A 55,805-nucleotide genomic window follows, 5' to 3' on the forward strand; every position below is an offset into this window, starting at 1 on the left:
GAGCAGAGCTGCCTGCTGGTCGAAGCGTTTCGCCCGGAGGTGGTGAGCTTCCACTTCGGCCTGCCGCAGGCCGAACTGTTGCAGCGGGTAAAGGCCAGCGGTGCCAAGGTATTGTCCAGCGCCACGACTGTGGAAGAAGCGGTCTGGCTGGAGCGACATGGCTGCGATGCGATCATCGCCATGGGTTACGAAGCCGGTGGCCATCGCGGCATGTTCCTCAGCGAGGACATCACCAGCCAGATAGGCACCTTCGCGCTCGTACCGCAGGTGGCCGATGCCGTCGGCGTGCCGGTGATTGCTGCCGGTGGTATCGGCGACCACCGCGGGCTGGTGGCGGCACTGGCCCTGGGTGCCTCGGCAGTGCAGATCGGCACGGCTTACCTGTTCTGCCCCGAGGCCAAGGTGTCGCCAGCGCATCGCCGGGCGCTGGACAGCGCGCCTGCCAGCGACACCGCCCTGACCAACCTGTTCACCGGCCGCCCGGCGCGCGGCATCAACAATCGCCTCATGCGCGAGCTGGGGCCGATGAGCGAGCTTGCACCGCGCTTCCCGCTGGCGGGCGGGGCATTGATGCCTTTACGGGCAATCACCGATCCGCAGGGTAATAGTGATTTCAGCAATCTGTGGTCGGGGCAGGCGTTACGGCTGGGCCGGCACATGCCGGCGGGTGAACTGACCCGGGAGATTGCCGGTAAGGCATTGGCAGTGATCGGTCACCAGGCATTCTGACAGGCAGGCATGGCCTCTTCACGGCCAATGGTTTATCGCTATATAGTTAAGGCTATAACGATAACCTCAAGGAGCTGTCTTCATGCGTATCCGCTCGCCCCAGTTGGCCGTCACTGCCCTGGCCAGCCTGTTCGCCTTCAACACTGCCTGGGCCGACGAAGTCCAGGTCGCGGTCGCAGCCAACTTCACAGCCCCTATCCAGGCCATCGCCAAGGACTTCGAAAAAGACACCGGCCACAAACTGATCGCGGCCTACGGCGCCACCGGGCAGTTCTACGCGCAGATCAAGAACGGTGCACCGTTCGAAGTGTTCCTCGCCGCTGACGACACCACCCCCAAGAAGCTGGAAGCAGAAAAGGAAACCGTACCTGGCTCACGCTTTACCTACGCCATCGGCACCCTGGCCCTGTGGTCTGCGAAGGAAGGCTACGTAGATGCCAAGGGTGAAGTGCTGAAAAAGAACGAATACAAACACCTGTCCATCGCCAACCCGAAAGCGGCACCTTACGGCCTGGCCGCCACCCAGGTACTGGACAGGCTGAAGCTAACCGAAGCCACCAAAGGCAAGATCGTCGAAGGCCAGAGCATCACCCAGGCCTTCCAGTTCGTCTCCACCGGCAACGCCGAGCTGGGCTTTGTCGCCCTGTCGCAGATCTACAAGGACGGCAAGGTAACCCATGGCTCGGCATGGATCGTGCCGTCCAACCTGCACGAGCCGATCCGCCAGGACGCCGTCATCCTCAACAAAGGCAAGGACAATGCGGCCGCCAAGGCACTGGTCGAATACCTCAAAGGCCCGAAAGCCGCAGCGGTGATCAAATCTTATGGTTATGAACGCTGATGCCACTCGATGCCAGTGACCTGGGCGCCATCTGGCTGACCGTAAAACTGGCCAGCCTGACCACCCTGATCCTGCTGATCATCGGCACACCGGTCGCCTGGTGGCTCGCGCGCACGCGCTCTTGGCTGCGCGGGCCGGTGGGTGCGGTGGTGGCACTGCCGCTGGTACTGCCACCGACGGTGATCGGCTTTTACCTGTTGATCGCCCTTGGCCCGCACGGCTGGCTTGGTCAGGCCACCCAGGCGCTAGGCCTGGGCAGTGTGGTGTTCAGCTTCACAGGCCTGGTGATTGGCTCGACGGTGTACTCCATGCCGTTCGTGGTGCAACCCCTGCAGAATGCCTTTGGCGCGATCGGCCAGCGCCCCCTGGAAGTCGCCGCTACCCTGCGCGCCAGCCCATGGGACACTTTCGTTCATGTGGTGCTGCCGCTGGCACGCCCTGGCTTCGTCACTGCCAGCATCCTCGGCTTTGCCCACACGGTGGGCGAGTTTGGCGTCGTACTGATGATCGGCGGCAACATCCCCGACAAGACTCGCGTGGTTTCGGTGCAGATTTTCGATCACGTCGAAGCCATGGAGTATTCGCAAGCCCACTGGCTGGCCGGGGCCATGCTGGTGTTCTCTTTCCTGGTGCTGCTCCTGCTGTACGCTGGACGCCGCGGCAAAGCTGGCTGGAGCTGAAATGACCGCATCGATTGTGGCGCACCTGAAACTGGCACGCGACGACTTTACCCTGGACGTCAACCTGCACCTGCCCGGGCGCGGCATCAGCGCGCTGTTCGGCCACTCTGGCTCCGGCAAGACCAGCTGCCTGCGCTGCCTGGCCGGGCTGGAACGGGCCGCCAGCGCCTATATCGAAGTCAACGGCGAAGTCTGGGAAGACAGCACCCGTGGCTACTTCCAGGCACCGCACCTGCGCCCGGTGGGCTACGTGTTCCAGGAAGCCAGCCTGTTCCCGCACCTGTCGGTGCGCGGCAACCTGACGTTCGGCTGGCGCCGGGTAGCGCCCGCTGAACGCAAGGTCAGCCTCGACCAGGCGTGCCAACTGCTGGGTATCGGCCACTTGCTGGACCGCCGCCCGGCAACCCTGTCGGGTGGCGAGGCGCAGCGGGTGGGTATTGCCCGCGCCCTGCTCAGCAGCCCGCGGCTGTTGTTGATGGACGAGCCGCTGGCAGCCCTCGACGGCCCGCGCAAGCGCGAGATACTGCCCTTCCTGGAGCGCCTGCACGACGAACTGGACATCCCTCTGATATATGTCAGCCACGCCCAGGATGAAGTCGCGCGGCTGGCCGACCACCTGGTGTTGCTGGAACAAGGCCGGGCGATCGCCAGCGGCCCGATCGGCGAAACCCTGGCTCGCCTTGACCTGTCGCTGGCCCAGGGCGACGACGCCGGCGTCGTGTTCGAAGGTAGGGTGGTTGGGCACGACCCGCATTACGGCCTGCTGGACCTGCGCCTGCCCGGCAGCAGCGGGCCGCTGCTGCGCATCACCCACGCGGCGCAGGTGATGGGCAGCACCCTGCGCGTCAAGGTGCAGGCCCGGGATGTCAGCCTGGCACTGGCGGCGGACAGCGCATCGAGCATCCTCAACCGCCTGCCGGTGCGTGTGCGCGAGAGCTGCCCGGCAGCCAACCCGGCGCATGTGCTGGTCAGCCTGGATGCTGGCGGCAATGCCCTGCTTGCACGCATCACCCGCTTCTCGGCAGACCAGCTCGGTTTGCACACGGGGCAGATACTGTTCGCCCAGATCAAGTCGGTGGCCCTTTTGGGTTGAGCATCCTTAGCGCGCGTATTGTCCATTGATCAGTGACCTGATCGAGGCCCGCCGCCCATGCTTGACTGCCCCCTGCCGCGCACCCTGCACTACGTTGACGACAGTCAGCCGGGCCTGACCCGTCGGCGCTGGCGCGACCGTTTCATCTACCTGGATGCCGATGGCCAACGGGTACGCGACAGCGAAACCCTTGCGCGCATCGCCGCATTGGTGATCCCCCCGGCCTACACGGATGTGTGGATCTGCGCCGATCCGCAAGGCCACCTGCAAGCCACCGGCCGCGATGCCCGTGGCCGCAAGCAGTACCGCTACCACGCACAGTGGCGCGAACTGCGCGACCAGCACAAATACGGGCGCATGCTTGCGTTCGCCCAAGCCCTGCCAAAGCTGCGCACACAGCTGGAAGCCCACTTGGCGCGGCCAGGGCTGGACCGGGAAAAAGTCATGGCGCTGGTGGTGAGCCTGCTGGACCACACCCTGATCCGCATCGGCAACCAGCGCTACCTGCGCGATAACCGGTCGTACGGGTTAACCACCCTGCGCAATCGCCATGTGCAGGTCAAAGGCAGCACTATCCGCTTCCAGTTCCGCGGCAAGCGCGGCGTCGAACACAACGTCACCCTCAACGACCGGCGCTTGGCCAACCTACTCAAACGCTGCATGGAACTGCCTGGGCAGGCACTGTTTCAGTACCTGGATGAAGATGGCCAGCGCCATAGTGTCGGCTCCAGCGAGGTCAATCAGTTTCTGCAGCAGTTGACCGGTGCCGACTTTACTGCCAAGGACTATCGCACCTGGGCCGGCAGCAGCCTGGCATTGAACCTGCTAAAGCCCTTGGCCTGGGAGCCGGAGAGTGAAGCCAAACGTCAGGTCGCCGCAATAGTCCGCCAGGTAGCCACGCGCCTGGGCAATACGCCGGCAGTGTGCCGGCGCTGCTACATCCACCCGGCAGTTCTGGAGCACTATGCCTTGGGGCGCCTGGCCAATTTGCCGAAAAACCGTGTGCGCAAAGGCCTGGACCCGGAGGAAGTGGCCTTGCTGTTGTTTCTTCAGGCACTCGAGGAACAGGAGGACCATTGAGCTTGTCTATTCAGCCCATGATGCGAAGAAATTTCCCATTAGCCGCCAACCCCCCTATTCTTGCCAGCGAGCACCTTGGCCGACAAACCGTTGACGGTTTGATTTGGCACCTGCAACTGAAGACACGCAACAGAATTTGTCTGTCGGGGAATTACTATCCGCCGAAAGCGTCTTTAATGAGAAGGAAGAGGGACAAGCTCCCGCCGCCGCGGCAACTAGCCCAGCGGACTTATACATCACCAAGGAGAACTACATGCTGATACTCACCCGTAAGGTTGGCGAAAGCATCGTCATCAACGATGACATCAAAGTCACCATTCTGGGCGTCAAAGGGATGCAGGTGAGGATCGGTATCGATGCACCGAAAGATGTTCAGGTCCATCGAGAAGAGATCTTCAAACGCATCCAGGCCGGCAGCCCGGCTCCGGAGAAACACGAAGACTCACACTGAGCGTCACCCGAGGGGCATGGATGCGCTCGACCGCCAGCCTCAGGTGCCTATTAACTGATGCACCGTGGCGATCATCTCATCCATGTCGAACGGTTTGTCGAATATTGCGGCAAACAGGGCCGGGCATCCTTGGCTGGCCTGTGCGCCGCTCATGAGGATGACCGGCAACTCGCTTAACGCCGGGTCCTCGCGGATGGCACGCGCCAACTCCTCACCGTTGAGTAGCGGCATCATGTAGTCGGTAATCACCAGCTGCACGCGTTTTTCCTTCAACGCCTCCAGTGCTTTGCAGCCATTGCTCGCCTTTTCCACCAGGAAACCTTCGTCCTCCAGGGCAAACCCGAGGATATCGGCGATCAGGTATTCGTCATCGACAATCAGGATGGTGTTCATCGGCTCGTCCGTCACCCGCTCTCCTGCGGCGTCGGCGTTCCCGAAAGCACACCGCAGGCACCTTCGAACGCCTTGCGCAAGGTAATGCCTTGCGGCCCGATCAGCAGCTCGTGCAAGGCCGGGTCATGGTGACTGTCACGCACCTTGAGGACCGACAGCATGCGCCGTAGTTGCGAGTCCAGTTCGACAAAGCGCATCAGCATAAGGTTGTCGACGATACTCGACAGGTCCGGCGCGGGGGCGCTGATTTCCGCGCCGAAGATGTCGCGCATCTCCCAGGTCAGCATCACGCTGACATCGCGCGCGCGCAACTCACCCGCCAGCGCGCGGAAAAACGCATTTAGCCGCGTCGGGTCAATAGCCAGGCGGCTGAATGCGCCAAGGCTGTCGATCACCACGCGCTTGCTGCCCTGCGCCGCTACACGCTCCAGTAGTCGCGCGCCAACCTGGTCCAGCAAGCCCTCGGTGGTCGGCTGCCAGCACAGCTGCAAGCTACCGCCCTGCTCCATCGCGGCAAAATCGTAACCGAGCGAAGCGGCCTTGCTGCGCAGGCGTTCGGGTGTTTCGTAAAAACCGAAATGCAACCCCGGCGCCTGCGGGGTGCTGGCACCCAGAAAGGCCAGGCCCAATGATGTCTTGCCAATCCCCGAAGGCCCCATCAACAGGCTGACTGACCCGGTGGCCAAGCCACCGCCAAGCATTTCATCGAAAGTTGGTACGCCGCTGCTGATACGCGCCAAGGTGCCACTGCCCAATTGGCTGGGGTGGCTGAACAACGCTTCCAGGCGAGGATAGACCTGCATGCCGGACTCATCGATAAGGCATTCGTGACGCCCCGACAACGCACCACTGCCGCGGGTCTTGCGCAATTGGACATGGCGCACGGCGCGGCTGCCGACCAGTTGCTCACCCAGTTCGATCACACCATCGACCATGGTGTGTTCCGGGCTGCCCTCGTCGAGCCGGGCACTGGTCAGCAACAGTACGGTGCAACCGGCGAAGGCCGCATGCCCCTGCAGCTCAGAGACGAACTTCTTGGTGTCCAGTGCGGTTTCCGCACGTACCCGGGCATTGAGCACACCGTCGACGATCAGCAGGCTGGCCTGTTGCCGGGCAATTTCCTGGCGCAGCAACCGCACCACCGCATCCAGCCCGTCCTGCTCAAGGGTATCAAAGGCGCTGACGAACTGGATTTTGTCACCGACCAGCGCCGGGTCGAAGAAGTCCAGCGTGGACAGGTACTGGAACAAGCGTTCGTGCGACTCGCTCAGCAAAGTGGCCACCAGCACGCGACCACCGCCACGCACGTGGCCGCAGGCCAGCTGATTGGCGAGGATGGTCTTACCGGCCCCCGGCGGCCCCTGGATAATGTAGGAGGCGCCAGCTATCAGGCCACCCTTGAGCAACGCGTCGAGCCCGTCGATCCCCGTTACCAGCCGCTTCAGTGCCTGTGCCATGTTGTCTACCTGTCGAGTGGGCTATCCGTCTGGTCCTGATACATTGGCAAGTACAGTCGCATGCAAGTTCCCCGGCCAGGCTTGCTGTCGACACAAATGGCACCGCCACTTTGCCGGGCGAAACCATAGACCTGGCTGAGCCCCAGGCCTGTACCCTTGCCGAAAGGCTTGGTGGTGAAAAACGGCTCGAAGATACGCGGCAGTATCTCTGTGGGTATGCCTTCGCCGCTGTCTTCCACCTCGAAGCGCACGAAGCTGCCCTTCAGCCCTTCAACTTCGCCGAACAGCTCGACCACATCGACAGTCAGACTGATGCGGCCATGCCCGTCGATGGCATCACGGGCATTGAACAACAGGTTGAGCAACACCATCTGCAGTTGCCCGGCATCCACCTCGATCAACGGCAGGTCCGGTTGCAGCAACACCTTCAAGTCAATCGAGCCTGGCAATGCATGTTCAAGCAGGCCACGCGTAGCGTTAACCAGGTCTGCCGGGGCAACGCTGGCCACATCGAGCTTGCGGTGACGGGCAAAGCTGAGCAGTTGCTGGGTCAGTTCGGTGCCACGCTGACTGGCATCGAGGATGTGTTGCAACATGCGCTGGGTGCGTGCCGGGTCCTGGGTGGCCAGCGCCAGGCGCGCCGAGCTGATGATGATGGTCAACATGTTGTTGAAGTCGTGCGCCAGACCACCGGTCAACTGGCCGAGGGCTTCAAGCTTCTGCGCCTGGAACAGCTGGGCGCGCACTGCGTCGAGCTGCAGCGCCGACTCGCGACGGTCAGTGATATCGCGAGTCACCTTGGCCAGGCCAATGATCTGGCCATTTTCATCACGGATCACATCCAGTGCCGCCAAGGCCCAGAACTGCGTGCCGTCCTTGCGCACCCGCCAGCCTTCGTCCTGCGCCACACCCTGCTCCAGCGCCTGGCACAGCAGGCGCTCAGGGCGGCCATCCGCACAGTCCTGCGGCGTGAAAAACAACGAAAAGTGCTTACCGATCACTTCATCTCTACGGTAACCCTTGATCCGTTGCGCGCCTGCGTTCCACGACACCACATGGCCAGAAGGGTCGAGCATGTAGATGGCATAATCCACCACCGACTGAACCAGCTGTTCGTAACGATGGGCGGGCATGACGGAAGCGTCGAGGCAGTCAGCTGAAACCATGCAAACTCCACTGGCACAGCAGGAGGGAGGAAATGAGCGTAGCCCGGAGTGTCTGCCAGTAGACAGCTGAACGACTACAGGCAGTCAGCGTTCCGGCTCGGCCAGTGTCGGGCTGATGCATCGCGGCATGGCCACTTTCAGCAACCACAGGCTGAGCAGCATGATCATACCACCGCCGGCCAGGGCCAACATACGCTGCTGCTGTGAGTGCTCCGCATCGAAGCCCAGCAACAACAGATAACCGCCCAGGCTGATCAGGCTGATCAGGCTGATGTAAAGAAATGCAGCCAGCACGAGCACCTGCGCGAACAACAGCCGCCAGAATAACCGTGGACGCACCACACCTTCGCCAACTCGGCCCTGAGTCATCACGCTACACTCTTGGATCCAATGATGGGCAACAGTGGCGTAACGACAGCACGGTGTCAATTGCCGGTTCGATCACCCTTCTATCTGTTGATCATAGGCGCTGCAGTTGACTCAACTATAACAATGGGTTATAAAGCGCGCTTGATTGCGAAGCCCTTCTGCTTAGAAGCGAGCTGGTCGTTGCGACCCCTTCAAGCGTGCGAGTGTGGTGGAATTGGTATACACAGCAGACTTAAAATCTGTCGGCGTGAGCCTTGCGGGTTCGAGTCCCGCCACTCGCACCAAACTTCGTTGAAAAGGCGCCCTCGCGGCGCCTTTTTGCTGCCTGAGAGCAATGTCTGGCGCAGCTGCTAAAGTGGAGCTTGTCCCCGTCCACTGGAACGCCGCCATGCGCTACTCCCTGTTCGATGGTCAACGCGACATCATTATCCTGATCGCCCGCGTACTGCTGATGGTCCTCTTCATTCTGTCTGGGTGGGCCAAGCTGACCGGCTTCGATGGCACGGTAGGCTACATGACCTCGCTCGGCGCCCCTGCCCCGATGCTGGCAGCTGGGATTGCCGTCATCATGGAGTTCCTCGTCGCAATCCTGTTGATCCTCGGTTTCTACACACGGCCGTTGGCCTTTCTGTTCGCGCTGTTCGTGCTGGGCACGGCGCTGCTGGGCCACCCATTCTGGAACATGGTCGACCCCGAGCGCAGCGCCAACATGACTCAGTTTCTGAAAAACCTCAGCATCATGGGCGGCCTGCTGTTGCTCGCGGTAAGCGGGCCCGGGCGGTTCTCGGTGGATGGTCGCTGAGTCAGTCGTCGCAGTCGTCGAACCAGGCTGGGTGATCGCGCTCTTCGTCATCGAGGTCATCCAGCGTTTCCTCGTCTTCCTCCACTTCATCCTCGGCGCCTTGGGCATCTGCCTCGGGCTCCATGTCGTCATAGAGAAATTCGTGGTCAAGCAGGTGATCGTGCTCGGGTTCGTGCAGGTCGTCTTCGTCGCGCATGCTGGCTCCTGGGATAATGGCAGGCCTGTATAGGCTGATCAGGGTGCCGGGTCAATGCGTGGTCGCTTAATCCTGGGTTAACCGGACCGGCGCAACCTGCAGGCTCTCCCTTCAAACGTCTTTTGCCCGCCTTCCATGGCGGGCTTTTTTATGACCCTGCGCACTTCGTTGCAGATGATGACAGCCTCATGACCTGACCTTCACGAAATGTCGACATCCGGATGGGCACACTGGCCCTGCTCCGTATGTTCTTGCAGCCCGCCGCATCCTTGCCGCGGGCTTTTCTTTTTTCCGCAAAGGCCAGCCAGGCATACGCAGGTATGTTGTGGAAGCGCCCACCTTGACCATGACCTGAAGCAGTTTTGCCTGGCCCGGCAAGGTCTATGCTGTCCCGACGATAACCCAAGCTCACATCGGATAGACACGGAGGCTCTCATGAAAGCTGCTGTCGTTGCACCAGGCCGTCGCGTGGACGTGATAGAGAAAACCCTGCGCCCTCTCGAACACGGCGAAGCGCTGCTGAAGATGCAGTGCTGCGGTGTGTGCCACACCGACCTGCACGTCAAAAATGGCGACTTTGGTGACAAGACCGGGGTAGTACTGGGCCACGAAGGTATTGGCGTGGTCCAGGAAGTTGGCCCGGGCGTCACCTCGCTCAAGCCAGGCGACCGAGCCAGCGTTGCCTGGTTCTACCAGGGTTGCGGACATTGCGAATACTGCAACAGCGGCAACGAGACCCTGTGCCGCGACGTGAAGAATTCCGGTTACACCGTGGACGGCGGCATGGCCGAGGCCTGCATCGTCAAGGCCGACTACTCGGTTAAAGTGCCCGACGGCCTCGACTCCGCTGCCGCCAGCAGCATTACCTGCGCCGGCGTCACGACCTACAAGGCAGTGAAAATCTCCAACGTCCGCCCCGGCCAATGGATCGCCATCTACGGGCTCGGCGGCCTGGGCAACCTGGCCCTGCAATATGCCAAGAATGTGTTCAACGCCAAAGTCATCGCCATCGACGTCAACGAAGAGCAACTGCGCTTCGCCAGCGAGATGGGCGCGGACCTGGTCGTCAACCCGCTCAACGAAGACGCCGCGAAGGTCATCCAGGCCAAGACCGGTGGCGCACATGCTGCCGTCGTTACTGCCGTGGCCAAAGGCGCGTTCAACTCAGCCGTCGATGCCTTGCGCGCTGGCGGGCGACTGGTGGCCGTCGGGCTTCCGTCGGAGTCCATGGACCTGAATATTCCCCGCCTGGTGCTTGATGGGATCGAAGTGGTGGGCTCGCTGGTAGGTACACGCCAGGACCTGCAGGAAGCCTTCCAGTTTGCCGCTGAAGGCAAAGTGGTGCCCAAGGTGACGCTGCGACCGATCGAGGATATCAACCAGATCTTTGACGAGATGCTGGAGGGCAAGATCAAAGGCCGGATGGTGATACAGTTCGAAGGCTGACAGGCCGAGCCAGGCCATGTGGAACCACAGCAGAGCCCGTAGATGAACATCTTCGGGCTTTCTGCTTTCTCAATTGTCAAAGGAACAGACCGTGACCGTAGACTGGCACGCCGGGCCGATCACCCGTACAACTCCACTGGACAAGCATTACCGCAACACGCAGAAGGTTCGTCAGTTTCTACTCAGCGAGTGCGGGGCAGCATTCAAGTTCGACCGAGGATTCATGCTTTGGATCAAGAGTGGCACCCCATCAACCATGGGTGACGTCGCGGACGAATGGCTACGGAGGTATGGTTGACACTCTGTCTCTGACGGCTGCAGGCAGGCCTTGGCTGCAGCCGTTGCCTTCAGCATCTTGTCCAACGATTCAACCATGCTGGAATAATCCATTTCCTGACTCCCTCGATGGTGGAATTGGCTTGAGTTCAATCCTAGACTGCGAACATTTCAATATTTGATGAGGAAACTTGGAAATATCACTCATCCTTCATGCTGAAGACCGACGCCCGCTAGGTGTGGTTCAAGAAAAGTGCTCAACCTGCAAGGGCGAGCCTGTGCATATGAGGAAATCGGTATGTCCATTCGAAGCTTGGCGAAGCACGTGCCGCCGGACCCTTCGCGGGAAGGCTGGGTCATCGGATGGGGGGTCCTGAGAGACCGACACCCATGGCATTTTGTCGACGTTTATGCTGACCAGAAAACGGCCATGGCAGAGGCGCAGCGCAGAGGAGACGGCTACGTGGTGGAATTCGGCTCGCACCGCTTGGGGACGCATGAATTTATCTGCGGTGTAACCTTACCTGAAGGCTGACGCTCGATCGAAAAGGGTCATGGACAGGACTTCAGGGAATTATCTGCCCATTGGCAATAGCACTGGCTTCGAGCTTGGCGCGCTCCGCGTCCAGAAAAACATAAGCGGCTTGTAGCGTGGTGATCTTCGTTTGAATCTCGGCCATCTTGGCGGCGACCAAGACGGCGCCTTGCGCGCAATCGATCGTGTTCCCCCGCCTGGCCACAAGAATGTCCCCAATCTCAGCAAGTGAAAAGCCTCCGCCCTGGGCACTCTGTATGAAAGCCAAGTCAGCAACGGTCTGTTCACTGTAACTGCGATAGTTGTTGGCTTGTCGGTGTGGCTCGATAAGCCCGAGCTGTTCGTAATAGCGCAATGTATGGCGGCTGAGCCCACTCCGGCGCTCCAACTCTCCAATATTCACGTTAAAAATCCTTGACTGTAGAGCAGGCTCTACACCTTAGCCTGCGCCCATCATCCAAACAAGGGTTCAAACATGAGTGTGGAATGCTTTGTCACCGGCGGCAGCGGCTTTGTGGGGCAACATTTGCTGGCCGCTCTTACTGCGCAAGGGCACAAGACCTGGGTGCTGATGCGCAGCCCCGGTAACATCGAACGCCTCAAGGAGCAGGTAGGCCAACTGGGGGGTAACCCTGAGTATATCCATGCCGTTGAAGGCGATATCAGCCAGGAGGGGCTTGGCCTCAGCGAAGCAGACAAAGAACGCGTCACTTCGGCCGCTGTATTTTTCCATCTCGCGGCGCAATTTTCCTGGGGGCTGACAGCGGAGCGCGCCCGCACAGTCAATGTCCAAGGTGCTCTGAGCGTGGCCAGGCTTGCGGCCAGCCAGCGCATCCGATTGCTCATGGTAGGCGGCTTCATGCTGCAAAACCTCAACCACCTTGCCAGTATCGGGGTTGATATTCAGTGCCCTGAAAACACCAACTGGCCCGCGGTCTACGCCCGTGTAGGCGGCTACGAAGGCAGCAAACTCGAGTCCCATTTTGCAGTCATCCGCTATATGCAAGACGCGGATGCGGATTACACGATTGTTCACCCTGCTACGGTGTGCGGCCACAGCGAGAACGGGCATATCCTGGACGGACAACCGCTTGCCGAACTCATTCGCAATCTGGCACAAGGCCGGTTCAAAGCTATTCCCGGTTCCGCCAGTCACTGGTTGCCATTGGTCAGCGTCGATTATCTGGTGAACATGATAACTTGCGTGGCGTTCGACCCCTCCATGGCCAACCGGCAAGTTCTGGCGCTGTATGAGCGAACACCGAACTTGCAGGGAATGCTTGGGCAGATCGCAGACACGCTAAAGATCAAGGCACCCCGCCGCCATATACCCATAGGGTTGCTCAGGTCGATATTGACGATTCCGGGACTGGCGACCCGCTTGGCGATCAGCGCCGAGTCATTGAACTTTATTCAGACGCAGCGCTTCGACATGGGAAACAGCAGGCAATTGGAGCGCAAGTACCAGTTTACGCATCCCGACATGACACAAGCCCTGGAAAACACGGTGCGCTATGTCAACGGCTCCTTGATGAAAGAATCCAAAAGTGGGGGCGCTGGCCAGCGAGGATGACGGGCCAGGCTGATGATGCCCACTCTGTCGGATAGCTGGAAGTGTGGCGACGCAGGCATTTCACGCACTGCGTCTTCGCTGATGACAGTAAGTCGCCGCTCGACCTCCGGCGCTGCGCGCCTCTGCTATTTCGAGGCAGCCAGAAAGCCTGCCGCAGGCGCACCTTCAGCGGCGACACGTCGGGCTCGGCCAACGCCCCACGCCAGTGCCCTGGTCATCGACTCGCCAGGGCGAGAATCGAAGGCCTCCTCGAGGATAGCCATGCCACCAGGGGCGTACACCCCGATGAACATCTGCGTTTTGCCTGTCCGCGACAGCCGCGTCTGAACGTCAATGTATGTCCCATCGTCGAGTGTCTCGTCGTGAGTTCGGTGATGAAGCGTCGGGTCAGCCCAGGCCCAGAAAACATCACCGCGTATTCTCATGAGACGCTCCTACGACTTTAGTTGTAGTCAGGTGGTTTATTGCCACCATAGCGAACGTGCAGTTTTACGCAAATTCGTCTGACTCATCTGTGAGCTGAATCGGACAATCGGCTATTCAGCAGCCCCGCCAGAGACTCAGCGCTTGTCGTGAAGCTCCGGCGGCCATGCGAAGAGATCAGTTAACCATTCGCCGCTCCCGGCCAGCCGGCTTGATGCAAGGCTTTGAGCAGCGTCTCACAATCCAGTCCCGGTACTGCATGGCCGTTGCCTTCGGCGGTGTCAGCGGCTAGTAAGGCGTTGATGATGGCTTCTTCCACCGCTTCGGTGGCGGCAAGAAACAACTCGCTGATATGGTCGTTGTTGACCATGCTAAGGTTGTCGGTGGTCGGCGCGCGCTTACTTTCGTAAGCTGCCGGCGGCACATGATTACCGGTGGAGAAGGCGATGAAAATGTCACCGCTGTGGTCTTCGTTACCACCACCGGTGCGGGCGAGACCGATGCTGGCGCGTTGTGCCAGGCGCGTACATTGGTGTGGCAGCAACGGCGCATCGGTGGCCAGGCAAACGACTATCGAACCCATGCCCGGGTGCGGCAGCGAAGCCTTAAGGAACGGGGAGTCAGCCTGTTCCATGTAGCGTCCCACCGGATAGCCGTCGACGCGCAGTTCGTTACGGATGCCGTGGTTCGCCTGGACAATGGCGCCAACAGTCCAACTGCCCTGAGTGCTACTCAGGCGCCGCGATGCAGTGCCGATACCGCCCTTGAATTCGTGGCAGATCATGCCGCTGCCACCACCGACCGCGCCCTCGATAACGGGCCCAATTACAGCATTACTCAGGGCTTCGGCCACATGCTCGTGCTTCACATGAAAACCGTTGATGTCGTTGAGCAGCCCGTCATAGGTCTCCAGCACCACCGGCATGTTCCAGTAGATACGGCCGTCATCCGGTTGTTGTTCACGGTCCAGCACAATCAGTGCATCGCGCACCACACCCAGGCTGTGGGTGTTGGTGAAGGCGATGGGACTGGTCAAAAGACCCGCTTCGCGAATCCACTCCAGACCGGTTGCGTCGCCGTTGCCGTTCAACACATGGACGCCGGCAAAGCACGGTTGCTGGCTGGTGGAACCGACACGCGGCTCGATGATTGTTACCCCAGTCAGGATGTCGCGGCCGTTGGCGGTGCGTCCTCGCACATTGCTGTGACCGACCCGAACGCCCGGCACATCGGTGATGGCGTTGAGGGGACCGGGTTGCAGTTGGCCGAACTGAATATTCAGGTCACGGGCACGTGGCTTCATCGTGTCTTTCATGATCTCTCGCTCTTGTTTTGGTTTGTTTCATGACTGGGGTTTGGTCAATCATCAGCAGAACCGGGTCTGCCAATTAATTGCCGGTCTTGACTGTGTTCCACGCACGGGTCCGAATGCGCTCCAGCTTCAGCGGCAGTGGCTCCAGGGGGAAAAGCGTGGACAGCACATCCTTGGACGGATATACCCCAGGATTGTCGCGGATCTTCTTCTCTACAAGCGCAGTGGCATCCTTGTTCGCGTTCGGATAGCTCAGGTAGTTGGATGACTCAGCAATGACATCGGGGCGCAACATGTAGTTGATGAAGGCCAACCCTTGCTCCGGGTTCGGCGCATCGTTGAGCTGCACCATACTTTCCACCCACACCGGGGCACCTTCGCGTGGAATGCTGTAGACAAGGTTTCGATGGTTGCCAGCCAACTCGGAGGCTTTCTGCGCGTCGGAGACACCGCCCGCCCAGCCCAGCACGACGCAGACGTTGCCATTGGCGAGATCAGAGATGAACTTGGAAGAATCGAAGTAGGCAATATGGGGGCGCAGCTTCAGCAGCAGTTCCTGAGCTTTTTTGTAATCGTCCGGGTTATGGCTGTTGTATGGCAGTCCAAGGTAGTGCAGTGCGATGGGAATAACCTCGCCAGGCGCGTCCAGCATGGCCACACCGCATTGACGGAGTTTGGCTAGATTTTCTTCCTTGAAAATCAAGTCCCAGGAATTGACTGGCGCATCGGGGCCGAGTAGTGACTTAACCTTGTCCGCGTCATAGCCGATGCCAGTGGTCCCCCACAAATAAGGGGCCGCGTAGCTGTTTCCGGGATCATTGCTCTGCAACTTGGCGAGGACGTCGGGATCGAGATGGGACCAGTTGGGTAACTTGGAGCGATCCAGTCTTTTCAGCACGCCGGCTTTGATCAGGTTCGGTAGCAGGTCGGCACTGGCAACCACAACGTCATAACCACTGCGGCCAGCCATCAGTTTGCTTTGCATGACCTCACTGTTGTCGAACACGTCGTACACCGCGCTGACGCCTGCTTCTTTCTGGAAGTCTTTCACCGTGTTCGGGGCAATGTAGTCATACCAGTTGTAGATATGGACACTTGGCTTTTGAGCGTCACCGGCCTCGGCGCAAACCACGCCAAAACTGAACAGAGAGACCAGCGCGAATTGCATGTAACGAATCCGTTTCATGGGGATGCTCCGGAGCGTTAGCGCTGAGTCCAGAGACACGAGCACTGCTCCTGCTAGTTTGTGAATTACTGTTGTGGCAGGGTCGAAACAGGCGTTAAGACGGAACAATCGTTGTGTTGCAGTTGCGCCCCACAACTGATTCAGGGGATCAGGAGTTCACGTCGACTATCATCATGCTCACTCTGCTCGCCGGTCAGGAACAAGCGGCGGTCACTGAGGTAGTCATATTCGTGGCGGGCGGTGCGCAGCAGGCCGAGATCTAATTCCACCACCTGCCGACACTCTGCGCGGCCCGCTTCGAACAGCGTGCGCCCGAAGGGATCGATAGCGGCGCTGCCGCCGGCAAAAACGAGCCCTTCGTCGCCGTCGCCCACCCGATTGACCATCACCGCGAATGCCTGGTTTTCCTGAGCGCGAGCCATGATTGCAGTGCGGTGGACAGGGCCGTAAGGATCCATGTTACCGTTAGTGACCAATATGAGCTCGGCGCCGAGTTGGCCGAGCGCCCGAGCACTTTCCGGAAACTCAATGTCGTAGCAAATCAGGATACCGACACGGATGCCCTTCCACAGTGCGGTGACATAGCGGTCTCCTTGTTGGAACAATCCGCGCTCCGACGGCCAAAGGTGAGTTTTGCGATAACTCAATGCGATCCCTTGCGGGGTGACCAGCAAGGAGGTGTTGTAAACGGTGCCGGAGTCGTTCTCAGCCAGACCAATCACCGCTGAGACGTTTCGTTCGTGTACGGCGCGTTGCACGGCCTGCACACTCGGCCCGTTAACGGGCTCGGCGATTTCGGCGAGCTGTTGGGCGCTGGCAAATCCCATCAGCTGGGTCTCTGGGAAAATCAGCAGATCGGTATCCACGGCGCAGGTAGCGATGGCCTGCAATGTACGTTCCAGGTTATAAGCGGTATCGCCATCGCGACCGGAGAGTTGTACAAGTTCAATCTTCATCGGTGATCCTTTCACGTGTATGTTGGCTCAATCGCCAAACTGAACAGCACCCGCCAGGGCTGAAACGAAGTATGGAGAGCCATAAAACGGAAAGTAATTACTTCGATGGGGTAACCCCGTATGGGTAGAAACGGGAGCATTACACTGCAGGACATGGCCTGGCACCAGGCCATCGGCAGACTAATCGAGGCACTTGACCGCCCTAATTTCTGGCTGGCTCTGGTGCGTCAACTGGATAGATACATTCCGGTAGACAGTTGGGTCGTACTGATATTCAGCAATGGTCGCCCGCAGGTGCTCGCAGAATGCCCAGGCAAGGATGGCGGGCCAGATCCGCTTTTTCAGGACTACCTCAAAGGCCTGTATCTGCTCGACCCCTTTTATCTCGCCAACCGGGAAGCACCGCAGAGCGGTTTGTTTTGGCTAGCCGACGTGGCGCCGGAGTGCTTCGAGCAAACCGACTATTACCAACGCTACTTCCGCCTCAATGTCGTTGCCGACGAAGCACATATCAACGTCCAGCTCGACACGGAGCGCACCCTCAGCCTCTCGCTGGGAAGTGAGTGTCTCTTCAGTGCAGAGCAGACCGCCCTACTCACTCTCATCCAGTCCTGGGTTGCCGCCCTGATGCGTCAGCGCATGGCATTCGAGCGGGAAGCGCTGGAGCAGAACACGTCGTCGGCACCCAGCTGGCAGAGCTGGCTGGACTCTACTGACCAGCAGTTGGATACGCCGCTTTCCGCCCGTGAACTGGAAGTTGGCCGGCTTATGCTTAGCGGCTGCTCGAACAAGGAGATCGCGCGCAAGCTGGCGATTTCCGCAGAGACTGTGAAGGTCCATCGCAAGCACATGTACAGCAAACTCGGCATTAAATCTCAGTCCGAGCTGTTCTCATTATTTTTGAACGCACAGAACTGAACTCGTTTTCTCATGATGGCTTCAAGTTCTAAGACAATCGGCCTCGTTGCGCTCCACAGGCCCGGCGGCGCAACTCAATGTTGGCCAGGCGCCGGGCCTGGTAAGGGCCGCTGACGTAGGAGAACGACAGGGTTTCTGCCGCCTCACCACGCTCAGCAATCACCCAATCACTGATCGAAACCTCGGGGTAAGACCGGTAAGCGACTGAGGATCGTCCTGGAAATGAAAGGAGTGAGGAACAACCTAAGCCTGCTGCTCGATAAGGTCACGCGACACACCAGCCAGCACCTTTCGCCGTTCTTCATCCAGTTCCGCGATATCCGACCGAAGGCCGCATCAGAGATCAACGACCTTAGCGAGGCAAGCGTACTGCCGGGCCACTCGAAAGAGGGAATTACTGAGCGTGATTACCGACGCGTCGGCCCGATCGCAAAGCCCTCGGAAGGCTGAAGTTTCAGAACTCCACCCCGAAAGTTTCGGAACTCGTGGCTTTTTTCGACCCACAAAGAAAAACCCCGCAGACGTTAATCTGCGGGGCTTTCGAATGGTGGAGGCCGAGGTCGGAATCGAACCGGCGTAGACGGATTTGCAATCCGGAGCATAACCACTTTGCTACTCGGCCTCAAAGGTCGGATCTAGCTGCTTGCGCTTTGCTATCTCCTTGAAACGCTGAACCTTTTTCAAAGTTTGCTGCGTTTCGATGGGCGCCATTATGTCTTCATTCTTTTAACCTTGCAACCCCCTGAACAAAAAAAAATTTCAACGGGTTCAAGGTGTTAGCGCAGGCGGCTGAGTTTACTCCACAAGCCGACGACCGTTTTCTCCACGGTACCGCTGGCGGCCATGCCAATACGCTCCTGCAGGCTCTTGCGTTCGGCATAGTGCAGGTGGAACAGGTTGGCGTTGCGTGCGCGCTCGCTCAGGTACTCGTCACTGGTCTGCAGCTCGTCCACCAGCTTGCGATTCAAGGCGGCCACGCCCAGCCAGACTTCGCCGGTGGCCACTTCATCGATGTGCAACTGCGGACGATAGCGGGAGACGAAATCCTTGAACAACTGGTGAGTGATGTCCAGGTCTTCCTGGAACTTCTCCCGGCCCTTCTCGGTGTTTTCGCCAAAGACGGTCAGGGTGCGCTTGTACTCGCCAGCAGTCAGCACTTCGAAGTCGATGTCGTGCTTTTTCAGCAGGCGGTTGACGTTGGGCAACTGCGCCACCACGCCAATAGACCCCAGTACGGCGAATGGGGCACTGACGATCTTCTCGCCGATGCAGGCCATCATGTACCCACCGCTGGCAGCCACCTTGTCGATGCACACGGTCAACGGGATGCCCGCCTGACGAATACGCGCCAGTTGCGATGCAGCCAAGCCGTAGCTGTGCACCAGGCCACCGCCGCTTTCCAGGCGCAGTACCACTTCGTCACGCGCGGTGGCGAGCGTCAGCAGTGCGGTGATTTCGTTGCGCAGGCTTTCGGTGGCCGAGGCTTTGATGTCGCCATCGAAGTCCAGTACGAATACCCGGCTCTTGTCCTCGGCCTTGCCCTTCTTCTGCTGTTTTTCCGCCTTGGCCTGCTGCTTGCGCAGGGCCTTGAGCTGGGCCTTGTCGAGCAGGCCGGACTCCAGGCGCTCACGCAGGTCCTTGTAAAAATCGTTCAGTCGGGTGACCTGTAATTGCCCGCCCGATTTGCGCCGACCTTTGCCACGCAGCCCGGCGATGGCCGACAGTACCACCAGGATGGCGATGACCAGGGTGGCGGTTTTGGCGAGAAAGCTTGCGTATTCGGCAAGAAACTCCACGGTAGCCCTCGAAGCTCGGAATTGAGGCCTCATCGTACCTAAGCTTGTGACAGTTTGGTACGGTCTTGTGACATTCCGAAGCAAATCGGTTAGCTGCGCTGGGCCAGACGGGACAAGGCCTGGAGGCCACCTATCGGCCATCATCACGGGGTCCTTATCGCGCCCACGGGCACCCATGCGAGGGCCCCCGGGGGAACCTGCTCGGGATGTCATGTAATGGTGGGCATTCAGATTTTTCTGTCAGTTTTTCATTAAGGTCCTTTGAGGCGTCTGTAGACCCAGCAGGCCAAGTGGACAGCCACGCAGACCAAGTAGGCCGCTTGTAGCGTGTCCATGAGGTTCTCCTTGAAAAGGTGGTTAGCTCACTACCAAGCGCGGACCAATCGCCAGCAGCGCTCAGAGCTTAAGCCCGTGGCAATGACGGTGTCGCATTGGTAGCATCGCGATAGCCCATCGAGGCCACTTTAATAAGGCGAGTGAGTATGCAAACGTTAGAGACCCACCAGGTGCCCCTCTTCACGAAAACTCGGTGGATGAATCTAATAGGTGGCTCAGCTTTGGTTGTCTGTGGCTTAGGCGCATTCGTTGGCTCACTCGGAGATAAGCCACTGGGTCAACTCGTAGTTGGCATGGCCTTGATGACCTTCCTTGTACTCGTCGCTTTCGGTACGGCGAGGGCCTTATCTCAGTCAGCAGGTGCAAAGCTTGTCACGACTATGCTGTGGCTCAATTGGTCGATGATTGGATTTTTTGCAATAGGGATAGGTGCTGTCGTACTGGGTACGTTCGCATCGCCTGATGTGTTGCTCCGGATGCTCGTTAAGTTTCTCCCCGGCGCGTTGACCCTTGTCATTCCTCAGTCCATTAACATCATGGCGCTCAGGACTCTTCGAGCCACGCGTTAGCCGAAGTGAGAGACTCTGGTGAGTTAGATTTCCCTGGGTGGACCCTGCCGTGCCCTACTGGGTCGGTCCTATGGGGCTCATCAAGAGAAACCCTAAGATCAGCTCAGGGTGATACGGGTGATCATTGGGAAGGCACCATTTCGGATTGAAGACCGTCAGTGGTCAGCTTTACCTTGACCTTGCCGTTCGCCAGGATGTCTACGGTTGCAAAGTACTCAACGTCCCAACCTTGACGGCCAGCGTTACGGGTCGCCTGGACTTCCCAAACGTTGCCTTCACGGTTCTCGCGGTAGCTAAGCGAGGTGAAGTATTTAGGCAGCAGGAACAGACCGTAGTCAGTACCGCTGTAGCCTGGACAGAGGCGCCAATCAGCTCCTGAAGGTCGGCCTTGCCAGCACGCTGGGCAGCACGTTCGAGCACAGCTACCAGAGACACGGGCAGAAGTATCACGAAGTCAGGCAGGGATGTGCCTACGGCCTGATTGATGTGCATCGTCAAGATGTCAATGAGGTCCTCAGCGATTTCCACAGGCTTGCCGGTTGGCTTGGTCTCTGGGAATACCTCGGTGCTTGGAGCCGTCGAGAGGATCTCAGCGACCTTCCCAGCGGCGCTCAGCTCCATGTCACGCATCATCTTGTCAGCAGTCTGCATCAGAGAGGCGTGGGTGAAGCCGCCCATCATAGTGTGGTCAAGGATCGTCACTCGATGACTGATGGCCAGGGCCGTGTCAGTCGGTTCGGTGAAAATGATCGACCCTGCCAGCGCTTCGCTCTTCTCTACCGTTTCATTGTCCCAATTCTTGCGAGGGTCGAAGGTGACGGTTCGATCAGCCAGGGTGATGACTTGTTGACCAGTGGCCTAAGCGCCAGTGGGACGGAACTCGCATGGGGTTCTCTCTGCGGCTTCTTCTCGCCACTCATCGCTATTCAGATAGCCGTCAGTGACCTTCACAAGGGTGCTCACATAAGCATCGGGATCGGTTGCCCCAAGGGACTCCTTACGGACATCTGACAGGTTGTAATGAAGGGTCTCGCCGTCAGCGTGAATGCGGGTGTGGGAGTGGGTAGGTGCTTCGTATTGGTTAGGCTGTTTCATTTGTATGGATCTCCTGAAGTTGGTTGGAAGTGGTGGAGTGTCGAGGCTTGTTACCAGCCAGCATTGCGGCGAGAGGCAGTGCGGATAAGCGCGCCATGCTCACGGATGGCAACGGCTCGGTCTTCCCGCTCACGCTTCGCTTGGGCGATCTCACGGGGCGACCATTCACGGCATCGCTCAGCGTGGGCGTCAGCCTCAGCTTGTTGACGGGCCTTCTCTTGGGCCTTCTCGTGTCGGTCTTGGCGGTACTCTCGGGCGACATCGGGAATCGCTTGGAGCGACAGACCGGCCTCATCGAACGCCTGGACGATCTCAAATTGGCGCCCCCTAACAGTCCCGCATTGGGCGACCAGCATTGGCAACATGATGTTCTCGACGTACTCACGGGTTTGGGCTTGGCCACAGATCGTGACTTCGTTCTTCAGGACTTTGGTGATGGTGATTTTCATGGTGATGGATCTCCTGAGGTCACCCATTCGCTCAGCCTTGGCGCCATAGACGCGCACGACAAGACGGCAAGGAGAGAGCCGCGTGGGCATCTTCCAAGGCTGACGAATAGGTTCTTGATTTGGGTTGGTGTTGGTGACGCTGGTCTCTCGGGACATGGCAAGCCAGAGAGGGCATCGAAGGGACAACCGTGGCGACGGTCGGGTGTAAGCTGGCGAGCAGCTAACGGGTATTACATACGGCGAGCAGTGAGGACCACAGGCACGCCTTTGATGATGTGGTAAAGGTTGACCTACCGGTCTTGCGGATCGTTGGAGGACCTCTTCGGTGACCCAGCGGCGGAAGGGCTCAGAGGCTTCAGCGTGGCCCCGAAGGAGCATCTGATAGGCCTGGGGCTCAGTCATCATGGCCATTGAGGACCGCAGTGACCGGCCTTTGGGATCTACCGGGACACTAATGGAAAGGTTCTCCATTAGTCTTCCAAGGGTGAGCCGAGCGCCTTCCTTACCTACCTTGGATTGCCGGTATGACATCACCGTACCGGACGGGTCCTTGAACCCGGCAGCCCCGGCCACCTGGCCCCCAAAGAAGACCAGCTCGTGCTCAGGGTGGCCAACCAAGACATCCAGCTTTACAGGCTTTTACCTTCGGCGTTCTTAAGATTGTGATCAGCCACAGCGCAAATAAATTCAGCAATACTGGAAGCCACATTTCCACTTCCATACATGAAATCATTATCAAATTGATATTCGCCGTCGACACCCAAGCTTACAAGCTTACCCATTTTCTTGCTGCAATCCGCAGCCGAAACATACCACTTATACAAGTTGATATCAGAAGACTTTGAGCTAACCACTCTCCCTGCGATGACCGCAATAGAAACTTTATTTCTATTCGTAGAGAACTCAAATGAACCGGGCTTTGCTTCCCATTTGAAACCTTCCTTGGATTCATCAAGGCTTATCCAATCTCCCCCCGCAGAAGCCGAAAAACTGAGGAAAAGTGCGATAGCACTCACCAATCCAATTGAACCGTTACGCATCTGCAATCTCCTTGAAAACGGTCGAACAGTATCATTAAGACATCATTGTGGCGAGAGGCCATGAAACGCTTTATCTACCGTCGCCCGTGCCAGCTTCAAGGCGTCCACCATGAGCCCCATTGAGGCTGCCGCATTGCCCCCGTAAAGATCGAACGCCAGTGTCCCTGAGCTGTGCCCTAAGATGGCCTGAGCGATGCCCACAGAGACGCCAGCGGCCTTCAGGTCAGACGACAAGGAGTGCCTCAATGAGTGGAATGACAGCCCTTCCCCTGTCTTGGTCCCAAGCACGTCACGGATCATCTGATTGGTGAGCTGATCGAAGCCGCTCTTGGACTGAGCGAACAACCGCCCTTGAGTCTGCGAGAGCTTCTCAAGGTGATCCTCAGGGATGCCCACCAAGGGGACGATGCGACGGCTGAAGGAGTTCTTGAGGGTCTTCCCGTCCTTGTCATTGATATCCACGACCCATCGGCCATTAGCCTTGTAGACATCGCTGCCAGTGAGCTGATGAATCTCCCCAATGCGTGCCCCAGTGGCGACCCCAAGGGCAATGGCGGATGCCTTCCAGTCCTCCCCAAGGTTGCCCATTGCCCACTCTTGGAGAGCCTTCAGGTGGTCCTGAGTGAACGCCTCACGAGCGCTCTCGGAACCTTTGGCAATTAGCAGCTTCTTGGTGTAGTCACGCTCAATGAGGCCCGTGGCCACAGCCCAGCCTATGACAGAGGAGGCATGGGTCATGATCTTGTTCACAGAGGATGGTTTACGTCCATCAGCCAAGAGGGCATCACGAAGCCCCACGAAGGTAGCCCTGGAGTGCTTCGCCATGTCGGCATCCTTGAGGTGCCCTGCGATGGTCTTGGTGCAGCTCTCCCAGTTCTTCAAGGTGTTGGCCGACAGGTCACCGCCCCGCTCTGCCTTAAAGGCATCGTAAAGGGTCTGGAAGGTAGCCTTGGTGTCATCAGTAATACAGACAGGGACGGACACAGGCTAATTCCTATCGACAGGAGAATACCGATAGTCTTTTCCTATATACCCCTTCAGGTCTCCCTCAAGCAGCCCGACCAGTTCACGGAGATCCCCTGAGTGGCGCCCCTCAGCAGCCTTCAGAACCCGCTGAGCCATCAAGACAGCCTTCGCCTGGGCTAACCCCATCGGCATCGTATGAGCGATTTCAGCGAGGTTCTCAGAGACCTCCGACAGGACCAGCCCATAGGCTTCTCCTTGCGGGTTACCCAAGGCTTCCTCAGCGATGTCCCGAAGGTTGGCCCGAAGTTCCTCCCAAGATGCCTTTGGATTGTCGAGGTGAAACGCCTTGAGGGTCTGAAGCAGGTGCTTAGCGGTGGTCATAGCAGCAGGTCGATTCGTGGTCTTGAGCGAGATCGTACAGGAAGTGTGGCAGCCCTTGAGACGGACTCGAAGGTGATACCGACCCGAGGCTCTACGGTAGACGTAGGGCACTGCGATTTGTGACACGTTGGGACGATTTGTGACACTGGATTCAATGGTGTGGATGGTCATTTTGGGTGGAAGCCCCGCGCTGCTTGGCTTTACCCGAGATCAAGGACAGTTGGCAAGAAACTCCACGTTGACTCCTTAAATGCCTGCGCCACTACGGCGCGTCACTGTTGCAAGCATACCGTTGCGTCTATGGTGCTGCCAGCCGGTGTAAACGCTGGCAACATCTTTCAAACAACCTTTTCAAACGCTTGTATGTTTTTTCGTTGACAGCCCGTGAGCCGCATCCTAACCTCGCAGCAACCTCCAACAGGCCGGAACCTTTCGTGGGCAATCTCTACCTGATTCGACATGGCCAAGCCTCCTTCGGTGCCGATGACTACGACGTCCTCTCGCCCGTGGGCGTGCGCCAGAGCCAGGCCCTGGGTGAACACCTGGCCCAGTTGGGCGTGCGGCTGGACCGCTGCGTGGCTGGCGACCTGCGCCGCCAGCAGGATACCGCACGGCTGGCGCTGCAGGCGCTGCACGCCAACGGCTGCCCGGTGCCGGCGATTGAGACCGACGCCGCATTCAATGAGTTCGATGCCGACGGGGTGATACGCGCCCTGTTGCCCGACCTGCTGCCGGAAGAGCCCGATGCCCTGCATGTGCTGCGCAATGCTGCGCAGCATCGCAGCGAGTTTCAGCGCCTGTTCGCGTTGATGGTGCAGCGCTGGCACGATGGCGAGCATGCCGATAATGGCCTGGAAACCTGGCATTCGTTTACGTCACGCGTACAAGGGGGCCTGCAACGCGTGCTGGACAGCGCCGGCAGCGGCGATCATGTTGCTATCTTCACCTCGGGTGGCACCATTGCCGCCCTGCTCCACCTGGTTACCGGTATTACCCCCAGCCAGGCGTTCGCGCTGAACTGGCAGATCATCAACACGTCGCTCAGCCAGCTGAAGTTTCGCGGCCGCGACGTGGCACTAGCCTCCTTCAACAGCCAGGCCCATGTGCAGCTGTTGAGGGCGCCGGAGCTTGTCACCTACCGATAAGCCCGGCTTGTTGTGTCCCTGCGGGGACGTGTAAATCACTCTATAAGGAATGCGCCATGACCTCCGTAGCTGATGCCGTCAAAAAGATGCAAGAGAAATTCAACCCATCCGCTGCCGCCGGCCTGGACCTGGTGTTCGGCTTCAACATCACCGACGAAGACAAGCACTACGCGCTGATCGTCAAGGACGGCACCTGCGACCTGCAGGAAGGCGAAAACCCGGATGCCAACTGCACCCTGGTGATGGACGCCGAAACCCTGAAGGGTATCGTCAGCGGCGAAACCGACGGCATGCAGGCCTTCATGGGCGGCAAGCTGCGGGTTGAGGGCGACATGATGCTGTCGATGAAACTCAGCGAGCTGTTCCCGTCCTGAGGGCTGGGAATACCGGATGATCGAAAAACCGAAGCCTGACGGCTTCGGTTTTTTTTGCCCTGCATTCGGTGCAGTGATCCACCAGCAACACCCTCACCTATTTGGCACATGGGACGATTGTTCCAACCCCGGCGGACCATTAGATTACCCAATAGTACTTGCTATCGAGAATAAGGAAGACGCATGACGCTCACCGACCAGTCCACCCAGGTACGCCCCGGCGAAGAACTCGACGCGGCCGTCATCGACCCTTACTTCAAAGCCAATATCCCCGGCCTGCACGGCCTGCCGAGCATCAGCCAGTTTCCTGGCGGCGCCTCCAACCTCACCTACCTGGTCAGCTACCCGGGCCGCGACTTCGTGCTGCGTCGACCACCCTTCGGTCAAAAGGCCAAGTCGGCCCACGACATGGGTCGCGAGTACCGCATCCTCAACCAGCTGAACAGCGGCTTCCCCTACTGCCCCAAGGCCTATGCACACTGCACCGACACCGGCCTGATCGGCGGCGAGTTCTATGTGATGGAACGGGTCAAGGGCATCATCCTGCGCTCGGACATCCCGGCCGAACTGAACCTGGACGCCAGCCGGACCGAAGCCCTGTGCAAAAGCTTCATCGACCGCCTGGTCGAGCTGCACCAGGTGGACTACACCGCCTGCGGCCTGGCCGACCTGGGCAAGCCGGAGGGCTACGTGCAGCGCCAGATCGAAGGCTGGACCAGCCGTTATGAAAAAGCCCTGACACCGGATGCGCCACGCTGGGAAACGGTAACCGCCTGGCTGCACGAAAAAATGCCCGCCGACCACCCGCGCCCAGGCATCGTGCACAACGACTACCGGTTCGACAACGTCATCCTGGACGCGGAAAACCCCATGCGCATCATCGGTGTGCTGGATTGGGAAATGGCCACCCTGGGCGACCCACTCATGGACCTGGGCAACTCCCTGGCCTACTGGATCGAAGCCGGCGACCCGACGCCAGTGCAGTTGATGCGCCGCCAGCCGAGCAACGCGCCGGGCATGCTCAGCCGTCGCCAGTTCGTCGATTACTACGCCGAGCGCGCCGGCATCCGCCTGGACAACTTCGATTACTACTATTGCTATGGCCTGTTCCGCCTGGCAGGCATCGTTCAGCAGATCTACTACCGCTACTACCATGGCCAGACCCAGGACAAGCGTTTCGCCCAGTTCATTCACATGAACCGCTTGCTGGAACAAATGACCTTGCAGGTCATTTCCAAGTCCAGCCTCTGAGCACAGCCCACGACGACGGATAACAAGGAAAACAGCATGTCCAAGACCCACCTGTTCGACCTCGACGGCAAGATTGCCTTTGTTTCCGGCGCCAGCCGTGGCATCGGCGAGGCCATCGCCCACTTGCTCGCGCAGCAAGGGGCCCATGTGATCGTTTCCAGCCGCAAGCTTGACGGGTGCCAGCAGGTGGCCGACGCCATCATTGCCGCCGGCGGCAAGGCCACGGCTGTGCCCTGCCACATTGGTGAGCTGGAACAGATTCAGCAGGTGTTCGCCGGCATTCGCGAACAGTTCGGGCGACTGGACGTGCTGGTCAACAATGCAGCCACCAACCCGCAATTCTGCAATGTGCTGGACACCGACCCAGGGGCGTTCCAGAAGACCGTGGACGTGAACATACGTGGTTACTTCTTCATGTCGGTGGAGGCTGGCAAGCTGATGCGCGAGAACGGCGGCGGCAGCATCATCAACGTGGCGTCGATCAACGGTGTTTCACCCGGGCTGTTCCAAGGCATCTACTCGGTGACCAAGGCAGCGGTCATCAACATGACCAAGGTGTTCGCCAAAGAGTGTGCACCCTTCGGTATTCGCTGCAACGCGCTACTGCCGGGGTTGACCGACACCAAGTTCGCTTCGGCACTGGTGAAGAACGAAGCCATCCTCAATGCCGCCTTGCAGCAGATCCCCCTCAAGCGCGTGGCCGACCCCAAGGAAATGGCGGGCGCGGTGCTGTACCTGGCCAGCGATGCCTCCAGCTACACCACCGGCACCACCCTCAATGTCGACGGTGGCTTCCTGTCCTGATCAGGCTTTGACGGCGACCAAGGTGTAACTCAGGGGCAGGCGTGCAGGCTGCTCGCGCAGGCGATATTCGCCGTCTACGCCCTTGACCATCTGCCCCGGCAGCGCCTCCCAGGGGATGCTCTGGTGCTCGACCAGCGCTGTCAGCTGCAGGCCGTGAGCCAGCAAGGCGGTGATCACTTCACCCAGGCCGTGGTTCCACTCGTGGGTTTCGGTGTGGGCCAGGCGTTGATCGGTTTCGACGTAGGTCTGGTCGGTGTGCCACACCGTCGGCGCTTCGTGTTCGAAATACGGATATTCGAGCTGCAGGCGGTCCTGATGATCTTCGTTGACAGCCATCAGCATCGGGTGCCCGTCGCGCAGGAACAGCCGCCCGCCCGGTTTCAGCAGTGCCGCGACGGTGCGCGCCCAAGGCTCGATGCGGGGCAACCAGCAGAGCGCGCCAATACCGGTGTAGACCAGGTCGAACGTACCCGCCGGCAGTACCTTGTCGGCGGCATAGACGTCAGACTCGACATACCGGATGGGCAGCGCGCAACGCTCGGCCAATGCCCGCGCCTCGGCCAGCGAAGCCTTGGAATAATCCAGGCCGCAAACCTTGGCGCCAAGGCGCGCCAGCGACAGGGTGTCAGTGCCGATGTGGCATTGCAAGTGGACCGTATCAAGCCCGTCGATGTCACCGAGCAATGGCAGGTCAAAGCGTACGGTTTCGGACAAGTGCCCGTGTTGCTGGACCAGGCGTTCGACCTCGTAGTCCTTCGAAGCGGCGTGCAACGGGGCACGCTCATCCCAGCTTATACGGTTGAGTTGCAGTGAACGGTCCATGGTGTCGTCCTTGCGTGGAAGCACCTTATGCTAGCCGCCACCGCGCGCGCTGCGACACAACTGCCTTGAAAAAAATTGTAAAGCCCGCGCGCCTCTGCTGTGGCAACAACTGCCTTGCTCAGTACCCTGAATGCACGGGCCCTTACAGGAGCGGCGATAGCGCCAGCCGTTACAGGCAGGTTGCAGCAGCCGCTCGGCGTTGCAGGGCCACGCCGTCGTTCTGCTTCGCGTAGTAATCCACACGCGTGCCGCCCGACTGCGGGTAAACGTCCACGAACGCTTCGGCCTCACGGGTAAACACGGTGAACCCGCCCTGCTTGCGAGGCTCCAGGTAGCCGCTGGCGTCATCACCGAACACCTTCTCCTCCTGCCAGCTGAACTGGATGCACTGGGCCACCAGCTCTGGCGCCTTGTGCGAGTCGAGCTGCGCAGTCGGCTTGCCGCCACGCGCCGTTTCCATGGTCGCAGAAGCACAACCAGCCAGCATCAGCACCGCAGCCAACGGCAGAATCGCACGCATGTTCCATCCTCGGGGTCGCAAAAAAGAAGGCGACTCTAGCACTGGCAGGCATCCCGAGTGAATTGCCACGCACTTGCCGCTGTCGCAGATAAAACATGCCATCACGAGGAACGCATCATGAAACTGCACTATCTGCTACTCGCCGCCCTGCCTTGCCTGCCTCTGAGCGTCAGCGCCGCCCCCTCGAGCGAAGAAAGCATCACCGCCCCCGAAACCCACAACCGTGAACTGAACGTCGGCGACAAGGCCCCGGACCAGTACAAACGCGATGACCAGGCCATCCAGGACTGGAAAGCCAAAGGCCTGCCCGAACCGGAAAAGGAAAGCCACTGGGTGCGCATGGGCAAGCATTATGTGCTGGTGCAGATCACCAATGGCGTGGTGCTGGCGATTCAACCGGCATCCTGATTCGACACGCCCCGGCCAAGGCGACCCATTGCACAGCACTTCGCCGCCGGCCAAGCATGGCCAGAACGTGTTGATACGCTTGGAACGATCAATGCCGGTCAGCGCCACAGCCCGTTCTTTCAGGCGAACGCCTTGGCGCTGATCACTTGAAGCACAATTTTTTTGCCCGCCCGGGAAACCAAATCGATCGGTCCCAGTCTTAAAAGGTGCCCCGTAAACCTATGCGGATCAAGGACCTATATCGTGCTCACGCGTCTTGCAAGCCTTTCTCTGGTTGCTGTTGTCCTGCTGACCGCAGGTTGCCATAGCCATCGCTACCATGATGACGACGGCTGGCGTGACCGCGACCGTGACCATCGCCACCACCATCGCCATGACCGCGACGACGATGACGATCGGCAATACCGCGGTGACCGCTACTACCGCTGAAGCGTCCTTTCAGCCCTGACCTGCCGCCCGTTGCGCGGCGACTTATCCTGATGATTCCTTTGAGGTTCGTATCATGCGTCTGACTCTGCCTTCCCTTGCCCTTGGCCTGCTGCTATGCCAGGGCGCTTTCGCCGGTGACGGTACTGCCGCCATTGGCGGTGGCCTGGGGGGTGTCCTGGGCAACGTTGTTGGTCAACAGCTCGGCGGCAAGACCGGCGCAGCCATCGGTGCCGGCGTTGGCGGCGCAGCCGGCAGCGCTGTCGGTGCGCGCAAAGGCAACCGTACCGAAGCCGCCATCGGCGGTGGCCTGGGCTCGGCCGGCGGCTCGCTGCTGGGCGGCGCAGTAGGCGGCAAGACCGGTTCGACCGTGGGTGCCGGCCTGGGCGGCGCGGCCGGTGGTGCCCTCGGCAACCATCTGGGCGACAACAACCGCGGCAGCAAGAAGCACCACCGCCACCGTCACTGACCCCGTGACCGGAGGGCCGCATAGCGGCCCTTTTTGTTGCAGCACATCAACACCCCCTTCACTACAAGCTGGCACACTGACTGCTACTGTCTATCGTGCCCCCGTGTGAAGGAACACCCCCTCCCCATGAACCATGAGTTGCTCTGGGTCCTCGGCCTGCTGGCCATCGTGATTACCCTGTTCGTCATCAACCGCCCACGCATGGACGTGGTCGCGCTGCTGGTGATTCTCGCCCTGCCACTACTCGGCATCCTTACCGTGGAACAGGCCCTGGCCGGGTTCAGCGACCCCAACGTGGTGCTGATCGCCGCCCTGTTCGTGATTGGCGAAGGCCTGGTGCGCACCGGCATTGCCTATCGCATCGGCGAATGGATGAGCGAGCGGGCCGGCAATAGCGAAGCACGCCTGCTGGTACTGCTGATGGTGGCGGTGGCCGGGCTGGGATCGATAATGAGCTCCACCGGCGTGGTGGCCATTTTCATCCCGGTGGTGCTGAGCATCGCTGCGCGCCTGCAGCTGTCACCCAGCCGCCTGATGATGCCACTGGCTTTTGCCGGCCTCATCAGTGGCATGCTCAGCCTGGTCGCCACACCGCCCAACGTGGTGGTGCACAGCGAGCTGGTCCGCCATGGCGAAGCGGGGTTCAGCTTCTTCAGCTTTACCCCGTTCGGCCTGGTGGTACTGGTGCTGGGCATTGGCTACATGCTGCTGACTCGGCACTGGCTCAACGGTGAAGTGCGCAAGGACGGCCGGGTGGAAAGCCGCCGCACCTTGCTGGACCTGGTACTGGACTACAAGCTCAACGGCCGTGAACGACGCCTGCGCATCCGCCCTCAATCGCCGCTGATCGGCCACAACCTTGGCGAGCTGCAACTGCGCACCAGACACGGCGCCAACGTGATCGGTATCGAGCGCCAGCACAAGTTCACCACGCGCGTGATCGCGGCCGACTCGGGCACCGTGCTGCATCAGGGCGACGTGCTGCTGCTCGACCTGTTCGCCAAGCATGACGACCTGCGCAGCCTGTGCCAAACCATGCACCTGGAGCCGCTGCACTTCAAGGCCGCCTACTTCATCGACCAGTCCCAGGATTTGGGAATGGCTGAGGTCTCGCTGCCACCCGGCTCGCAGTTGATCGGCAAGAGTATTCTCGAACTGGCGTTTCGCACCCGCTATGGCCTCAACGTGGTCGGCCTGCGCCGCGATCAGGCCGCTATCGAAGAGCAACTGGTGGAAGAAAAGCTGCGCCTTGGCGACACGCTGCTGGTAGTCGGCCCGTGGAAGGCAGTACGCCAATTGCAAAGCAAGCCCAAAGATTTCCTGGTCCTGAGCTTGCCCGCCGAGATCGACCTGGTCGCACCAGCCCGCACTCGCGCGCCGCAAGCGTTGCTTAGCCTGGCGGTAATGGTCGGGCTAATGGTCAGCGGCGCCGTACCCAATGTCATGGCAGCGTTGATCGGCTGCTTGCTGATGGGCGCAGGCCGTTGCATCGACATGAACAGTGCCTACCGCGCCATCCACTGGCAAAGCCTGGTGCTGATCGTGGGCATGCTGCCCTTCGCCCAGGCGCTGCAGAAAACCGGTGGCATCGACCTGGCGGTGGGTGGGCTGGTGAACGTGCTGGGTGGTGCCGGCCCTAGCGCCATTCTTGCCTGCCTGTTCGCCGTCACCGCAGTGATCGGGCTGTTCATTTCCAACACCGCCACCGCGGTTCTGATGGCGCCGGTGGCTGTCAGCACTGCGGCGCAGCTGGGCATGTCGCCCTACCCGTTCGCCATGACCGTCGCACTGGCCGCGTCGGCGGCTTTCATGACGCCGGTGTCATCACCGGTCAACACGCTGGTGCTTGGGCCCGGGCAATACCGCTTCGCTGACTTCGTCAAGATTGGCGTGCCGTTCACCGTGCTGGTGATGCTGGTTACCGTCGTGATGGTGCCGTGGTTCTTCGGGCTGTGAGGAAAGTGGCCAGAAATAAAGGCAATTTGACATTATCGCAACCAATCGCGGCAGATTGACATCAACCACCCTGAGCCAACACACTGCGGGTAATTGCCCCAGGTGCTCTATCGCGTTGTCCTGGATTTCGTTTCCGCTTGCCGGTCGAGTTCATGGTTTTTCCAGCCCAATCGCGCGTGTTGCCTTATGTCGTTGTAGTTGGCGTAACCTTCGCCCTTACCCTGGGCGGTATCCTGGCACGCCCGATCGAATCGCTGTCGCTGTTCTGGCCAGTCAATGCCGTACTGGCCGGCGTACTGCTGCGCTACCCCCGTCAAGCCACGTTTACGGGCTTTAGCCTGGTGTGGCTGGCCATGGTCGGGGCCGACCTGCTGTGTGGCAGTGCCTGGGTACCGGCTCTGTGGTTAAACCTGTGCAATCTTGGCGTGGTGGTCACCCTCTGGCAGCTGCTGTCGCGCCTGCCACGCATGCACCGGCGCATGCGCAGCCCGCACGGCGTACTCAGCGTGTTCGCCGCCTGCGCCGCCGCTGCCATGGTGGCGGCCAGCATGGCAGCGGTAATGGCCGCACCCTGGTTCGAACAGTCGTTGCGCGCCACCTGGCTAGCCTGGTTCAGCGAACAGTTCTCGACCGGCGTGCTGGTGCTGCCGGTGCTGCTTACAGCACCCTCGGTGCGGGCCTTGGTGCGCGGCGGCGCGCAGCCCATTCGCCTGGCGCCGTTGCTGGTACTGCTGGCCTCGCTGGCATTCAGCATCGCATTCGGTGGCCCTGGGGCCATTGCCTTCCCGATTGCCGCATTACTGTGGTGTGCCTGGACCTATTCACCGTTCCTGGTTTCATTGCTGACGCTCACGGCCGGCAGTACGCTCATCGTGGCCGTGGCGCAAAACCTCATGCATTTCAGCGTGCCGCAAAGCGAACCTGGGGTTACCACGCTGATGTCGGCGCGCCTGGGCATCGCCATGCTGGTGCTCGGGCCGCTGGTGGTGGCCTGCGTCAGCCAGGCCAACCGTAGCCTCATGGCCCGCCTGGCGCACCAGGCCACCGTCGATCACCTCACCGGCGTGCTCACCCGCAGCGCCTTCACACGCCGTGCCAACGCGCTGCTGGAGAGCCGCCAGCAGCACGCCCAGGCGCTGCCGCTGACCCTGATGATGCTGGACATCGACCACTTCAAGTCGATCAACGATGCCCACGGCCATGCCGTCGGTGACCAGGTGCTGCGCCAATTCGCCAGCACCCTGCAGGACCAACTGCACAACGATGAACTGATCGCACGGCTGGGTGGCGAAGAATTCGTTGTCATCCTGCCCGGACTTGCGCCAGAGCGGGCCAACTTCACCGCCGAACGCCTGCGCCGCGCCATACAGGACCTGCACGTGACACAGGCCGACCAGCGCCTGCAGATTACCGTGAGTATCGGTGTGGCAGGCTGCGACGCAGACATGCCGGCCCCCAGCCTCGACGAACTGCTGGCCAGTGCCGACCAGGCGCTGTACCGGGCCAAGGCCCGGGGCCGCAACCGCGTCGAACAGGCCGAAGCACAGCGCCTGGTGATCTGAACTAGCCGGTCAGCAGGTCCCACGACAGTTTGGCGATCAGCACACACAACAGCACCAGGAACAGCCCGCGAACAAACCCGGCACCCTTGCGTACCGCCAGCCAGGTACCGGTCAGCGCGCCGAGAATGTTGCACACCGCCATGGGCAAGGCTATGGCGTACAGCACGTTGCCCGTCGGCACGAAGAACACCAGCGCCGCCAGGTTGGTGGCAATGTTCACCACCTTGGCCGAAGCCGAGGCGTGCAGGAAGTCCAGAGCGAAGAAACGGATGAACAGGAAGATCAGGAAGCTACCGGTGCCCGGGCCGAACAGGCCATCGTAGAAGCCGATAGCACCGCCGATCAGTACTGCCAGGCACTGCTCCTTGCGGCCGACCTGCGCAGGTGTGTGCAAGGTGCCGAAGTCCTTCTTGCAGAAGGTGTAGACAGCCATCAGCACGATCAGCACCAGCACCGCCGGGCGCATCACGCTGGGGGGTACCAGCGACACCGTGGCGGCCCCCGCGAACGACATGACAAAGGCACTGAGTGCCGCCGGTACGATCAACCCCCAATCCAGCGTCACTTTACGGATGAACGAGCGGGCCGCGAAGGCCGTGCCGCACACGGACGCCAGTTTGTTGCTGCCGAGCAAGGCGGCCGGTTGCGCAGAGGGCAACACGTTGAACAAGGCCGGGATCTGGATCAGCCCGCCACCACCCACCGCGGCGTCGATCAACCCAGCGGCGAAGGCGAACACAGAAAGCACAGCAATATCCATCATGACGCGGTTCCAGGCAGTGAAGACGCCTGCAAGGCTAATCAAAGTGGCACACTTGTGTTGAAATGCCATATTGCGATAACTGCAACGAGGAGCAGGCCATGGCACTGGACATGCTGCGGGAAATTCAGGCGTTCGTCAGCGTGGCGCACAAGCGCAGCTTCGTTGCTGCCGCCCGCGCCCTGGGGCGTTCGCCCAGCGCAGTTACACGCGCGGTACAAACCCTGGAAGACAATGCGGGAAGCAAACTGCTCAACCGAAACGCCAACGCCGTCACCCTGACCGAGGCCGGCGAGCGCTTGCTGCCGCATGCCGAACGCTTGCTGGATGTGCAACGCGATGCTGCCGACGAACTGGCCGCGCTCAGCGGCAGCGCCCAAGGCTGGATTCGCTTTGCCGCGCCGCAACTGCTGGGAGAGCATGTGCTACCGCAAGTGCTTGCCGAGTTTTCCCGCCGCCACCCTCAGGTGACCCTGGACGTGCAGTACAGCGACGAAGCCCTTGACCCGCTGCAAGGTAAATTCGATTTCGTGGTGCGCGGTGCCTTCCCGCAATCGAGCGAGCTGATCGGCTACCCGCTTTGGCCCTACCAGCGCCACCTGTATGCCAGCCCGGCATATCTGGCCCTGGCTGGCACACCGCAACATCCGGAAGACCTGGATGGACACACCTTGATCCTGCATACCGCGCCACGCATCCTCAAGGCCTGGCACTTTTGCCACGATGACCAGATCACCAGCCTTCGCCCCAGGCCCAGGCTTCGCTTGGGCTCGGGAGGCGCGGTATACCACAGCACCCTGGCCGGCGCCGGCATCGCCCGCCTTGCCGCCTGGGTCGGCGAAGCACAGGTCAAGGCCGGGCGCCTGGTGCGGGTGTGCCCGCAGTACCGCTTGACGTCCAGTAGCGGCCAGGACCCACAGATGCATGCTGTATACCCTGCCGGCGAGTTGCCGACGCGGGTGCGTGACTTGCTGGCCGCCCTGCGCCGAGCCGGCCCGCTGTACTGAAACAAGCCATGAAACGACTGTTCAAATTCTGCTCAATTTAACAGAGCCCGCCGCGGGTCTGGCTTGCAGCACTTTATCCACAGACCTACCCACGTTTTTTGTGGACAGATTTCCCAGCGTAAAGAACGACTTATCGCACAAGCAGAAAGGCGAATTGGCCAGCCTGACCCGCTCGATCCACGTCTGCCCTGAGAATGACTTGCACCTGATGCTGACCCAGCAGTGCGATAAAAAAGATGACCGGCCATTGGCCAACAGATTGGGCCCGTCGCTTGGAGTGGACGGGCCGCGCAGGGGGAAACGCAGTTGAACTCAGCTTGGCGGAATGGTGCCAAGAATACCAATCAGAATGGTCAGCAGCAGAAAACCACCCAGGAACAGCGCCAGCTTGCCCATTGGAACCTCTACAGTTGTGATGCGGGAATGGGCATATTGTCGAGCTTGGGCTGATACGGTTACAGATTCAGGTTTATGGAAAAAAAGCGGATCAGATGTGACGCGCAGATGCCGCCGAGCTGGATTCAGCCGCAGTGGTTGACGCTGAGCACGTGTCGCTCGCGGGCCGGCAATTGATACATGAAGTTTCTAAACACGCCTCCAGGTTTACCCAGCACCTGCGTTGGGTGCGCTGCCCCTCGAAAGCGCCCGAACCCAGCCAATACGGTAGATTGAGTTTGCTTGGGAGGACACGATCTGAAACACGACTTGTAGGATTATTTACCGCACTCCGTAGGAAAGGTCGCGGCAATGAGTATTGCCTGTATGAAACATCAGTTTCCCCGGCAAATTCGAGCTGCTACGGTCCATTTTTCCTACAACGGTACGGAAGCCTACAGCGTGAGAAAAGCATGGACTCGTTCAAAACCTCTGCACTGAAGTTGCAGAAAAATCTGCTTAACCTGCGCGTTGCGCGTGAGCGCCTGAGAGGTGAAGGCAAGGACAAGGAAGCGGATCAACTCACTGGGCCGATCGCGCGGCTTGAGGAGGCCCTTCGGCAACTGCCGGATAGCCTGAAGCCCGACACCTTGCAGTGACCTGCAAGAGCCATTGTCATGCTTCACAGCTCAGGCCTACCCATCCCCTTGCACGAGCAGCCTTGCGCTGCGAAGAGAGCGGTAAGGCAAACGACTGCCTTAGGCAGCTATTGCTTCTTCGCAGCATAAGGTTGCTTCGGAAGCCGAGCTGGCGCCGGGTCACCTACCCCCTCAGAACACCTTGATCGTGTAACTCAGAATCAAGCGGTTCTCATCTATATCTGTCCGGTAGTTGGAGCGCGCCATCACATTGCGCACCCGTATCCCAAGCCCGGCCAACGGCCCGCTTTGCACCACGTAGGCCAGGTCCAGGTCACGCTCGCGGTCACGCCCTTCAAAGCCCAGCCCTGTCTCCACGTCCCGGCCCTTCACATAACGCAGGGTCGACGTCAGCCCTGGAAGCCCCAAGGCGACAAAATTGTAATCATGTCGCACCTGCCACGAGCGTTCACCCGGCGCCGAGAACTCATAGGTCGGCAGCGTATTACCCATCGGGTTGGTGTTGGCGCCTACCTGGATAAAGCCGTCATCGCCGCCGATCTGCTGATAGCCCACATAAAAGGTATGCCCGCCGGTCTTGGCCGAGAACAGGCTGAACAGCGCATGGTTATCGTAGTCGCCAGCCACCTTGCTCCCGTCCTCGCGGGCATCGAAGTAGCCGGCATTGACCCCCAGCGTCCAGCTCCCCAGCGGCTCGGCATGCTTGAAGCTATAGAAGCGCTGCTGGTAGATATCCTCCAGCTGCGCCTGCCAGACACCGACGCTGGTTCGGTTGTCGTTGAAGGCATAGTCGGCACCCACGTAGTTGAACCGGTCGCTGGTAAAACGCGCCAGCCGCGCCGGGTTGATCGGGTCGTTGACCAGCGCGTACATCTTCTGGCTGTTGGACGAGTCGCGCAGGCTGGTGGAGCGGAACTGGCCGGCGCTCAGGGTCAACCCGGCGAACTCGCGCGACTCCAGCATCGCGCCCTGGTATGTCGGCGGCAGCAGGCGCAAATCGCTGAACAGCAGCACCGGCAGGTTGGGCATCAACTCGCCCACTTTCAGCTCGGTTTGCGACACCTTGAACTTGATCGCCGCACCCACGCGGCTGTATTCGTCCGCCGACTTGCCGCTGTCCAGGCTGGGCAGCAACCCGGACCGGGCATGTTCCGGGCTGCTGTCGAGCTTGAAACCCAGCAGGCCAGTAACATCCACACCCACGCCAACGGTGCCCTGGGTATAACCGGAGCTGGCATTGAGGATAAACCCTTGCGCCCATTCCTGGGTGCGCGACTGGGTGCTGGCGCCCTTGATATCGGCATAGTCGCGGCTGAAGAAGTAATTGCGCGCCTGCAGCGTGGCGCGGGCACCTTCGATGAAACCGGCCTCTTCTGCCGTGGCCTCTGCACACAAGGCGGCGGCAATACAACCGCCGGCCAGGCGTGCAGACGAAGAAAAACGCGGCGCAGTGAAACCTTGCATAGGGCTACTCCTGGATTTGGGCAACAGCAACCCGGCGCGGCGGCACTGCATGGCCACCGACGTGCGGGTTGCATCGAGAGAGGTCGGCAGGCGGGCCCCCGGCCCGCCTGCCCTGCCGTTGCGTGAAGCGCTGGGCCGCTAGCGGTTGACCAGCTTGGCCGGCAAGGCGATGACCAGGAAGCAGCTGAGGATCAGGCAGCCGGCAAACACCCACAGCGCAGCGTGCGAGGTGCCGGTGAGGTCGGTGACCACGCCCATCAGTGAGTTGCTCACCAGGCCGGCGATGTTGGCTACCGAACAGGCCAGGGCAAAGCCGGTGGCGGCTGCGGTGCCTTTGAGGAAGGTCGCCGGCAGACTGAAGAACACCGGCACCGCGCCGATGATCGCCGCCGAGGCAATGGCGAACAGCACCACGGTCATCACCAGGTTCTGGCTGAACAAGGTGCTGCTGGCCATGGCGATTGCACCAATGATGAACGGCACGATGATGTGCCAGCGGCGCTCGCGGTGGCGGTCGGAGCTGGCCCCGATCATGAGCATGCCAGCCAGCGCGGCCAGGCTTGGAATGGCCGTGAGCAGGCCGATATGGAAGGTGTCGCTGACGCCCGCATCGCGGATGAAGGTCGGCATCCAGAAGCCCATCGCATAGGCGCTGAGCAGGATCGAAAAGTCGATACCACCGAGCATCCACACCTTAAGGTTGAAGAAGCCATCGCGGAAGCTGTGTTTGCTGTCCTTGCCCTCGGCATCGTCCGCGGCCAGGTCTGCCGCCAGTTGTGCCTTGTCGTCAGCCGACAGCCATTTGGCCTGCTGGAAATGGTTAGGCAGTGCCCAGAACGTGAGGATGCCGAGTAAAACGCTGGGGATCGCCTCCAGCAGGAACAGCCACTGCCACCCATGCAAACCTTGAACCTGGTCGAAATGCCCCATGATCCAGCCAGAAATCGGCCCGCCAATCACGCTCGACAACGGCAGCCCGATCATGAACAAGGCAATGATGCGCCCGCGGCGATAGGTGGGGTACCACATGGTCAGGTAGTACAGCACGCCTGGCAGGAAGCCGGCTTCGGCCGCCCCCAGCAGGAAACGCAGTATATAGAACTGGGTGGTGCTGGTGACGAACATGGTGCAGGCCGACAGCAGGCCCCAGGTGATCATGATGCGGGCGATCCACAGCTTGGCGCCAACGCGCTGCAGGATCAGGTTGCTCGGCACTTCGAAGATGATGTAGCCGACGAAGAACAGCCCTGCACCCAGGCCATAGGCCGCTGTGCTGAACTGCAGGTCTTCGAGCATCTGCAGCTTGGCGAAGCCGACATTGATGCGGTCCAGATAAGCTGCGAGGTAGCAGAAACACAAGAAGGGGATGAGCCTCCAGGTGATCTTGCTGTACAGCGCTTTCGTGCCATGGTCGATGTCACTGTGGACCGTGGTTGCATTCGCAATTGGCATTTCCTGTCTCCTGGCGGGCGACTTTGTGGTTGTTTTAAGGCCAGCAGTTTTCGACGCGCCGGGCACGCCGCGCATTCTACGCGGCGGGCCTGGACAGCGCCTGAAGACCCCGAGTGCTCCTGCGGGGCGACCACCCGGACAGCAGGCGGTCATGGACGGGCTTCCCGCACCGGTCCTTGATTGTTATTGGATAGGCGCTGCCCGGCGTTCAGCCGGCCAGGTGCCTGAGTTGCTGCATGGCATCCTGCCGGGTGACGACATCGCCGTACTTGCTGTCGATGTCGAACAGGTTGGCTTCGTGCGGGTCGCTGTGGCGGTCACCGACACACTCGCGCACCACGATGGTTCGAAACCCGTGCTGCATGGCATCCACCGCACTGGCGCGGATGCAGCCGCTGGTCGAGCAGCCAGCCAGCACCACGGTATCCACCCCCTGTGCATGCAGCAGCGGGGCCAGGCTGGTGGCGAAGAAAGCGCTGGCGTACTGCTTGCTCAGCACCACCTCCCCTGCCTGTGGCGCAACGGCCTCGCAAAAGGCTGCCAGCGGGTTGCCTTCGACCATGTCCTTCATCACCGGCGCCTTGCGCACCCACACGCCGCCGTCAGCAAAATGCGGCGGCTGGTAGCGGATGTTGGTATGCACCACCAAGGTACCGCAGTCGCGCGCCAACGCCAGCAGGCCGGCGGCCTGCTCGACTGCCGCGACCACGCCCGGGGCGTACAGCGGTGCGCCCGGGGTGGTGTAGCCCTGCATGAAGTCGATCATCAGCAGGGCCGGCTTGCGGCCAAAGCCGATGCGCTGGCCCCACACGCCCTGGTAGTTGTCACGGGCGCTTTGTGCGTCGCTCATGTCCGTCTCCCGATTTCAGTAGGCGCCCGACAGCAAGGCACCGGCGCCCGGCACGATCGGCTCCAGGTCCAGCGCCTTGAGCATCGCGTAGGTGGTGGCGATGGCAGCGGTGACTACCGGCTTGCCGGTTTGCGCCTCGACCTTGGCCACTGCCGGCAGCGATTGCATCTGCACGCACGCCGACAGCACCACCACATCGACGCCTTCAAGGTCCATGCCGGCGACGATGCCCGGCAGGTTGGCCGGGTCGTGACGGGCCACGGCGAGGTTGTCGGGGATTTCCAGCGCGCGCCAGTCCTGCACCTCGAAGCCTTCCTCGCGGATGTAGTTCACCACCAGCTCGGTCAGCGGCTTCATGTACGGTGCGACGATGGCAATGCGCTTGGCCTTCATCACATGCAAGGCCTCGACCAGCGCCCCGGCGCTGGTGATCACCGGTGCCAGTGCATCATTGTCGGCGGTGGCCTGCTGCAGGCGCTTCTCAGATTGGCGGTGATAGCCCAGCCCCATGGCCATGATCGCCACAAGGCAGGCATAGCCCAGCACATCGACCTTGGCGTCGGACAGCTCGACTGCGCAGCGGTCGGACTCGGCGTCCATCGCGGCCAGTTCTTCCTTCTTCACGTGCTTCATGCGCATGCGGCTGGAATGGAAGGTGAACCGCTCGGGGCGGATCGCCTGGCGTGCGTTGAGCATCGCCGGAATTTCGGTTTCCATGGTGGTGTTCGAACTCGGCACGATCTGGCCGATGCGGTATAGCTGGGTCATGTCTCGTGCTCCGTCAGACGAGGGGGTGGTCGAGGAAGTCGCCAAAGGCGGCGAAGAAACCGTCCAGGTCATCCCAGGGGATCATGTGGCCGGCGTTGTCCACGTACGCGACCTGGATATCCGGCTTGAGCTCGCGCATTTCAGCAATGTCACGGGGCTCGATCACTCCACCCCGCCCGGCCACCATCAGCAATGCCGGCTGGCGCACCGCGGGCAGGTACTGGTGGATATCGACCTCGTGGAAATCATCGAAGGCCCGCACGATCGCCGGCTCGTAGCAGGTGTGCAGCCACTCGGCACGCAGGGCCAGCTGCTCGTCGCTCCAGGTGGCACAGAAGGCGCGCATGTCATCGCCGCTCATGCCAACCGTGGCTTGGCGGATCGAATCGACGTACCACGGCAACTTGCTCGGGTAGGCACGGCGGCCCGGCCCGGACACCGGTGGGTCGACCAGCACCAGCCGCTGCAGCCCCGGTGCCCCTTGGGCGGCTGCGCGGATGGCAAAACGCGCACCCATCGAGTGACCGAGCAGATGGTAGCCATCCAGGCCCAGCGCGGCGGCAAAGGCGGGAATATCCGCAGCACAAGCGTCGGTGCCGTAGTCCAGTTCGGGGCCGCTTGAAGACAAGCCACGCCCGCGCACATCCAGCACATAGGTGTCGAAATACTGCCCAAGGCGCTCGGCAACAAAGCCCCAGGTGATCGCTGGGCTGGTGATGCCCGGCACCAGGATCAGCGCATGGCCCTTGCCGCCATAGCGCAGGTAATGCTGGCGGATGCCATTGGCGCTGACGTTACCACCAGCGACGAAGGTGCTCATGCCGCCTCCCCGCTTTCAAGCTGCTGCCCATAGAGGTCGTAGCCGTAAACCCAGGCTGGATCTTCCTGGCTGTAGAGCCAGGTGTTGGCGTTGGATACCGATTGCACCTGCGATGCCCGCTCTTTACGGTTGGCCTCGTAGAGGGCGAACGCCGTGCGGTGGTCGGACAGCCCGGTCTCCTGCAGGCAGCGGGTCAGCATGGCCGCGTCCTCGATGGCCATGCACGCGCCCTGGGCCATGTGTGGCTTCATCGGGTGGCAGGCGTCGCCCAGCAGCACCAGGCGGCCACGGCTCCACAACGGCAACGGGTTGCGGTTGCGCAACGGCCACTTGGTGATCGATTCGGTAGCGTCGATCAGCTTCTGCACCGTGGGGTGGTAGCCTTCGAAGGCTGCGCGCATTTCTTCCTGGCTGCTGTCGACGAACGCACCCTGGAAGTCCCAGGCTTCATGTGGCACGCCGGTGACGAAGTAATACTCGTCGCGCTTGCCGGTGGTGTAGTAGACCATCATGTGGCGGTCTTCGGACCACCATTTGACGCAGGGCTCGAACACATCGGCATGCTGTGCCAGGTTCACCCCGCGAATCAGTGCACGGTGCGCGACCCAGCCGCTGTAGATCGGCGCTTCAGCCCCCAGCAACTCTTCACGGATCTTCGAGTGGATGCCGTCGGCCCCGATGACGATGTCGGCCACGGTATGGGTGCCGTCGGCGAAGTCCAGGCGCACCTGGTCACCTTCGTCGACGATCTTTTCCAGGCGCTTGCCGAAGTGCACGGTGCCCGGCTGGATGGCCTCGATCTGCAGGGCGTGCAGGTCGCCACGGTGGATGGTGATGTAGGCGGCGCCGTATTCGCGGCGGGCAAACTCGCCCAGCGGAATGCGCGACAGGTAATCACCGGTATTGCCGTCGCGGCTGAACCAGAAGTCCGGGTGCGAGCCCATCAGCTCCAGCTTCTGCTCCAGCCCCATGCGGCGGAAGATTTTCATCACGTTAGGGCCGATATGAATGCCCGCGCCCAGGCGGGTAAACGCCGGAGCCTGTTCGAATACCTCGACATCGAACCCGGCCTGTTGCAGCAACGTGGCGGCGGCCGCCCCACCCAGACCTGCACCGACGATTGCGATTTTCTGCCTACCCCGCATGGGTATGTCTCCTCTTGTTCTGATAGGTGGCCAGCGGTTCAACCGCCTGACGATTTAGAGCGTATACGCTACAAATGACCTTTGAAAAGAGCCAGCTGAAAATATTTTTCAAACAGCTGATCGAAACGACACCCGGCTGATTGTTACCGTAAATACTGGTCAATGTGTGGATATGTAACGTTTGGACAGATCACTTGCGCTCGCTGGCAGGATGCGCTTTCATCTGCACATATATGGTGTACACACTATTATTTTGCACCGAGATGAAGCACCAGGCACTGCCATGGTGCGCCCCTGTCAACGCCACCCAGGAGAACCCCGATGCCGGTGAGCAATGCACAACTGACCCAGATGTTCGAGCACGTACTGAAGCTGTCTCGCGTGGACGAAACGCAGAGCGTGGCCGTGCTCAAGAGCCACTACTCCGACCCGCGCACGGTCAACGCCGCCATGGAGGCCGCCCAACGTTTGAAGGCCAAGGTGTATGCGGTAGAGCTGCCGGCGTTCAACCACCCGACCGCCATGGGCAACGACATGACGGCCTACTGCGGCGACACTGCACTGACCGGCAACCTGGCGGCGCAACGGGCGCTGGAAGCCGCCGACCTGGTCGTCGACACCATGATGCTGCTGCACTCGCCCGAGCAGGAGCAGATTCTCAAGACCGGCACGCGCATCCTGCTGGCCGTGGAGCCACCCGAGGTGCTGGCGCGCATGCTACCGACCGAAGACGACAAACGCCGGGTGCTGGCTGCCGAAACCCTGTTGAAACAGGCGCGCAGCCTGCATGTGCGGTCCAAGGCCGGTAGCGACTTCCATGCCCCGCTCGGCCAGTACCCGGCCGTGACTGAGTACGGCTATGCCGACGAACCGGGGCGCTGGGACCACTGGCCCAGCGGCTTTCTGTTCACCTGGCCGAACGAGGACAGCGCCGAGGGCACGCTGGTGCTGGACGTGGGCGACATCATCCTGCCGTTCAAGAACTATTGCCGCGAGCGCATCACCCTGGAAATCGAAAAAGGCTTCATCACCGGCATACATGGCGGCTTCGAGGCCGAGTACCTGCGTGACTACATGAAATACTTCAACGACCCCGAGGTATACGGCATCTCGCACATAGGCTGGGGCCTGCAGCCGCGCGCGCAATGGACGGCCATGGGCCTGCACGACCGCAACGACGGCATGTGCATGGATGCCCGTGCGTTCTACGGCAACTTCCTGTTCTCCACCGGCCCCAACACCGAGGTCGGCGGCAAGCGCAAGACCCCGTGCCACCTGGACATCCCGCTGCGCAACTGCGATATCTACCTGGATGACAAGGCGGTAGTGCTGGCCGGCGACGTGGTTGCACCAGAGGAGTCGCGAGCGCGATAGGGGTTATACTGGCCGGGCGCTCCGCTATTGGCGGCCGGCCAGCCTCTTTCCACCCAGCCCAAGCCATCCTATGTCGAAAAAAACCACACCCAGCAGCGCCCCGCTCGACAACACCCCCTACGACGTTACCGAACAGGTCGGGCACTTGCTGCGCAAGGCCTACCAACGGCACACGGCGATCTTCCAGCAGCAGGCCTGCGACCCGCAGCTTACCTCGATCCAGTTCGTCACCCTGTGCGCCCTGCGCGATCACGGCCCCAGCTCCCAGGCCGAACTGATCAAGGCCACCGCGGTGGACCAGGCAACCATCCGCGGCATCGTCGAGCGCCTGAAGGCGCGCGAGCTGGTGCAGCTTTCACCAGACCCGGGCGACCGGCGCAAGGTCATCGTCGAACTCACCGAAAGCGGCGCGGCCTTGCTCGATGCAATGATCCCCTGCGCCCGGCAGATCAGCGAATTGAGCATGGGCAGCCTGAATGCCGGGGAGCGCGTAGCCATTTTGTACCTGCTGCGCAAGATGATCGACAGCGACGAGAACGCGGGCTGAAAATTGTTGTGACTGCCGCGGTGGCCGTCACAGATACGCGGCCTGAGAGATCAAGCGCATCGCGAGCAAGCTCGCTCACATTGGACACGCATCGGTGGTTGGACACAGGCCGTCGTAGGAGCGGGTTCACCCGCGAATGGGCCGGCCCTGCTGGCCAATCTCCACCTGCCGATCACTGTTGCCGCCACCACCGTATTCGCGGGTAAACCCGCTCCTACACACACAACATCGGGGGTTCGGCACAACATCGCGGGTTTGGCACAGGCCGTCGTAGGAGCGGGTTCACCCGCGAATGGGCCGGCCCTGCTGGCCAATCTCCACCTGCCGATCACCGTTGCCGCCACCACCGTATTCGCGGGTAAACCCGCTCCTACACACGCATCGGGGGTTCGGCACAACATCGCAGGTTCGGCACAGGCCGCCGTAGGAGCGGGTTCACCCGCGAATGGGCCGGTCCTGCTGGCCAATCTCCACCTCCGATCACCGGTGCCGCCACCACCGTATTCGCGGGTAAACCCGCTCCTACACACGCATCGGGGGTTCGGCACAACATCGCGGGTTCGGCACAGGCCGTCGTAGGAACGGGTTCACCCGCGAATGGGCCGGTCCTGCTGGCCAATCTCCACCTGCCGATCACCGGTGCCGCCACGACCGTATTCGCGGGTAAACCCGCTCCTACACACACACAACATCGGGGGTTCGGCACAGCGAGATGCGCCGCGCGGGCGGCGCTCGGTTTCCCCGGCGCCGACAATCTTCATCCCTGCCCCACCATCACAGTTCTCTGCAGATTCATCTCTGGCCTGCTTCTTGCTCACTCATTTCATGTAGTGAGTACTTACCGAAACGCTCGCGTCATTTGAGTCCTTTGGTAGCGCAAGCAACCTCCAGAGATGAGCCAATAATGCAAACAACCATCTCCCTGCAGGTCAACGGCCAGCCCGTCGAAGTCAGCGCCATGCCTGACACCCCGCTGCTGCTGATCCTGCGCAACGACCTGTGCCTGAACGGCCCCAAGTACGGCTGCGGCCTGGGCGAATGCGGGGCGTGTACGGTGATCATCGACGGCGTGGCCGCCCGCTCCTGCGTCATCCCCTTGGCCGGCGCCGCCGGCCGCAATATCACCACCCTCGAAGGGCTGGGCAGCAAGGCCGCGCCGCACCCCGTGCAACAGGCGTTCATCGACGAGCAGGCGGCCCAGTGTGGTTACTGCATGAACGGCATGATCATGACTGCCAAGGCCCTGCTCGATCGCATTACCGACCCCAGCGACGAACAGATTCGCAATGAGCTGTCCGGCAATCTGTGCCGCTGCGGCACCCACGTCGAAATCCTGCGCGCCGTGCGCCGCGCTGCCGAGACCCGGAGAAAGCCATGAACCACTCACAACAGGTGCCCAGCCGCGACCAACTGCTGGCCAAGACCGGCGTATTGCTGATCGTCGACCAGATCACCCCGCCCTCAGGCCCTGTGGCCAAGGGCGTGACACCTATAGTCAAGGAACGTGAGCTGGCGTTGTTCATCGCGGTCAGCGACGACGGCATGGTCTACGCCTTCAATGGTCATGTCGACCTGGGCACTGGTATCCGCACCTCGCTGGCGCAAATCGTCGCCGAAGAGCTGGACCTGCGCATGGACCAGGTGCACATGGTGCTGGGCGACACCGAGCGGGCCCCCAACCAGGGCGCGACCATAGCCAGCGCCACCCTGCAGATTTCCGCGGTACCGCTGCGCAAGGCTGCAGCCACAGCGCGACGCTATCTGTTGCAACAGGCCGCCCTACGCCTTGGCTGCCCGCCCGAAATGCTGCGCATTGAAGACGGCACGGTTATCGCCAGTAACGGCAGCACGCTGAGCTTCGCCGAACTGGTGCAAGGCGAGAACCACCAGCTGCACATTGCCGACGACGCCCCGCTCAAGGCCATCGAAGACTACCGCTTGGTCGGGCGCAGCGCCCCTCGGGTAGACATCCCTGGCAAGGCCACCGGCGAGCTGACCTATGTGCACGACATGCGCCTGCCCAACATGCTTCACGGTCGGGTCATCCGCCCGCCCTATGCCGGCCATGACAGCGGCGACTTTGTCGGCAACAGCCTGCTGGCGGTGGATGAATCCTCCATCGCCCATCTACCCGGCGTGGTCGCCGTGGTGGTCATCCGCGACTTCGTCGGCGTGGTGGCAGAGCGCGAAGAGCAAGCCATCCGTGCAGCCCATGAGCTGAAAATCAGCTGGAAGCCATTCACAGGCAAGCTGCCCGACCTTAGCGATGTCGCCCAGGCCATCCGCGACAACCCGCGCGTGCAGCGCACCGTGCTGGACCAGGGCGATGTCGACGGCAGCATCGCCAACGCCAGCCAGCGCCTGAGCCGCAGCTACCTATGGCCTTACCAGCTGCACGCATCGATCGGCCCATCATGTGCGCTGGCCGACTTCACCGCAGGGCAGATCCGCGTGTGGTCAGGTACGCAGAACCCGCACCTGCTGCGCGCAGACCTGGCCTGGCTGCTGGCGTGCGATGAAGCACGCATCGAGATCATTCGCATGGAAGCAGCCGGTTGTTATGGCCGTAACTGCGCCGATGACGTGTGCGCCGACGCGGTGCTGCTGTCGCGTGCGGTGCAGCGCCCGGTGCGGGTGCAGCTGACCCGCGAACAGGAACACGTGTGGGAGCCCAAGGGCACCGCGCAGTTGATGGAAATCGACGGCGGCCTGAACGCCGATGGCAGCGTGGCCGCCTATGACTTCCAGACCAGCTACCCGTCCAATGGCGCGCCCACCCTGGCCCTGCTACTGACCGGTGCCGTGGAGCCGGTGCCGGCGCTGTTCGAGATGGGCGATCGCACGTCGATCCCACCTTATGATTACCAACACATGCGCGTCACCATCAATGACATGACGCCACTGGTGCGCGCCTCGTGGATGCGGGGGGTGTCGGCCATGCCCAACAGCTTCGCCCACGAGTCGTACATTGATGAGCTGGCCTTCGCCGCTGGCGTCGACCCGGTCGAATATCGCCTCAAGCACCTGTCCGACCCGCGCGCCATCGACTTGGTCAAAGCCACCGCTGAACGCGCGCAATGGCAGCCGCATACCCGGCCCATGCAGACACAGGCCGAAGGTGATGTGCTGCGCGGCAGGGGCTTTGCCTATGCGCGCTATATCCACAGTAAATTCCCCGGCTTCGGCGCGGCCTGGGCAGCCTGGGTGGCCGATGTCGCAGTGGACCGGCGCACGGGCGAAGTGGCCGTCACCCGCGTGGTGATCGGCCACGATGCCGGGATGATGGTCAACCCCGAGGGTGTGCGTCACCAGATCCACGGTAACGTCATCCAGTCCACCAGCCGGGTGCTCAAGGAGCAGGTCAGTTTCGAAGAATCGACAGTGGCGAGCAAGGAATGGGGCGGCTACCCGATCCTGACCTTCCCCGAGGTGCCAGCTATCGACGTAATGATGCTGCCGCGCCAGCACGAGCCGCCAATGGGCAGCGGCGAATCAGCCTCGGTACCCAGCGCAGCGGCCATCGCCAATGCCATTTTCGACGCCACCGGCATTCGTTTTCGCGAGCTGCCGATCACAGCCGAACGCGTGCGCGCTGCGCTCGGTGGCGAAGGCCAAGGGCCAGATGCGCCCGCGCCAGCGCAGCCGTCAACCAAGCGTTCGAAGTGGTGGTTCGGCTCGCTGGCCGGAGTGTTCGGCGCTGCATTGGGCATGCTTGCCACCGCCTTGCCCTGGCGCGCCGAAATCGCCCCGGTAACGCCACCTGGTGTCGGCAGCTGGAGCGCCGCCATGCTCGAGCGCGGGCGCCAGGTGGCGGCGGCCGGCGACTGCGCCGTGTGCCATACGGTCAGCGGCGGCAAGGCCAATGCCGGGGGGCTGGCAATGGATACGCCTTTCGGCACGTTGTACAGCACCAATATCACCCCCGACCCGGAAACCGGTATCGGCCGCTGGTCCTTCGCCGCCTTCGAGCGGGCCATGCGCGAAGGTATCAGCCGCGATGGCCGGCACCTGTACCCGGCGTTTCCCTACACCTCGTTTCGCAACATCAACGACGCCGACATGCAAGCGCTGTATGCCTACCTGATGTCGCAAACCCCGGTACGCCAGGAAGCGCCCGCCAACCAGATGCGCTTCCCGTTCAACCAGCGGCCGCTGATGGCCGGCTGGAATGCGCTGTTTCTGCAACGCGGCGAATACCAGCCCGACCCGCAGCGCAGCGCGCAGTGGAACCGCGGTGCCTACCTGGTCGACGGCCTGGGCCACTGCACGGCCTGCCATTCGCCGCGCAACCTGATGGGTGCAGAAAAAGGCGGTAGCAGCTACCTTGCCGGCGGCATGGTCGATGGCTGGGAGGCCCCGGCCTTGAATGCCCTGGGCAAGTCATCGACGCCGTGGAGCGAAGACGAGTTGTTCAACTACCTCAGCACTGGCTTCTCCGAAAAACACGGCGTGGCGGCCGGCCCCATGGGCCCGGTGGTCAGTGAGCTTGCCACCCTGCCAAAAAGCGACGTGCGCGCCATCGCCCACTACCTCAGCTCCCTGGATGGCGAGCCGCAGGCACTGGCCGCCAATGCCGCGCCCCAGGTGGACACGCACGTGTCGCTGAGCAACGGCGAGCGGGTATTCAAAGGTGCGTGCCTGGCCTGCCACAGTGATGGGCTGGGGCCGAAGCTGTTTGGCGTCAGCCCGTCGATGGCGGTCAACAGCAACGTCCACAGCGACCTGCCGGACAACCTGCTGCGCGTGGTGCTGCACGGCATTCCGACCCCGGCAACCCGCGACCTGGGCTACATGCCCGGTTTCAAGGACAGCCTGTCGGACCGCCAGGTAGCCGACCTCGCGGCCTACCTGCGCCATCGTTTTGCCGCCGACAAACCGGCCTGGCAAGGGCTGGCGTCCAAGGCTGCGCAGGTACGCGCCAACCCTGGCAGCCACTGAGGCTCAGCGGCGCAAGCCGCGCAGCGCAAGGTCACTGATGAAGGCCAGCCAATCGGCCTTGGCCTGCTTGTCGGCCAGGTCCACGGCCAGGAACGAGCTGAGCGTGTGGCGGTTGGAGTTATAGAAGTAGCAGAGCGAGGCAATCATCAGGTAGGCGTGGGTAATGCAGATATCGTCGCGGAACAGGCCCTTTGCCTGTCCTGCCTCGATGATCGGCCGCAGCACGCCGACCGCTTCGCCGGACAGCGCCCTGAGGTTTTGCGACTTGCGCGCGTGCAAGCCCTGGTGAAGGTTTTCGGTGGCGAGGATGGTGACGAATTCGGGGTGGCGCACATAATAGTCCCAGATAAACGCCACCAGCTCGCGCAGGGCCTGCTCAGGGTCGGCGAGGTCGAGGCGCAGCTTCGCTTCGGCCTGGTTGAAGCTGGCATAGATGTGTTCCAGCACACTGATGAACAGCTTTTCCTTGCTGCCGAAGTAGTAATAGATCATCCGGTCGTTGGACTTGGCCAGCGTGGAGATCTGCTCGATGCGCCCGCCAGTGAAGCCTTCCTTGCTGAAGACCTTCACTGCGGCCTTGAGAATATTGTCCCGGGTGCGGTCGGCCTGCTGGGCGCGAACACCGGTTTTGCGAGTTTGCATGTCGGTCCCTGTGGGGCTGGCCAGATACCCAACACTGCCACAGACATTGAGCCATTGCGCGGCTTTTTCGGCTGGGCTGAGGGCGGAGATGGCAGACCGGCTAACACCGGCAGAGCCGCTGCCGTTGATCGTTTTGCTTTCTGCGCGAGCATACCCACTCCTGCCTGGAAGTCAGCAGTCATCGGGGCTGGCTTGCACCTGATGAGTGGCACGTACAGCCAGCCGGATCATGACGGACTCCCGGGTTACCGGACAGGTGCGTTACTCAAGCAGCGACGCCTCGTTCGCCATCATCGCTGACTTCGAACTGCCCCACCAGCTTCTGCAACTTGCCAGCATCCACCTTCACCTTCTGCGCACTGCTTTGCAGCACCAGGGCGGTCTGGCGCATCTCGCTGGAGGACTGGTTGACCTGCTCGATCGTCTTGCCGTATTCCACGCTGCGACGGTTGAGCTGCTGGATAATGGCGAACATGCTCTCCACCGCCTGGTGCAGCTGTACATTTTCGGAAGAGGCGTCCTCCGCCAGGCGCAGGCTGTTGTCGACGTCCTGCACGCCCTGCTCCATGAAGCTTACCGCCTGCCGGGTTTCGCCCTGCAGGCTCTCGACCATGTGGCGAATGTCGTCGGCGGCACGCGAGGTGCGTGCGGCCAGGCTGCGCACCTCGTCGGCCACCACCGCGAAGCCACGGCCATGCTCCCCGGCACGCGCCGCCTCGATAGCGGCATTGAGCGCCAGCAGGTTGGTCTGGTTGGTGATTTCGCTGATCAACCCGGTGATGTTGTCGATCTCGACCATGCGGCTGTCGAGCCGCTGCACGCTGGATGATGAGCGCGCCACCACATCGCGGATCGACTGCGTGCCCGCCTGCACCGCCTGGTACTGCGCGCGTGCGCGGCTGACCACTTCGTCCATGGCCTGCTTCATCTGCTCGGCGCTGACCGAGGCCTGCTGCAGTTCGCCGAGTTGCTCTTCCATGATGATCATCATCTGGTGCACAGCGTCGGCCACGTCGGCGGAGCTTACGCTGGCCTCCTGGCTGCGCCCGAGCATCATCTGGTTGGTGCTGCCGACCGTGCGGCTGGCCTTGACCACCTGCCCGACCACCGCGTCCAGGCGGTCGATGAAGCTGTTGATCCAGCGTGCCATGTCGCCGCTCTCATCATTGGCCAAGGTGCTGGTATCCAGGCGCTGGCGCAGGTTGCCTTCACCCTCGGCGATGGTGCATAGCACACTGCTCATGCCATTCAACCTGGCGGCCAGGCGCTTGGGCCCGAGCACGCCAAACAACAAGGTGGCGCCCAGCATGCTCACGGCCTCGATCACGTCAGTCAGTCCTTGCGGCAGGCCTGCATAGTGCTGCACCAGGTAATTACAGCCGAACAGCCCCGCCATGATCGCCACATAGGGTTTCATCAACCCGTAGCTCAGCGAACGCCGGCGGTAGACCTCTTCCAGGTCCGCCTCGCACATCATGCCCCAGCGGTCGGGCGAGCCCGGCAGCTGGAAGGTCACGCCCTTGCCCACCACTGGCACATGACGGTAGTCCGAATAGCCGGGGTAGGTCACGAACAGGTTGGCACCGCGCCTGATCGTTTCCCTCACTCCAGGGTGCAGTTCCCGCGTGGAAGGGTCGGTGAAACGAAGCTCCAGCTCGGTATGGCGCTGGACCTGTACAGTGGCCCAGGGCGTGTGCACACCGTTCTTGAGGTTTTCGCCATGGGTGAAAGTGGCGTCCTCGAAGCGCGAGCGGGACAACGCGGTACCGGGTTGTATGGTGGGGTCGAAGCGCGATTGCGCCATGAACAGGTAGTTGTCGCCCGACTCGGGGTAAATGTGCCCTGCCTCGCGCTGGATCAGGTCACCCAGCACATCGTTGGGCACCCGCCCACACAGACAACCCAGCACTTTGCCCTCGTGCATGAGGGGCTGGTAGAACATCAACGTGACTTCATCGTGGAAGCGCGAGGAAGACGGGCCGATCTGCAAGGTCAGCGAGTCGCTGTAGGGCCCGTGCAGAAACGGTGCTTTCAGCCCCTGCGCCAGGGCTGCCAAGTACTCGATACGTGGCGTGCCACGCTGGGGCCAGGTCGAAGCGATGACGCTGCCGTGCACATCGACGACAAACAGTTCGGAAAAGTCCTCCGCCTGGGCCAGCGTGTTGCGCAACATCGCGCTATCGACTTGAGCGAGCCCGGGCGCCACCTGCTCGGCCAGGTCGGCCAGGTGCTCCCACTGTTCGCGCACCCACTCATGCAGCAACTGCACGCGGGTCTGAGCGATGGCTTCGAAGGTTTGCTCGACCTGCGGGTAACTGGCCCGGTTAAGGCGGCACGCCCAGCCCATGCTGAATTTGCCGGTTTTGCCAAACCACGGCAGCCAGCCCTTTTCACTCGACGATAACTGCATCGAACCACTGGAAAGCGACATTATCTTCACCATACGCGACATCGAATGGCAATCTGATAGCAAGTCGCACGCCAACGGCGGGAGGCATGATTAATCGGCGATCCCGCGGAGTGGATGCACTTCATCAGTGCAAGATGCCGGCAGGCAACCCCAGAACGCACCAGCCACGGGCAAAAATGAGCGGTTTAAGCATTCAACTGAAATGAGGCAAATAGCCTCCAGAACTGCTCGCAGATCGCACAACAGTTCGATAATCGCACAAATTCAGCCAAAGCCTCTCTACTGTTGCCCTATCTTGCGGCACGCTATAGCGAAAGTCAGCAAGCTATTTCAAGTGCTGACAGGCCCCATCGCTTCACGCGCTCCGGCCAGCCCGACAACCACAACTCCAGGAACAACCAGGAGCTCGCCTTGATCAATAAAACGTACGAGTCCATCGCCAGCGCGGTGGAAGGGATTACCGACGGTTCGACCATCATGGTCGGTGGCTTCGGCACGGCTGGCATGCCGTCCGAGCTGATCGATGGCCTCATTGCCACCGGTGCCCGCGACCTGACCATCATCAGCAACAACGCCGGCAACGGCGAGATCGGCCTGGCCGCCCTGCTCATGGCAGGCAGCGTGCGCAAGGTGGTCTGCTCGTTCCCGCGCCAGTCCGACTCCTACGTGTTCGACGAACTGTACCGCGCCGGCAAGATCGAGCTGGAAGTGGTCCCGCAGGGCAACCTGGCCGAGCGTATCCGCGCCGCAGGCTCCGGCATTGGTGCGTTCTTCTCGCCAACCGGCTACGGCACCCTGCTGGCCGAGGGCAAGGAAACCCGTGAGATCGACGGCCGCATGTACGTGCTGGAAATGCCGCTGCACGCCGACTTCGCACTGATCAAGGCGCACAAGGGTGACCGTTGGGGCAACCTGACCTACCGCAAGGCCGCCCGCAACTTCGGCCCGATCATGGCCATGGCTGCCAAGACCGCCATCGCCCAGGTCGACCAGGTCGTCGAACTCGGTGAACTGGACCCGGAACACATCATCACCCCGGGTATCTTCGTCCAGCGCGTGGTCGCCGTCACCGGTGCTACCGCTTCTTCGATTGCCAAAGCTGTCTGAGGCCTGCCATGACCATCACCAAAAAGCTCTCCCGCACCGAGATGGCCCAACGCGTGGCCGCAGACATCCAGGAAGGCGCGTATGTAAACCTGGGCATTGGCGCGCCAACCCTGGTGGCCAACTACCTGGGCGACAAGGAAGTGTTCCTGCACAGCGAAAACGGCCTGCTGGGCATGGGCCCAAGCCCTGCGCCGGGCGAGGAAGACGATGACCTGATCAACGCCGGCAAGCAGCACGTCACCCTGCTGACCGGTGGTGCCTTCTTCCACCATGCCGATTCGTTCTCGATGATGCGTGGCGGCCACCTGGACATCGCCGTACTGGGGGCCTTCCAAGTGTCGGTCAAGGGCGACCTGGCCAATTGGCACACGGGTGCCGAAGGCTCGATCCCGGCCGTCGGCGGTGCAATGGACCTGGCCACCGGCGCCCGCCAGGTGTTCGTGATGATGGACCACCTGACCAAGACCGGCGAAAGCAAGCTGGTGCCCGAGTGCACCTACCCGCTGACCGGTATCGCTTGCGTCAGCCGCATCTATACCGACCTGGCCGTACTGGAAGTGACACCTGAAGGGCTGAAAGTGGTCGAAATCTGCGCGGACATCGAGTTTGACGAACTGCAGAAACTCAGTGGCGTGCCGCTGATCAAGTGATCCAGGAAGCCTTAGGGCTTTCCATGCCCTCTGCGGCACTATCGATAGTGCCGCACAAGCGCCGCGAGCAGGGAGCACGCGGTGCTTGAGGCCGCCTTTCCAACCGCTTCGGAGCCGATAGACGAGAACTCTCGGAGAGGTCAACCCAATGAGCTATCGAGCGGGAGCCAGATAGCGGCGTAAAAAATTGCCGGCCACGACTTTACGCCTTTTTTACTCGACATTACCGTAAAGCAGGCAATACTGCCGGCACTGTCCCAACGAGCTCCCTCAATGCCGCTTCCTGCATTGCGTTTCATCGCCTTCATTATTGGTGTATTCCTGATCACGTTGGCCGTCAGCATGGTGATTCCAATGCTGACGCTGCTGGTGTACGACCGCAGCGACGACCTCGGTGCATTCGTCTGGTCGAGCCTGATCGTTCTGTGTGTCGGCCTGCTCATGGTGGCCCGCGGCGTACCCGACACACCGCAACTGCGGACCAGGGACATGTATCTGCTCACGACGGCAAGCTGGGTCATCGTGTGCGCATTCGCGGCGCTGCCAATGGTGTTCATTCGACACATCAGTTACACGGACGCGTTCT

The 55,805-nt window shown here is 61.1% G+C and carries 57 protein-coding genes and 2 tRNA genes (1 of these 59 running past the window's edge); 32 read left to right on the top strand and 27 right to left on the bottom strand.

What is annotated here, in order from left to right:
- From N5D53_RS03805 to csrA, 6 genes are all read left to right on the top strand, one after another.
- A partial coding sequence (locus N5D53_RS03805) for a nitronate monooxygenase family protein (RefSeq protein WP_279839945.1) occupies window positions 1–729 on the top strand: 729 nt, incomplete at its 5' end.
- 82 nt (window positions 730–811) lie between these two features.
- Window positions 812–1,570: a molybdate ABC transporter substrate-binding protein gene (gene modA, locus N5D53_RS03810; RefSeq protein ID WP_104961375.1), complete on the top strand. Its 759-nt coding sequence runs from the start codon at window positions 812–814 to the stop codon at window positions 1,568–1,570.
- Window positions 1,570–2,250 (top strand): molybdate ABC transporter permease subunit, encoded by a 681-nt coding sequence (gene modB / locus N5D53_RS03815; protein ID WP_010954656.1) that lies wholly within the window; start codon window positions 1,570–1,572, stop codon window positions 2,248–2,250. The genes modA and modB overlap by 1 nt, the downstream gene beginning before the upstream one ends.
- A gap of 1 nt (window position 2,251) precedes the next feature.
- On the top strand, window positions 2,252–3,343 hold the full coding sequence (gene modC, locus N5D53_RS03820; RefSeq protein ID WP_064492599.1) for a molybdenum ABC transporter ATP-binding protein: 1,092 nt from the start codon (window positions 2,252–2,254) through the stop codon (window positions 3,341–3,343).
- A 57-nt stretch (window positions 3,344–3,400) separates the two neighbouring features.
- A complete protein-coding gene (locus N5D53_RS03825) occupies window positions 3,401–4,423 on the top strand; it encodes a DNA topoisomerase IB (RefSeq protein WP_010954658.1) in 1,023 nt (340 codons plus the stop codon).
- A 253-nt stretch (window positions 4,424–4,676) separates the two neighbouring features.
- Window positions 4,677–4,874, top strand: a complete 198-nt coding sequence (csrA, locus tag N5D53_RS03830) for a carbon storage regulator CsrA (protein WP_012051904.1) — start codon at window positions 4,677–4,679, stop codon at window positions 4,872–4,874.
- Between the two features lie 39 nt (window positions 4,875–4,913).
- On the opposite strand, the gene N5D53_RS03835 is transcribed toward csrA, so the two are convergent.
- The 4 genes from N5D53_RS03835 to N5D53_RS03850 all read right to left on the bottom strand — a co-directional run bounded on the left by N5D53_RS03835 (window position 4,914) and on the right by N5D53_RS03850 (window position 8,259).
- Window positions 4,914–5,267 carry a response regulator gene (locus N5D53_RS03835; RefSeq protein ID WP_010954660.1) on the bottom strand — a complete coding sequence of 118 codons (354 nt, stop codon included), beginning with the start codon at window positions 5,265–5,267 and terminating at the stop codon, window positions 4,914–4,916.
- An 11-nt stretch (window positions 5,268–5,278) separates the two neighbouring features.
- Window positions 5,279–6,724: an ATPase domain-containing protein gene (locus tag N5D53_RS03840; RefSeq protein ID WP_104961374.1), complete on the bottom strand. Its 1,446-nt coding sequence runs from the start codon at window positions 6,722–6,724 to the stop codon at window positions 5,279–5,281.
- Between the two features lie 5 nt (window positions 6,725–6,729).
- The gene (locus N5D53_RS03845; protein WP_104961373.1) at window positions 6,730–7,890 is read right to left on the bottom strand and encodes a PAS domain-containing sensor histidine kinase; all 1,161 of its coding nucleotides are present in this window, start codon (window positions 7,888–7,890) and stop codon (window positions 6,730–6,732) included.
- Between the two features lie 84 nt (window positions 7,891–7,974).
- Complete coding sequence (locus tag N5D53_RS03850) at window positions 7,975–8,259, bottom strand: hypothetical protein (RefSeq protein ID WP_190869479.1); 285 nt, start codon at window positions 8,257–8,259, stop codon at window positions 7,975–7,977.
- A gap of 199 nt (window positions 8,260–8,458) precedes the next feature.
- Here N5D53_RS03850 and N5D53_RS03855 point away from each other — a divergent pair.
- Window positions 8,459–8,543: transfer RNA gene (locus tag N5D53_RS03855), tRNA-Leu, on the top strand.
- A 104-nt stretch (window positions 8,544–8,647) separates the two neighbouring features.
- Complete coding sequence (locus tag N5D53_RS03860; protein WP_104961341.1) at window positions 8,648–9,061, top strand: DoxX family protein; 414 nt, start codon at window positions 8,648–8,650, stop codon at window positions 9,059–9,061.
- Window position 9,062: 1 nt separating this feature from the next.
- Here the strand turns inward: N5D53_RS03860 and N5D53_RS03865 are convergent, their stop codons facing one another.
- Window positions 9,063–9,257, bottom strand: a complete 195-nt coding sequence (locus N5D53_RS03865) for a hypothetical protein (RefSeq protein WP_020191346.1) — start codon at window positions 9,255–9,257, stop codon at window positions 9,063–9,065.
- A 435-nt stretch (window positions 9,258–9,692) separates the two neighbouring features.
- On the opposite strand from N5D53_RS03865, the gene adhP reads away from it, so the two are divergent.
- The 3 genes from adhP to N5D53_RS03880 all read left to right on the top strand — a co-directional run bounded on the left by adhP (window position 9,693) and on the right by N5D53_RS03880 (window position 11,514).
- Window positions 9,693–10,703, top strand: coding sequence for an alcohol dehydrogenase AdhP (adhP, locus tag N5D53_RS03870; RefSeq protein ID WP_064492604.1), 1,011 nt, complete (start codon window positions 9,693–9,695; stop codon window positions 10,701–10,703).
- Window positions 10,704–10,794: 91 nt separating this feature from the next.
- Complete coding sequence (locus tag N5D53_RS03875) at window positions 10,795–11,001, top strand: DUF6434 domain-containing protein (RefSeq protein ID WP_019438758.1); 207 nt, start codon at window positions 10,795–10,797, stop codon at window positions 10,999–11,001.
- 276 nt (window positions 11,002–11,277) lie between these two features.
- Window positions 11,278–11,514, top strand: a complete 237-nt coding sequence (locus N5D53_RS03880) for a hypothetical protein (RefSeq protein WP_223843538.1) — start codon at window positions 11,278–11,280, stop codon at window positions 11,512–11,514.
- 31 nt (window positions 11,515–11,545) lie between these two features.
- Here N5D53_RS03880 and N5D53_RS03885 read toward each other — a convergent pair whose 3' ends face one another.
- Complete coding sequence (locus N5D53_RS03885) at window positions 11,546–11,917, bottom strand: MerR family transcriptional regulator (RefSeq protein ID WP_076402891.1); 372 nt, start codon at window positions 11,915–11,917, stop codon at window positions 11,546–11,548.
- 72 nt (window positions 11,918–11,989) lie between these two features.
- Here N5D53_RS03885 and N5D53_RS03890 point away from each other — a divergent pair, with 72 nt between their 5' ends.
- Window positions 11,990–13,087 (top strand): SDR family oxidoreductase, encoded by a 1,098-nt coding sequence (locus N5D53_RS03890; RefSeq protein ID WP_190869480.1) that lies wholly within the window; start codon window positions 11,990–11,992, stop codon window positions 13,085–13,087.
- Window positions 13,088–13,212: 125 nt separating this feature from the next.
- On the opposite strand, the gene N5D53_RS03895 is transcribed toward N5D53_RS03890, so the two are convergent.
- The 4 genes from N5D53_RS03895 to N5D53_RS03910 form a co-directional block, all read right to left on the bottom strand.
- On the bottom strand, window positions 13,213–13,512 hold the full coding sequence (locus N5D53_RS03895) for a hypothetical protein (RefSeq protein ID WP_010954670.1): 300 nt from the start codon (window positions 13,510–13,512) through the stop codon (window positions 13,213–13,215).
- A gap of 179 nt (window positions 13,513–13,691) precedes the next feature.
- The gene (locus N5D53_RS03900) at window positions 13,692–14,813 is read right to left on the bottom strand and encodes a P1 family peptidase (protein WP_049587969.1); all 1,122 of its coding nucleotides are present in this window, start codon (window positions 14,811–14,813) and stop codon (window positions 13,692–13,694) included.
- A gap of 85 nt (window positions 14,814–14,898) precedes the next feature.
- Entirely contained in the window at window positions 14,899–16,008 is a 1,110-nt protein-coding gene (locus tag N5D53_RS03905; RefSeq protein ID WP_064492608.1) for a polyamine ABC transporter substrate-binding protein, read from the bottom strand.
- Between the two features lie 140 nt (window positions 16,009–16,148).
- Complete coding sequence (locus N5D53_RS03910) at window positions 16,149–16,964, bottom strand: carbon-nitrogen hydrolase family protein (protein WP_064492609.1); 816 nt, start codon at window positions 16,962–16,964, stop codon at window positions 16,149–16,151.
- Between the two features lie 120 nt (window positions 16,965–17,084).
- On the opposite strand from N5D53_RS03910, the gene N5D53_RS03915 reads away from it, so the two are divergent.
- Both N5D53_RS03915 and N5D53_RS03920 read left to right on the top strand, forming a co-directional pair.
- On the top strand, window positions 17,085–17,882 hold the full coding sequence (locus N5D53_RS03915; RefSeq protein WP_064492610.1) for a LuxR C-terminal-related transcriptional regulator: 798 nt from the start codon (window positions 17,085–17,087) through the stop codon (window positions 17,880–17,882).
- Window positions 17,883–18,104: 222 nt separating this feature from the next.
- Entirely contained in the window at window positions 18,105–18,332 is a 228-nt protein-coding gene (locus N5D53_RS03920) for a hypothetical protein (protein WP_223843539.1), read from the top strand.
- Between the two features lie 98 nt (window positions 18,333–18,430).
- Here the strand turns inward: N5D53_RS03920 and N5D53_RS03925 are convergent.
- From N5D53_RS03925 to N5D53_RS03950, 6 genes are all read right to left on the bottom strand, one after another.
- Window positions 18,431–18,504, bottom strand: a tRNA-Cys gene (locus tag N5D53_RS03925).
- A gap of 154 nt (window positions 18,505–18,658) precedes the next feature.
- Window positions 18,659–19,678 carry a protease SohB gene (gene sohB, locus N5D53_RS03930; protein ID WP_190869536.1) on the bottom strand — a complete coding sequence of 340 codons (1,020 nt, stop codon included), beginning with the start codon at window positions 19,676–19,678 and terminating at the stop codon, window positions 18,659–18,661.
- Between the two features lie 2,050 nt (window positions 19,679–21,728).
- Window positions 21,729–22,127, bottom strand: coding sequence for a hypothetical protein (locus N5D53_RS03935; RefSeq protein WP_223843633.1), 399 nt, complete (start codon window positions 22,125–22,127; stop codon window positions 21,729–21,731).
- Between the two features lie 629 nt (window positions 22,128–22,756).
- Complete coding sequence (locus tag N5D53_RS03940; protein ID WP_190869538.1) at window positions 22,757–23,167, bottom strand: hypothetical protein; 411 nt, start codon at window positions 23,165–23,167, stop codon at window positions 22,757–22,759.
- A 42-nt stretch (window positions 23,168–23,209) separates the two neighbouring features.
- Window positions 23,210–24,151, bottom strand: a complete 942-nt coding sequence (locus N5D53_RS03945) for a tyrosine-type recombinase/integrase (RefSeq protein ID WP_223843546.1) — start codon at window positions 24,149–24,151, stop codon at window positions 23,210–23,212.
- Window positions 24,152–24,154: 3 nt separating this feature from the next.
- Window positions 24,155–24,514: a hypothetical protein gene (locus N5D53_RS03950; RefSeq protein ID WP_223843547.1), complete on the bottom strand. Its 360-nt coding sequence runs from the start codon at window positions 24,512–24,514 to the stop codon at window positions 24,155–24,157.
- 434 nt (window positions 24,515–24,948) lie between these two features.
- Between N5D53_RS03950 and N5D53_RS03955 the strand changes: the two genes are divergently transcribed.
- The 4 genes from N5D53_RS03955 to N5D53_RS03970 all read left to right on the top strand — a co-directional run bounded on the left by N5D53_RS03955 (window position 24,949) and on the right by N5D53_RS03970 (window position 28,088).
- Window positions 24,949–25,659: a histidine phosphatase family protein gene (locus N5D53_RS03955; RefSeq protein WP_104886327.1), complete on the top strand. Its 711-nt coding sequence runs from the start codon at window positions 24,949–24,951 to the stop codon at window positions 25,657–25,659.
- Window positions 25,660–25,715: 56 nt separating this feature from the next.
- Window positions 25,716–26,033 (top strand): SCP2 sterol-binding domain-containing protein, encoded by a 318-nt coding sequence (locus tag N5D53_RS03960; protein WP_003251077.1) that lies wholly within the window; start codon window positions 25,716–25,718, stop codon window positions 26,031–26,033.
- Between the two features lie 183 nt (window positions 26,034–26,216).
- Entirely contained in the window at window positions 26,217–27,284 is a 1,068-nt protein-coding gene (locus N5D53_RS03965) for a phosphotransferase family protein (RefSeq protein WP_190869539.1), read from the top strand.
- A gap of 36 nt (window positions 27,285–27,320) precedes the next feature.
- Window positions 27,321–28,088, top strand: coding sequence for an SDR family oxidoreductase (locus tag N5D53_RS03970; RefSeq protein ID WP_190869540.1), 768 nt, complete (start codon window positions 27,321–27,323; stop codon window positions 28,086–28,088).
- Here N5D53_RS03970 and N5D53_RS03975 read toward each other — a convergent pair whose 3' ends face one another.
- On the bottom strand, window positions 28,089–28,910 hold the full coding sequence (locus tag N5D53_RS03975; RefSeq protein ID WP_190869541.1) for a class I SAM-dependent methyltransferase: 822 nt from the start codon (window positions 28,908–28,910) through the stop codon (window positions 28,089–28,091).
- 169 nt (window positions 28,911–29,079) lie between these two features.
- On the bottom strand, window positions 29,080–29,430 hold the full coding sequence (locus tag N5D53_RS03980) for a hypothetical protein (RefSeq protein ID WP_012051882.1): 351 nt from the start codon (window positions 29,428–29,430) through the stop codon (window positions 29,080–29,082).
- Between the two features lie 117 nt (window positions 29,431–29,547).
- On the opposite strand from N5D53_RS03980, the gene N5D53_RS03985 reads away from it, so the two are divergent.
- From N5D53_RS03985 to N5D53_RS04005, 5 genes are all read left to right on the top strand, one after another.
- Window positions 29,548–29,838, top strand: coding sequence for an RcnB family protein (locus N5D53_RS03985; RefSeq protein WP_010954750.1), 291 nt, complete (start codon window positions 29,548–29,550; stop codon window positions 29,836–29,838).
- A 243-nt stretch (window positions 29,839–30,081) separates the two neighbouring features.
- A complete protein-coding gene (locus N5D53_RS03990; protein WP_004577263.1) occupies window positions 30,082–30,267 on the top strand; it encodes a hypothetical protein in 186 nt (61 codons plus the stop codon).
- A gap of 73 nt (window positions 30,268–30,340) precedes the next feature.
- Window positions 30,341–30,733, top strand: a complete 393-nt coding sequence (locus tag N5D53_RS03995) for a glycine zipper domain-containing protein (RefSeq protein WP_010954752.1) — start codon at window positions 30,341–30,343, stop codon at window positions 30,731–30,733.
- Window positions 30,734–30,859: 126 nt separating this feature from the next.
- A complete protein-coding gene (locus N5D53_RS04000) occupies window positions 30,860–32,689 on the top strand; it encodes an SLC13 family permease (protein ID WP_104961333.1) in 1,830 nt (609 codons plus the stop codon).
- Between the two features lie 137 nt (window positions 32,690–32,826).
- Window positions 32,827–34,251: a GGDEF domain-containing protein gene (locus N5D53_RS04005; protein ID WP_049587745.1), complete on the top strand. Its 1,425-nt coding sequence runs from the start codon at window positions 32,827–32,829 to the stop codon at window positions 34,249–34,251.
- A 1-nt stretch (window position 34,252) separates the two neighbouring features.
- On the opposite strand, the gene N5D53_RS04010 is transcribed toward N5D53_RS04005, so the two are convergent.
- Window positions 34,253–35,014, bottom strand: a complete 762-nt coding sequence (locus tag N5D53_RS04010) for a TSUP family transporter (protein ID WP_104961332.1) — start codon at window positions 35,012–35,014, stop codon at window positions 34,253–34,255.
- A 98-nt stretch (window positions 35,015–35,112) separates the two neighbouring features.
- On the opposite strand from N5D53_RS04010, the gene N5D53_RS04015 reads away from it, so the two are divergent.
- Both N5D53_RS04015 and N5D53_RS04020 read left to right on the top strand, forming a co-directional pair.
- Entirely contained in the window at window positions 35,113–36,018 is a 906-nt protein-coding gene (locus N5D53_RS04015; RefSeq protein ID WP_104961331.1) for a LysR family transcriptional regulator, read from the top strand.
- An 848-nt stretch (window positions 36,019–36,866) separates the two neighbouring features.
- On the top strand, window positions 36,867–37,052 hold the full coding sequence (locus N5D53_RS04020) for a hypothetical protein (RefSeq protein WP_014590418.1): 186 nt from the start codon (window positions 36,867–36,869) through the stop codon (window positions 37,050–37,052).
- A 171-nt stretch (window positions 37,053–37,223) separates the two neighbouring features.
- On the opposite strand, the gene N5D53_RS04025 is transcribed toward N5D53_RS04020, so the two are convergent.
- The 6 genes from N5D53_RS04025 to nicC all read right to left on the bottom strand — a co-directional run bounded on the left by N5D53_RS04025 (window position 37,224) and on the right by nicC (window position 43,551).
- On the bottom strand, window positions 37,224–38,516 hold the full coding sequence (locus N5D53_RS04025) for an OprD family porin (protein ID WP_020192497.1): 1,293 nt from the start codon (window positions 38,514–38,516) through the stop codon (window positions 37,224–37,226).
- Window positions 38,517–38,654: 138 nt separating this feature from the next.
- Window positions 38,655–39,968, bottom strand: coding sequence for an MFS transporter (locus N5D53_RS04030; RefSeq protein WP_003251108.1), 1,314 nt, complete (start codon window positions 39,966–39,968; stop codon window positions 38,655–38,657).
- Window positions 39,969–40,176: 208 nt separating this feature from the next.
- A complete protein-coding gene (locus N5D53_RS04035) occupies window positions 40,177–40,818 on the bottom strand; it encodes an N-carbamoylsarcosine amidohydrolase (protein WP_003251109.1) in 642 nt (213 codons plus the stop codon).
- A gap of 15 nt (window positions 40,819–40,833) precedes the next feature.
- Complete coding sequence (locus N5D53_RS04040; RefSeq protein WP_279839992.1) at window positions 40,834–41,586, bottom strand: Asp/Glu racemase; 753 nt, start codon at window positions 41,584–41,586, stop codon at window positions 40,834–40,836.
- Between the two features lie 13 nt (window positions 41,587–41,599).
- Window positions 41,600–42,406, bottom strand: a complete 807-nt coding sequence (gene nicD / locus N5D53_RS04045) for an N-formylmaleamate deformylase (RefSeq protein ID WP_279839994.1) — start codon at window positions 42,404–42,406, stop codon at window positions 41,600–41,602.
- Entirely contained in the window at window positions 42,403–43,551 is a 1,149-nt protein-coding gene (gene nicC / locus N5D53_RS04050; RefSeq protein ID WP_010954763.1) for a 6-hydroxynicotinate 3-monooxygenase, read from the bottom strand. The genes nicD and nicC overlap by 4 nt, the downstream gene beginning before the upstream one ends.
- A 321-nt stretch (window positions 43,552–43,872) precedes the next feature.
- On the opposite strand from nicC, the gene N5D53_RS04055 reads away from it, so the two are divergent.
- From N5D53_RS04055 to N5D53_RS04070, 4 genes are all read left to right on the top strand, one after another.
- Complete coding sequence (locus N5D53_RS04055; protein WP_004577272.1) at window positions 43,873–44,925, top strand: 2,5-dihydroxypyridine 5,6-dioxygenase; 1,053 nt, start codon at window positions 43,873–43,875, stop codon at window positions 44,923–44,925.
- Window positions 44,926–44,995: 70 nt separating this feature from the next.
- Complete coding sequence (locus N5D53_RS04060) at window positions 44,996–45,472, top strand: MarR family winged helix-turn-helix transcriptional regulator (protein WP_003251120.1); 477 nt, start codon at window positions 44,996–44,998, stop codon at window positions 45,470–45,472.
- A gap of 904 nt (window positions 45,473–46,376) precedes the next feature.
- Window positions 46,377–46,850 carry a (2Fe-2S)-binding protein gene (locus tag N5D53_RS04065; RefSeq protein WP_129931971.1) on the top strand — a complete coding sequence of 158 codons (474 nt, stop codon included), beginning with the start codon at window positions 46,377–46,379 and terminating at the stop codon, window positions 46,848–46,850.
- Entirely contained in the window at window positions 46,847–50,410 is a 3,564-nt protein-coding gene (locus N5D53_RS04070) for a molybdopterin cofactor-binding domain-containing protein (RefSeq protein WP_190869543.1), read from the top strand. The genes N5D53_RS04065 and N5D53_RS04070 overlap by 4 nt, the downstream gene beginning before the upstream one ends.
- A 3-nt stretch (window positions 50,411–50,413) precedes the next feature.
- On the opposite strand, the gene N5D53_RS04075 is transcribed toward N5D53_RS04070, so the two are convergent.
- Together N5D53_RS04075 and N5D53_RS04080 are read right to left on the bottom strand one after the other, a co-directional pair.
- The gene (locus N5D53_RS04075; RefSeq protein WP_012051871.1) at window positions 50,414–51,052 is read right to left on the bottom strand and encodes a TetR family transcriptional regulator; all 639 of its coding nucleotides are present in this window, start codon (window positions 51,050–51,052) and stop codon (window positions 50,414–50,416) included.
- A 265-nt stretch (window positions 51,053–51,317) separates the two neighbouring features.
- Window positions 51,318–53,483: a methyl-accepting chemotaxis protein gene (locus tag N5D53_RS04080; protein WP_279839999.1), complete on the bottom strand. Its 2,166-nt coding sequence runs from the start codon at window positions 53,481–53,483 to the stop codon at window positions 51,318–51,320.
- Window positions 53,484–53,873: 390 nt separating this feature from the next.
- On the opposite strand from N5D53_RS04080, the gene N5D53_RS04085 reads away from it, so the two are divergent.
- From N5D53_RS04085 to N5D53_RS04095, 3 genes are all read left to right on the top strand, one after another.
- Window positions 53,874–54,569 (top strand): 3-oxoacid CoA-transferase subunit A, encoded by a 696-nt coding sequence (locus N5D53_RS04085; protein ID WP_064491891.1) that lies wholly within the window; start codon window positions 53,874–53,876, stop codon window positions 54,567–54,569.
- 8 nt (window positions 54,570–54,577) lie between these two features.
- A complete protein-coding gene (locus N5D53_RS04090) occupies window positions 54,578–55,219 on the top strand; it encodes a 3-oxoacid CoA-transferase subunit B (protein WP_104961321.1) in 642 nt (213 codons plus the stop codon).
- A gap of 273 nt (window positions 55,220–55,492) precedes the next feature.
- On the top strand, window positions 55,493–55,805 hold the start of the coding sequence (locus N5D53_RS04095; protein ID WP_019438240.1) for a TrkH family potassium uptake protein. It continues 1,142 nt past the right edge of the window; only the first 313 of its 1,455 coding nucleotides appear in the window; its start codon is at window positions 55,493–55,495; its stop codon lies beyond the right edge, outside the window.

Source organism: Pseudomonas sp. GD03862 (genome assembly GCF_029840855.1).
In the GTDB taxonomy this organism is placed as follows: domain Bacteria; phylum Pseudomonadota; class Gammaproteobacteria; order Pseudomonadales; family Pseudomonadaceae; genus Aquipseudomonas; species Aquipseudomonas alloputida.

Excerpts from the sequence above, each read along its gene's own strand:
- modA (WP_104961375.1), top strand. The coding sequence starts at position 812 with ATGCGTATCCGCTCGCCCCAGTTGGCCGTCACTGCCCTGGCCAGCCTG.
- modB (WP_010954656.1), top strand. The coding sequence starts at position 1,570 with ATGCCACTCGATGCCAGTGACCTGGGCGCCATCTGGCTGACCGTAAAA.
- modC (WP_064492599.1), top strand. The coding sequence starts at position 2,252 with ATGACCGCATCGATTGTGGCGCACCTGAAACTGGCACGCGACGACTTT.
- N5D53_RS03825 (WP_010954658.1), top strand. The coding sequence starts at position 3,401 with ATGCTTGACTGCCCCCTGCCGCGCACCCTGCACTACGTTGACGACAGT.
- csrA (WP_012051904.1), top strand. The coding sequence starts at position 4,677 with ATGCTGATACTCACCCGTAAGGTTGGCGAAAGCATCGTCATCAACGAT.
- N5D53_RS03835 (WP_010954660.1), bottom strand. The coding sequence starts at position 5,267 with ATGAACACCATCCTGATTGTCGATGACGAATACCTGATCGCCGATATC.
- N5D53_RS03840 (WP_104961374.1), bottom strand. The coding sequence starts at position 6,724 with ATGGCACAGGCACTGAAGCGGCTGGTAACGGGGATCGACGGGCTCGAC.
- N5D53_RS03845 (WP_104961373.1), bottom strand. The coding sequence starts at position 7,890 with ATGGTTTCAGCTGACTGCCTCGACGCTTCCGTCATGCCCGCCCATCGT.
- N5D53_RS03850 (WP_190869479.1), bottom strand. The coding sequence starts at position 8,259 with ATGACTCAGGGCCGAGTTGGCGAAGGTGTGGTGCGTCCACGGTTATTC.
- N5D53_RS03860 (WP_104961341.1), top strand. The coding sequence starts at position 8,648 with ATGCGCTACTCCCTGTTCGATGGTCAACGCGACATCATTATCCTGATC.
- N5D53_RS03865 (WP_020191346.1), bottom strand. The coding sequence starts at position 9,257 with ATGCGCGACGAAGACGACCTGCACGAACCCGAGCACGATCACCTGCTT.
- adhP (WP_064492604.1), top strand. The coding sequence starts at position 9,693 with ATGAAAGCTGCTGTCGTTGCACCAGGCCGTCGCGTGGACGTGATAGAG.
- N5D53_RS03880 (WP_223843538.1), top strand. The coding sequence starts at position 11,278 with ATGTCCATTCGAAGCTTGGCGAAGCACGTGCCGCCGGACCCTTCGCGG.
- N5D53_RS03890 (WP_190869480.1), top strand. The coding sequence starts at position 11,990 with ATGAGTGTGGAATGCTTTGTCACCGGCGGCAGCGGCTTTGTGGGGCAA.
- N5D53_RS03895 (WP_010954670.1), bottom strand. The coding sequence starts at position 13,512 with ATGAGAATACGCGGTGATGTTTTCTGGGCCTGGGCTGACCCGACGCTT.
- N5D53_RS03900 (WP_049587969.1), bottom strand. The coding sequence starts at position 14,813 with ATGAAGCCACGTGCCCGTGACCTGAATATTCAGTTCGGCCAACTGCAA.
- N5D53_RS03905 (WP_064492608.1), bottom strand. The coding sequence starts at position 16,008 with ATGAAACGGATTCGTTACATGCAATTCGCGCTGGTCTCTCTGTTCAGT.
- N5D53_RS03910 (WP_064492609.1), bottom strand. The coding sequence starts at position 16,964 with ATGAAGATTGAACTTGTACAACTCTCCGGTCGCGATGGCGATACCGCT.
- N5D53_RS03915 (WP_064492610.1), top strand. The coding sequence starts at position 17,085 with ATGGGTAGAAACGGGAGCATTACACTGCAGGACATGGCCTGGCACCAG.
- N5D53_RS03920 (WP_223843539.1), top strand. The coding sequence starts at position 18,105 with ATGAAAGGAGTGAGGAACAACCTAAGCCTGCTGCTCGATAAGGTCACG.
- N5D53_RS03935 (WP_223843633.1), bottom strand. The coding sequence starts at position 22,127 with ATGAAAATCACCATCACCAAAGTCCTGAAGAACGAAGTCACGATCTGT.
- N5D53_RS03940 (WP_190869538.1), bottom strand. The coding sequence starts at position 23,167 with ATGCGTAACGGTTCAATTGGATTGGTGAGTGCTATCGCACTTTTCCTC.
- N5D53_RS03950 (WP_223843547.1), bottom strand. The coding sequence starts at position 24,514 with ATGACCACCGCTAAGCACCTGCTTCAGACCCTCAAGGCGTTTCACCTC.
- N5D53_RS03960 (WP_003251077.1), top strand. The coding sequence starts at position 25,716 with ATGACCTCCGTAGCTGATGCCGTCAAAAAGATGCAAGAGAAATTCAAC.
- N5D53_RS03965 (WP_190869539.1), top strand. The coding sequence starts at position 26,217 with ATGACGCTCACCGACCAGTCCACCCAGGTACGCCCCGGCGAAGAACTC.
- N5D53_RS03970 (WP_190869540.1), top strand. The coding sequence starts at position 27,321 with ATGTCCAAGACCCACCTGTTCGACCTCGACGGCAAGATTGCCTTTGTT.
- N5D53_RS03975 (WP_190869541.1), bottom strand. The coding sequence starts at position 28,910 with ATGGACCGTTCACTGCAACTCAACCGTATAAGCTGGGATGAGCGTGCC.
- N5D53_RS03980 (WP_012051882.1), bottom strand. The coding sequence starts at position 29,430 with ATGCGTGCGATTCTGCCGTTGGCTGCGGTGCTGATGCTGGCTGGTTGT.
- N5D53_RS03985 (WP_010954750.1), top strand. The coding sequence starts at position 29,548 with ATGAAACTGCACTATCTGCTACTCGCCGCCCTGCCTTGCCTGCCTCTG.
- N5D53_RS03995 (WP_010954752.1), top strand. The coding sequence starts at position 30,341 with ATGCGTCTGACTCTGCCTTCCCTTGCCCTTGGCCTGCTGCTATGCCAG.
- N5D53_RS04000 (WP_104961333.1), top strand. The coding sequence starts at position 30,860 with ATGAACCATGAGTTGCTCTGGGTCCTCGGCCTGCTGGCCATCGTGATT.
- N5D53_RS04010 (WP_104961332.1), bottom strand. The coding sequence starts at position 35,014 with ATGATGGATATTGCTGTGCTTTCTGTGTTCGCCTTCGCCGCTGGGTTG.
- N5D53_RS04015 (WP_104961331.1), top strand. The coding sequence starts at position 35,113 with ATGGCACTGGACATGCTGCGGGAAATTCAGGCGTTCGTCAGCGTGGCG.
- N5D53_RS04020 (WP_014590418.1), top strand. The coding sequence starts at position 36,867 with ATGGACTCGTTCAAAACCTCTGCACTGAAGTTGCAGAAAAATCTGCTT.
- N5D53_RS04025 (WP_020192497.1), bottom strand. The coding sequence starts at position 38,516 with ATGCAAGGTTTCACTGCGCCGCGTTTTTCTTCGTCTGCACGCCTGGCC.
- N5D53_RS04030 (WP_003251108.1), bottom strand. The coding sequence starts at position 39,968 with ATGCCAATTGCGAATGCAACCACGGTCCACAGTGACATCGACCATGGC.
- N5D53_RS04035 (WP_003251109.1), bottom strand. The coding sequence starts at position 40,818 with ATGAGCGACGCACAAAGCGCCCGTGACAACTACCAGGGCGTGTGGGGC.
- N5D53_RS04040 (WP_279839992.1), bottom strand. The coding sequence starts at position 41,586 with ATGACCCAGCTATACCGCATCGGCCAGATCGTGCCGAGTTCGAACACC.
- nicD (WP_279839994.1), bottom strand. The coding sequence starts at position 42,406 with ATGAGCACCTTCGTCGCTGGTGGTAACGTCAGCGCCAATGGCATCCGC.
- nicC (WP_010954763.1), bottom strand. The coding sequence starts at position 43,551 with ATGCGGGGTAGGCAGAAAATCGCAATCGTCGGTGCAGGTCTGGGTGGG.
- N5D53_RS04055 (WP_004577272.1), top strand. The coding sequence starts at position 43,873 with ATGCCGGTGAGCAATGCACAACTGACCCAGATGTTCGAGCACGTACTG.
- N5D53_RS04060 (WP_003251120.1), top strand. The coding sequence starts at position 44,996 with ATGTCGAAAAAAACCACACCCAGCAGCGCCCCGCTCGACAACACCCCC.
- N5D53_RS04065 (WP_129931971.1), top strand. The coding sequence starts at position 46,377 with ATGCAAACAACCATCTCCCTGCAGGTCAACGGCCAGCCCGTCGAAGTC.
- N5D53_RS04070 (WP_190869543.1), top strand. The coding sequence starts at position 46,847 with ATGAACCACTCACAACAGGTGCCCAGCCGCGACCAACTGCTGGCCAAG.
- N5D53_RS04075 (WP_012051871.1), bottom strand. The coding sequence starts at position 51,052 with ATGCAAACTCGCAAAACCGGTGTTCGCGCCCAGCAGGCCGACCGCACC.
- N5D53_RS04080 (WP_279839999.1), bottom strand. The coding sequence starts at position 53,483 with ATGTCGCTTTCCAGTGGTTCGATGCAGTTATCGTCGAGTGAAAAGGGC.
- N5D53_RS04090 (WP_104961321.1), top strand. The coding sequence starts at position 54,578 with ATGACCATCACCAAAAAGCTCTCCCGCACCGAGATGGCCCAACGCGTG.